This window comes from Pseudomonas sp. FH4 (assembly GCF_000510915.2).
Lineage (GTDB): Bacteria > Pseudomonadota > Gammaproteobacteria > Pseudomonadales > Pseudomonadaceae > Aquipseudomonas > Aquipseudomonas brenneri.
The window spans coordinates 111,217-167,767 of record NZ_AOHN01000024.1 but is presented as its reverse complement, the minus strand read 5'-3'; the positions used below and the strand labels follow the sequence as shown (position 1 = coordinate 167,767).

Genomic DNA, 56,551 nt, shown 5'->3' with positions numbered 1-56,551 from the left:
CAGAAGACCGCTCTACCCACGACGAGGAAGTCGGACGGTACATGGAGCTTTGCACGATCATGTATGCAGTGCACCCGCAGTGGTCGAGCCAGCTTCTACTAGCTGCGCCAGAGGTTACACCAGGGAAGGATCAGGCCAGCTACATCGGCCCGCTGGGAAAGTTTCTGGATGGGGCCATCAAGGATGGCAAGCCTCTAGCTCAACATCTGCGAGACGCATCTGATCATATTTCCAAGCTGAACGAAGCAAGGCGGCGCTTCCTCGTGGAATTACTGAATCAGCTGCGTCCGCATGAACGAGTGAAATACGGCGATCTCCTAGCTAGCTGCGAGGCCATGCTGAGCGCTCTTCCTAACATCAAGCTCGGAGAAACCGTAGAACACCTAGATCTGTGTTGGAAATTCCGATACGAAGACATAAACGAGCTGCTGAAGCATGTGCCTGTCTTTGACGTCCGAGCAGAAGCCAAATGGCGACACCAACGGGTCACAGTTAAAAGCAGGGAAGCCGTTAGGCGCATCCTCAAAGATGTACAGCCTAGCAAGGACTCACTCGCTGCCAAGCTGATGTTGGCCAGCATGCTTAATCGTTATCACTGGGAATTTCTGGAGCTGGAGCGCTATGAAGAGATCGCAGTGCCAAGTCTGCTCCGCTTGATTGAAGGGCTACGAGCGGCAGGAGTAGAGCGTGTCCCAGCTGACCTCGAAGAGGAGAATTTCAGGGTTTGGCTGATGGATTGCTTTTCTGGCCCTAGCTTTGGGGAGGAGCAAGCTTGGCGCTCACTGAAGGTCATGCATCTAGACCGGGCTTACGATCAAGCAAAATGGATCATGAGCTGGGAAAGAATCGATTTCATCAAGCACCAAGTAAGTGAGAGCGAGCTTCAAAACATGTGCGTCTTGATCTTGGTCTGGAGCTACTGCTCTCGCGAAAAGCATGACATCAGGATTGCTGACATCAAAGACTACGACCTCGTGAATATGCGAGAGATCCAGAGTGGAGAGCAGGTGCCACTGACCAGGATCAAGTACCAGCAAAGACAACTGAACACAATGCTTCGCAGCCTTCAGCATGAGTCGCTGGATCCCGAGAAGGTCTGGAGTCACACTGACAATAATAAGGATTTGCGAACCCATCGAATGCAGTTCATTCGATCAAACTTTAAGCTCAGTACCTTGAGCGAGTGGAAAGCACTATCAAAATATGCAGCTGCAGTCGCACTGTTCAGGGTTTGAGCTAAAGCCCCACATCAATCGCCTTTGTTTAGAACTCACCAGGGTAGTAATCCAGCAGTAAATGCTCCACTTTTCAGCTCTATAGCTCGGCTGCCTTACAGGTTTTGGCCCCCACATCCGAGGCACTACGTAGGGTGCTGTGCTCTTCCCCGCGACCATTAGCGGCCACCACCTGTGATAGTCCGCACACGCGACGGTTAGAGCGCAAAAAACAAATCGGAAAACCTGCCTGATTGGCGAAAAATATGTTGTTTAAATACGGTTGCCCTGAAAAAGGAGGGGGCAACCAATGAGTAAAACTGCTCTAAAAACAATCTTGCGGGATGTGGTCGTTGCGGTCTTAAGCGCCTACATCGCTGCACTGCTGCAGGCTGGTGATCAGCCGAAATCCGACGTTGATCGACCGCCCCAGTTGATGTACGTCCAGCACCAGGAGCCGGCATATGCCGGCGATCAGGTCTTGGTGACGATATGATGGCGGACGACCGCACTACGCGGTCGCCGGCATCTTGTCGAGGGAGGTTTTGCTGCCAACGCAAAACTCGCGATTGCCCGAGGAAGTGCTGCTGAGAGGGTTGTCATCAATTTTCTTGGCAACAACCCTTCTCCTCCATCAGGCCTCTAAAATCGGAGGCTTCAGCCTTGGGACTTCAGCCGCCAGGATCTGGTTGAACGTGAGTTCACCAAACAAAAGGTTATTGCCCTGCCTTCTGATCGAATCAAAATGCCCATTGATATAGGTTATCTCGTACGGCGCCACCATTCCTTCTCCATACACCTCAACGGAGCCTGTCGCAGTAGTGAGGCTGCCTTCTACCTTGAAATGTTTCGGTGCGATCAATAGCGATGTGTCGGCGAACGACAAACGCAGCGAGCTACCTTCTCGTTCCTCTTCCCGACCACTGCTGTCAGTGACGAGGTACGCGGACGCCTTCGCCTCAGTAATGAAACCATCAAGGTCATACAGCGGCTGTATCCATTCTTCGATGCTTTCCATCAAACCGCTCAGTTGTGCTTCCCAAACGAGCAGCGCATCCCTCGATGCAATGTTGGCTTGATTCCGATATTCGATCTGTTTTTGTGCGGCGATCTTGAGGGCGTTCTGGATGGCGTTCACTTATAAGTCCTTTTTAAGAGTAATGGGCATCCTGCTAGGAAGCACCAACCTTGCAAAATACACAGTGGTATATCGGCCAGCTACCCGGTGGGCGGGCTCGAGTTAAGCACTACCTGAATTAAATATGCTGACTGGTCAGCGGCAAGGAATCAAAGCTTATCTTCACCGCGAATCCAATGGTGGTCAGGCACGATCATAGTTCCGATAATTCCATCTGCCTGCTTACTCAAGATGTCCTCCTGCTGAGAGATTGCAAGCACGAGCATCTGAATTGCAGACCTCGCGACTCGAAGCGCACCTAGGGTCTCGTTAATAAAATCTGAGTGATTGAGATGCTCGACTTCAGGAGCTTGCCTCGCTCGCGAGGGATCTCCAAAGTCATGAAGCACTACGAATCGATGCGTACCCGCGTTCCGCAGATCCTTCTGTGAGCGGAGAATTCCCTCGTTGCCATCATAGTCTTCTGCCAGCTCAGCCAAGCCGTACAGCGCGTACACGCCTGCACGAATTAGTACCTCTACTTTTTTTGCGAGCGGAGTACCTGTTTTCTTGTCTGCGGAATCTCTCCATAGCCTTCCGAAACTTACTTTTTTGGGAGCTAATCCAAGCTCGAAATAGTGGTTCGCCGTTACGGCTACCTTGTCGAGCAGGTCAAGGGCTGTTCGATGTGCCAGCATAAGTGCCGAGGTGTCAGGGCCGTACATTGCATAATCGAGCGTGTCCGCAAACTGTCCTGTCCTCGGCCAAACGCTTGCATCACTTGCACGCCATGTCAAATCTCGGGCTAACAGAAAATCGCTCTTCAGCAGATTGAACATGGCAAACAATGGCGGCGGGCTCCCTCCCATATCTGTCTCACGCTCGAGAATTCCTGGAAGGGTAAGCCAATCTAGCTTGCCCAAGGATGGATCGACGAGCTCGACAGTTGGGGCTAACGTCAGGCGCTCCTCCTCCACCCATTTGATGAATGGGTCTATATGCTCAGGCCGCGATGGCGGGTCACTTAACTCATCTGCTAGCGCTTCAACTTTGGCCGCTACGCGTGCGCCGGCGTACTGGACGATTCGCTCCTTATTTAGAAGTGCCTGCCTGGCTAGCATCACGGCCTCCATGCGTGTCAATTCAGAGTAGCCGCCTCGGTGGAAAAGCCACATCAGACCCAATGCTGCACAAAACGCGGCGACGCCATTCGTGGGATCAACCTTCAACGCTGAAAGACGTGCGTCATGGGCCTCAGAAAGCCGGTAGGTTTTTTCGAACAAATTAGCGATGTTCGTCCAAGCCTGCGTGCGTAATTCCATATCGGCATCCAAGTCTTGCAACACCCTCCAATAGCATTGTCGGGCTTCACCTCTGTAGGCGCGAGTCTGTTCCTGATGATCTAACCATTCGGAATTATGGAATCCACAGTTTGCGGCTTCCACGAGACCGTTTGCTAAGTTGTAGGTGATATCTGCCGTCGGATATAGGTTGTGAAGCTCGCGGTAGAGCTCAAGGCCCTCATCAATTGCATCCTGGCGCCCAAGCGAGGCACCGGCATTAACTAAAGTGGCCGCACGCAGGGACATCATATTTAGACGATTCGGCCCATCTAGAAAGAGTTCACGAGCTTCTTGTACTGCGAGTGTGGGATCAGCATCCACCAGAGAATTGAGGTGTGATGAGAGCTTCGAAAATACGCTCAACATAGTTAATGCCGTCCTTCAAAAGCAGCGATTCAGTGATGTGATGCTCCAAACGGAGGTGTTTTGCTCGCTCAGTCAGGCTATCGAAGGAACCATCTCTGGATTCCTGTGATTTTTTCCAGCTGTTCAAGACGAAGAGTATTAAGTCGTCCCTGCGCCCCAAGCCCAATCAGTGCCAACCACAACCAAAATCTCAGAAGTCAGAGACCGTGCTCGGAATGCAGCTTCGACCGAGGTGCGGATATCATCTCGAACAGCACCCGCGTCCTTACCAGTAAAGAAACCCATCGCAGAGGTCGTAGGGATCACTACGTTGTGCCCCTTGTCTCCCGTGATTACCTTCGCAAGACCGATTCGCTGAAGATCCGCGTACGCGTTCTCGTAATCCTTGGCCGAGGCGTTCTTCAAATCAAACGTGCAGTAGACCAAATAGCTCATAGCGTAAACTCCTGGAAAACTAACACCCAATAAAATGGGGCCAGCCCATAAACAAGCTGGCTTGCCCATCAGTCAAAAACCTGAGTGCGAGACTCGATCTACTGGGTATGGCACACCGAGGAGCATGTCCGGCAACCGTTCGATTGTCGGTAGGTGTTGCGAGCCTGGCGAACAGCAGTCGCACAGGTGGTGTGGTAACCAAGATCAAGACGGTTGTGGGCTGCTGGCAAGTAGATGCACGTACTGGTATGCACCTCGTGGTCACCGTTGGTCTGTGCGTTGCGGTTGACGAAATACTGAGCCATTTTTACTTACCCCGTTCTTTGTTCGATTGGGCGAGTACCGAGGCCGCGAGGGTCTTGGTGGTGGCGTTGTACTTGTTGCTGTCGAGGACGTGACTGGCCTTCGTCTCCATTTCAGCACCGGTTTGCTTACCGCTGGAAACCTGAGCCATTGCCGAGCCTGCCAGTTCTTTTTGAATGGCTGAGGAGCTGTCGCTTCTCAGGGTTTTGGCAGCCAGGCTGGCGACTGAAGCCGAGGTTTGTTTAGGGTTTTTAGGCACGATTAGGTGCTCCTGTAACTATATGAATATCAAGTAGGCAGGAACGACCCTTGAGCGGAAACCCGAGCTGAATGGTTGACATCCAAAGTCGGTTTTTCTCTAATGCGCGTCCCACCAGTGTTTGCATTGGTTCAGGGATAGGCGGGTATGTGTGCGCGGCGACCAAACTTTGCACGCATACCCGCTGTGTTCACTGAAACCTCAGCCTCCCGCCAAAAAACACAACATGTAGTGCCGATGTCGAGATGACCTACAAGATAATGTGGTCACTTTGACATTGCAAGATGGCAAAGCTGTGGATAAGTTGTGGGCAAACTGTGCGTTGGATCCATTTTTATCCTGTATGGATGCCCAGGCCTTCTAAATCGCGGGCTACGACCTTGCAGACCAGAAACAACTTGAAACACTCTCCCTTCGTGTGGCCGTTTTCTCCTCTGAAACAGCGCTCTCAGCAAATGTAAATGACGGATTTGTGGCGCCATTTCTTTTCTTTGGCAACTTTGGCGTTGCTCTTTTCCGACCACTTTTAAGTCTTTGTATTTGCAGTGTTCGAGTCGTGGACTACTGCTTGATCCGACATTAGAGACCGGGAACCATTTTCTAACGCCCCGGACAGCTATGCCTGATGCAGAGCATTTGACTAGAGATCTGAGAAATGGAATTCTCAAGACTCGGAAGGCATAGTGCCATCACACTTAATGGGCAAAGGAAGCTAAAGTGAAGAAGTTAGAAGAGGTTGCGGAAGAGTTTCGCAACCTGGCCCGTGCAGACGTTTTTAAACTCATGGCCAACGAGGAAAGCGCTGCAAAGTCGTTTGAAGAGTTTGCAGCCAAGCCCGATGAAGAAATTGACTTTGTGGCCCGAATCAGCGGCGTACCGGAGCATCAGTTTCCTGTGTACCGAGCGATGATCAGGCGTCAAGAGAATGAATACTTCTCCAAAATTATCGAGTTTAGCGGGATTCTCCAGAGCGGGGACGTCATCCTTGTTACCGGTAAGAAGTTTCGATCCAAAGCCTTGGTGGCAGCCCAAATCCCATTTTATTCGAAAGCGAGGGCGAGCCATGTGGCTATGGTGCATGCAGACTTCGTTTGCATCGATGCCAACCCAGGTGTCGGCGTTAAGCACCGTACGATTGCCGAAGTGCTGAGTGACGTCGAGGATAACTGGCGGGTCATCCGATTCAACGCGGTGACTGAAGATGATAGGGATCGCATGCTCACGCGCTGTGCATATTACCTACAGCAGCCATATAGCATCAGACCTACCAATGGGGCCGGCATCAAATTCTCCTACTGCTCGGAGTTAGTCAGCAAGGTCTACCGGGACAGCAAGGTTCGATGCATCAAAATCCCCCAAGGAATTTTGGTCAATCCGTGTCATTTCGACAAACTCGCAGACAAAGGCGAGGTGTGCCAGGACATAACTGAAACGGTGCGCCCTTTTCTCCCGTTCTTTCAGGAGTATAAGGAAATGATGGCAATACAAGCTCACACGCTGATAGCTGGTCTGAAGCTGAACCGCTATCGAGACAAGCAGCGAAAAGATCTTTTGGCTAAGGTGCAGGCCCAAGCTCGGGTAGGAAATCTTCCGCATGAGTCGCTGGTCAAGGTTGCGCAGGGTATCCAGAACATGGAAGAGAAGATGAACTTCAGGTTCTGGGACTCTATCAATCGTTGATTATTCATTCATGTGCTAGGCGTGAACAGTCTTTGATCGAAACATCTTTCGCATTCCGCCCGTTTGGCCTAATGGCCTACTTCTGACATCAGGGTCTCATCATGAAAGTTTGAAACGCCTCCTATGTGGAATCGAAAGGCTCGACGCTCTGCTCAGGGGCGACTTCGTAGCAGGCGTTTCACCTACATCGATTTGATTGAGACCACTTCCACATACTTGTATTTTTTCTTGGCAGCCTTCACAGCCTCATGCTCAGCAAGCAACGAACTCAACGTGTCGGCCTCGTGGATTAACTCGTGCATCTTCCCCTCGAATTCGTTTCCAACCCGAAGCGTAACCCTCAGCCTAGGCGTGAATGATTTCGCCGCTTTCTTCTTAGGCGAAGGAGTTGATACCGGCTTGGTAAAAACGACCTCTGGCGCCGGTTGAGGCGTTGGAGCCGCAGGAACCTCTTCGGGCTCAGTCGCACCAAACAATGCGCGACGCATTTCTTCTTCAGTTAAGTCAGAACTCATGGAAGATCTCAAAGGGGTGGTAATTATCTCGACAAATTCCACCAGGATTGTTGCCGACCGGTATCGTAGGGGAGCCTGCCTAGACGTCAAATTCCCAGTTCGATTTCAATACAAGAGCCGCGCAAGGCTCGCGAAAGCTGCACCTTTGGCAGGAGGGTGATGAGCCCATCAGCTAAGTTGCTAGCGTGACGAGCATACAGTGTGACTGTGCCCGCATCCGGCGTTCGACCTGGTACGACAGCACCCACCCTCTGCTGGGCAATTTTAAGAATATGCAAGACTTCCTGGCTGGCCTCATTGTTGGACAGATGCTCAACGAGTGGTCTGGGCGGAGGGGCGGAACGGCTCCACATATCTATTACCGCTTGAAGCAGGCCGTCTGAGCCCAAATGCTCCAGGGCCATCTCCCACAACTTCCCCTCCTGGGCGATATCCAGGCGTGCCCTACTCATTGCGAAATCCTAAAAGCATCAAGCTCATTCCTGATTGCAAATTTTACCCAGCTTTCGGCGAAAGCGACGCTCATATAGCTGGGTTGGTCGCAGAGGACGGGGCGCGAATTCTACGTTGAACGGCAGGATATTAGATATTCAGAATCGCGGAAGGATGCTGACTTGGGCACGTAACATCAATCGCTCGCCGCCCGGATGGGAAACACGGCGATTGAACGCAGTCTATTTCGTAGGATGAAAGAAGCTACGAGGAGAAATAGAGCCATGCCCACCACATCGGCCACGAAATGATCATACGCATTTATGAACGGAATACCGTTGGTGGCAGGATCAACGAACATTTCATTTCCGACGGAAAAAAACAGCGTGATCACTACGCCGATCCAAGGAGTCCAAGGGATCCCCTCGTTAACGTCTCTGACAATGGAGCGGAACAAAAGCCTGGCGAATGAAGATGGCCACCATAGGAGGGGAATTTTCAGCGCATTGCGAATGACTTCAGACAACTTGGGGCGCTGCAGCTTGGCAACAGTGAATCCGAAGTAGCTGAGCGCAAGTGGAAATGTGAACCCGAACAGCGCATGACAGACATTGTAATTCCAGCCTATGACATCGAAAAGGCGGAGCTGGATGATCCAGAACGTGATGGATATCGCGGTGAAAATCGCGATAGGAGTGAGGATTTGAAAGCGTTTTAGAAGCATGGATTTTCCATTATGCGGGCAGGATATCCATTCAGGGTACGACGCGGTCGACAGTCTTCTCAACCGAACCCGGCGCATTTACTCACTACGGCGATTAGCAAGGCTGCGTCGGGAATATTCACCTGCATTGAGTCTGCCTTCCGGCGATTCCCCTCCCCGTCCGCGCATGGTGAATTGACGGAGCTTTGCCTCTAGCTGATCGCTGGATCTTCTCGCTCACTACTCACACCAAATCCCGGATGCCCTACAAAAAAGTAGAATTAAATACTTGGCTTTGGATGGCAAAAACGAGCCGGGGCCTACGGCCCCAAATTGACAAGTAGATTACAAGGTGCGGAGGGGCAACCCTAAGCGATTGTATCTGCTTGAGAGTGAGCTTAAAAAGCTGTCAGATCGAAGAGGTCACATCGAAAAAGCTTTCGGCAAACCTGCCTAACTCCTACAAGGAAAAATATGAAGGTGCAGGCACTGCTGCTTTTCTTTTGAGTTCAAAATATACATCTCCGGTTTTGAAAAACCGTTTCAAGGGAGAGCGTTTTATGCTGTCGCGTATTCGACACAAATGTCGCCCAAGCATAATTTTCTCTATGCCTGCATTGCGCCTATTGGAAATCTAGGCTCGTTGAGCGATGAGCCAGCCCGGTAGTAACGAAGGGCTTACTGGAGGCGATCAGGCGTTGGCAGATACGTGTCTCCCGCGATGCGCATGAACTCTCGCAGGCTACGGCGCCCGACGTCCCGCCTGAACGTCGCAATGACGTACTTCGAGTTGACCGTGTTGATCACCCAAAACCTACCTTCCTTCGTAACGGAATGAATGTCCGATGTCCGAATCAGCCTACCATCTGCAAATCGTTCGTACGGCCCAGGGCAAATGTGACTGAACACCACGCCAACGGCGCTGCATGCATGGATATGGACATTCACCAGGTAGGCCGTGACCAGCCCGTCGTAGTCTTGATTCACTGCTTTGGCGATGCGAAGAAGGTCGAAGTCCGAGTAGCGCTTTTCGTGTAAATCGACTGCGACGGTATTGATGTCGTCCATAGCTACAGAGCCTCCGACGCTGAGGCTACGCCGGTGGTTGCAGCACTGCGCCGATATAGCTCCCTGACCCCAACCAAGGCATCGACATCGAGGTCGCGCTGATGGGTATTGACGTACACATCACCACTCTCGACGTGCAGAACACAGATCGGCACTTCTGCCTGGTTGAACCCCATGGAAAGCGATTTCAGCTTTTCCATCTTCCAGCCTGACCCTTTGTTCATCCATGCCGGGGTAACGACCTGGACATCTTGAATGACCATGCTCTCGTCTTGGGAGACCAGCAGCTCCACCAAGCGAGGCTCATCGTTCAGCATCTCTTCATAAGCTACGAACCGTCCCTCATGCCGGCGCTTGAGACTGACGTGATACCAATGAGTAACCAAGGATCGCGACATGGCGTGGAAGTGAGCGAGACCGTCCCCGAACATACCCACCGGGCCGGCCTGGTCTTGCATGCTAATCCTGAACATCGTGCATCTCGTGTGGAGCAGGCCTGCTTAGCGCCTGCGATTAACATAAGCCGAATATTGTCTTGAGCGATGCGGTCATCTCGCGCCCTTTGCCTACCAAGGCGTACACCGTATTCCGGGTCTCGAACAGGCAAACGCCGTCGAACGACTTACACAGGGTCGAGCGTACCCAGCCCCCTGGAGGGAACCGGCCCTGGCTGTCGTAGGTCACGCAATGGGAATAAAGGAACATTGTCTGCAGGCCTATGGCGCGCACCTTGGCGAGCGATTCAGGAGGCTCGTCCACATGAAAGATCAGCCAATCCTCGACCAAACAGTACGGTTTCCGACCGAAACGATCCGACACCAATGCCTCTATTTCGGCTTGAGGTAGCTCTGTTCCAAAGGACGATATCTCACCCTCGCGGAGCAACTCATGCTCCGAAGAATTACCCATAAATTGATGATCCTCATGGTGCAAACCCAAAAATCAGGCTCTGCGAACACGTAAAATACCGGGCAACAAGCCAGGAATCCCATCGATATGATTATATGCATTTGTGTGGGATCTATCAAACGCGTCATACCGTCTCTTTTTTGGAGAGGTAGGTTGGATGTCCCTGCGGAAGGCTTATGCGGCGACGCTACAGTGGCTGAGGATTCGAAATGGCTTATCGCAAGCAGACCTCCAGCATCAAGCTGACCAGGCTCACATAAGCCGCTTGGAGGCTGCGACGACGACACCGACTATTGATCTGAGTGCGGATCTGGCGCATGCGCTGGGCCTAACGCCTTTGTCGCTGCTCACTCTGGTGGCCGCAGCCGATGAGGGGAAGACAGCACGCTCTGTCTTGAATGAATCGATGATAGAACTCATGCGGTTAGGAGTTCTTGATGAAGCGCTGCCTGCCGAGCCGCAGAAGATCACCACACCACAGAGAATCGCAGCCGCAGAAAGGCTCGAGGCAGTACGCAAACTAAAGGCAGAAGGTCTTTCTCAGGCAGAGGTCTGCCGGCAACTGGAATTACCCAGAAGCACTGTTGGGCGCCTGTGGCACGTTGACGATTAAAAGTCCCCCTTGGCTCAAAATGACAGAGGCACGGGTGTCACTGATCAATAAGCCAAACTTCTGGCCATTCTTACGATGCTTTCCTGTATCCATTGCTCCACGATGGGCCGTGTGGCAGGGATGAAAAGTCGTGACTCACTAACGATCTTTTCACGGCGCATAGGCATCGAATAGCTGCTGGGGGCAGTCGCTGGCGGCTCCTCTATCTTCGCCATGTCTAAATTCTTCAAGGTAATGCGATACCATCCGCTGTTGAATCCGGACACCTCGAAGCAGGACATGATTAGCTTTGATAGGTTGGTCGGAGACACGAAATAGAGACCAGCCGTACGCCCCTCGACTGGCACACTTGCGTCAGTTTCCAAAAGGACGAGCCCGTCGTCAAAAACGCGCCAAGACGTATCTCCGGACTTCAGTCCTGTGAACAACTTGTCATCCCAGTCTTCGTAACCTTGCTTGAACTTCGCCAAGCCCAGGTTATGGAAGCTATGGAAAATCTCATCACGGCGTAGGGCCGCTCCGTGCACAGCGTGCTGCTCAACGGGCTGTGGCAGAAATGCGAACTCAAGCTGTGGCGCATAGGAGTGACCGCCGTAGGAGCGAGAGCTTGATGCCTCTGTAATGCGCTCGTGAAAGGCTTTCTCAGAAATTGCGCTTTTGGATTTCTCCATTCTACTCAGGCCCTGGACAATAGCTTTCAACAGCTCTTGGGGGTCTGAGAATGAGGCTCTGAAAAAACCTTGTTTGTAGTCAGACACCTCGTTGACGAACACGGCCTGCTTCGCGTCAAAGTCAGTCTGCTGGATGAAGACCAGAATCGGTTTACGCTTGCTCACTGCCTGGTGGAATTCTTGCTGCGTAACCGAGAGACCTGGCTGAGGTTCATAGCCGTAGTTAGCGCCAAGAATCAGGATATAAACGTCGCACTGATCGACCTCTGTCAGGCAGGCGTGCTCCGAGGAATAGGTTCGCGCTCCGAAGTGCTCGCTCATGACCGGCTTCATGTCCAGTGTCTCCACCGCGTCTTTGGCGGCGGCTCTGAACTGCTCGAAACCTCTTACTACGGAGCTTATGAACACCTTCATCAGTGCATCCTCTGAACGCTGGCATATGTGTCCTTTTGGACTGTAACTAGGTGTGATCGTTGCAGATTGTCTCAATGGTGAACAGCAGATCAGACACCGTATCGTTTGTTACCGCCAGAGGTAATGCAATATCGACCACCGCGAGGCCCGATACACACGTTCCCAGAGGAACAAGGGCAGGATGAACCGTAAGCTGGGGCCTGTTGACGAGCAGGCTGTTTCGGCTGAATCGCTGGTCTTAGCCTCAAAACGACGTAGCAGTCTGAGCCGCTACACAGGCTTTTGGACGAAAGCCACTTTGAAGGTTGACCATCAATGCTGATGCGCGCCCAATCCTTTCGGGTCTCAAAAACTTGAACCTTCTCCCCGCGCTTCAGTTTTGAGATGACCTTTCCGCCTGGTTGATCCCGGACATTGAGGTTATCAGCGCTCACGAACTGCTCAGTTGCGGAGGTCGGCGTGGGTGGGGATGGAGACGTCGGCGTGGTTGATACTAGCGTGCTCAGAGCGCTCGGCTCTACCGGGGTTTGAGGCGTGTCTTTTTTCCCCATTGCCCACAGGACGGCAAAAAGAATCAGGAGCGGGATAAACCACGACTGGGACTTTTTGCGCATATCCATTGCTCCCGCTTAAAACGCAATACGCCGGCTGCCATGCAGATCTGTCCTTCGGACTACTGCGAGCTTAGCCAAGCTTCCATTTTTTGCAGCTTGTCGGGATCTAAAAGTTTGGGCCTTCCCGAATTTAGGATCTCAAAAAGCCGCTGCTTCGTTTCGGAAGAGGGAAACCAATCAGCGACCTCGACGTTGCAGTGCTTAGAATCACTTAGCACCCATTTCATCACCATGTCAGCTACAGCTCTGTAGTGATCCGCCATGAACAGCCTTTTGCCGTCTTCTGACCAGCCTCGCATCGCAAGCTTGTCGGTTACGTCGATGACTCCAGCGTCTCCAAAGAAATCGGTCGTATCTGGATAATGAATACCTGCCAAGGACACTTTCGCTACGCCCGAATCGCGGTCGAAGTAGGACAGGAAATGCCATCCGCCAGTGATGCTTCCAGGGTGCGGAAAGTTGATCGCAGCCTTGCCAGTGATGTAATGCGTGCGGGAAACGCGTTTGAGATCAAAATCGAAAAGCGGCTGGGTCATGGGAGTTTTTTGAGCCGGGCCAGCCCCTGTTTGATATGGCCAGCGTTCTCACCAGTTGTGTAAAGCGTGCCACGAACGTTGTCGCCAACTTCCGCATGTCCTTGGGCTTCCACCTGGAGGGTTAGCTCCATGAGAGCAGCCTCAAGGGCGAGCTGATTTTGGTACATCCTTTCCAGCACATCTGATAGCGAGTATTCACTTGCCATTTTCCTTCTCCCTGAAATCATCTGAGCATATGTGTTCTGGGACGACCTAGGGTATCAAGCGCATCTTCCGTAGTTTGCCCCAACACAAAAAAAATGGTTGATCGCTCGCTTGGTAGGCGGTTGAGCCCATTGCACGGCTTTTTGACATATCCGTCACGACTTCGATTGGTCGAGTAAGGTCTGCATCGGTATTCGTTGAGGATATCAAGCAATCCACAGGCAAATTGCTGCCTAGCCGGATTGGCCAGAGCGCACTGCTAAATTTTCTCAGATAAGCCCTCGCAAGAGGGATCATCATCCTTTACAAAGAAAGTCATAGCCGTCCTGGACTGTAAGCAGTTCTCGGCTTGTTCACTTATGAGTGATCGAGCGTAAGGATCAGCCCACATCTGCATCACACCTTCTCGTCGAAATACTTCAAGCGGCAACGGCGTTGTAGCAAAAGGGTTGTGATAGATACGCAGCCCATCGGTGATCCCTTCTGAGGCTTCGTTGCCTCTGGACACAGTGCGCTTCATCTCGCCATTCGGTAGCGACCAGACAGACGATATGACCGCATCCGGATTTCCGCACATGGCATCTACTTTTCCCCAAGTGGCCAGATTACTGAATATCACGGCGCTAATGTGGCTGAAGCGCAAGCAATCGAAAAACCCCAGTTCGATTTCAGCACCGTTATCTTTCTGTACGCTTCCCAAAGATTTCCCCTCTAATCCGTTAGGAAAGCGCTCCGGATTAGCCAGGTATTCCGCTTCATCTACGTAGTAATCGAATAGCAGGGCTTCGATAGCCCGGTAAGCCTGGAGGTTGAAACCCGGCTGTTCGAACGGAGCTACTGCTAAGACAAATGGGCGTCCTTGGACATGCGGATGATGCTGATACTTATCTTGGAATTTTTGTGATTTGCTCATGAACGCGTTGGCCAACCTGATTATCGCGACCCGATTGAGCTCATTGAAATCAACGTCTTCAAAGAACTCCGCTGTCATGGGCCTACCCCACTCCGGGGTAGCGTCAATGGAATGGTTGGCAGTGGTTGCTTCCACCGTAAACGTAATGTCTGCTGACGAAACTAGGAAATCAGGGGCTGGATAAGTCCAGTCGAAAGCAAAGCCATACTCGCGGAACACTGCGTGAAGATAGATTTCCCAAAAGCTTGAGTTAAACGTGGTCTGAAACTCACGTACGAATTTGTTATCCCTGTCTGGAAATCCATCAAGCCAGCGTTGCAGCTCCTCTCGCTGGTAAAGCCTGCCGGGTCGTCCGTCAGATATGGTGCGAAAGTGTGGATGAAGCCTGTCCTGTTCGTACAAGGGCTTTAGCAAGTCCATTTCGGCCTCCCGGTGTGCAGAATCAGGAATGTTTACATTCTAGTTAAAGCGTATTTTCAGGCTACTTCGACCGAAGATCACTTCTCACGTACCTCGCAAATCTTTCTGAGTTGAAGCTTGTTCGGGAACGCCAACAACTTGCGCTGAACGAGCCTCCTTGGCCTCTTTGAGCCTCTGCTCAGCGTACATAGCCGGATCATCATCTGGCAGCGGGTAGCCTGCAGCAGATAGAGCTTCGGCGCGCTCTTCAATGAGCAGACGCTCAAGATCGCGAACCGTTTGGTAGGCTCTGCCTAGTACGCGTCGAGTTGTGTCCATTCCCGGCTCCCCAGAAGGCTGATGAATAAGAGCGACTAAATTACTTTTAGAACGATAACAGAACGCTTCGAATAGCGATGCCGAGCTCCGAATCATGAGGGTAGGATGCGTTGCGATCTATGCTTCCCATAGGCTCAGACACCAAGCAAGCGGAGCGCGCAGGCGTGAGGGATGCGAGCCCGCAGGGACGAGACACGCCTTGGCGGGGCTCGATTCACAGCAGCCTGACGCCGCAGGCGGCACGCCATCAACGCCAACAAGAGGTAACTCAAATGCCCGACGATGAACTCCGCGAACTGGAGGCCAAGAGACGAAAAGCTTTGTGGATGCTTGCGAACATATCTCCAGGCGATTCGAAGGCGTTCGATCCCTTATCCATTCTTGATGACCTTGAACTTCAAGAGCGAAAAGACTCCCCTCATGCTGACAAGGCACTTGAGCTCAACCAGCTTCGGGATTGTGTCACCGTGCAGTATCACCACTCCGGAATCGACATCATTTTGGAGCAGACTATCCCCCAGCCCTGGAGGGAGCGCTTCAGTCAGGCGAGTATCGGGTCGACCAGATTGTTAGATGGGCCTTACGCTGCGGACTGGTATAAATTCCTGGCTTGTTGGGAATCAGAGATGCAGCACCTCGAGGCACACAGAGCTGCCAGCAGTAAGCCCAAGCTGGATTGATGCAGACGGAGAAAAGACGTGGAACGAGACAGCGATGACACCGTGTATTGCGATATCCAAATGCCGGTGGCTCAAGGGCGGGAGCTATTGACGTTAGTGAATGTCCTGCGAGAGTCGAAAGCTCATCCAAGTCTCGACAGAGTTTTTGAACACATGCAGTACGAGCTCAGCACGTCGATTGATATAGTCGAAAATCCGCCGACTTGGGGCCTTTGGCGCGAATGATTCCCTCATCACGGTGTTACTAGCCAATAGCAAAGCCGCTATATAACGTCGAGGGTTGGATTTCGAAAAATTTATTTCTGGCGTCTATGGTCGGCATGGATGTGCGCAGGAATAGCGTCATTTTTTGGCCATCTACCAGAAGGTTAAAATAGGGTTCGCTCGGCCTTACCCTAACCCGGATTTGTGCTCTGCTAGCACCATTGGAAAATTTTCTGAACGTTTTGATATAGAACGAGCCGTTAAATAAGTTAACCGATGCAGTTCCAAAAACAATGGTATTGCTCCAGTTTACTGAGCTGATATCCTCCCCAGCGTGACTCAACGGAACGAATGCATCAAAGTAATTGAGCGGCTCATTTTCTATATAGAGCTGATGCTCGACTCGTTCGTTCATGCTCAAAATTCTCCAAGCATCGACAACTTCCTGTAGCGTGCCAGGGTGGATTGCTGGAGAGCTCTGAACCTGTTGAGCAAGCGCAAGCATTTGTGCTCGCGTAGGCATGGCCTTTTTTTTCGTAGCAGGAACTGCGCCTAAGTGGCTTGGGATGATCGTGGGTGCTACTGCCATTGCAACTTTTTTTTGCTCTCCCTGTACATTGGAGTGCTCAATGGATTCCTTTTCATTCTTACATCCCGTGACATGCCTGTTTGGCGCCCTAAAAAATTTGTTGTTCCTTTGCGCTGGGACGACCTTTTCCAAGCAGTTCTGCTCAGGACAAAAATAATAGAAAGTGGAGTTGTCTTTTGCGTACTCTGCCGACACGTTGGCGCCCACCTCCCAGCACACTGCGGTGGTCATCAATTCAGAGCTCATATTTCATATTCCCTCATTCGTCCGGAAACTCATCCTATCCACAGTGATGGCCCATGACTATCTGTGGTTTTCATCTTGTCCTGAAATGGAGAGTGAATTAAGGGGCTATTAAGGTCGCGTCAAACTTGAAGAGCTCATTACTGAGCTCGCGACATTTACGCTAAGCCTGCTTAGGCTCAGGAGGATGCGCGTTCCGAGCGCACTGCAAAGCTAAGCCGTAGGCGTCTGCGAGGTGAGGCGCAATACAGCCCTCCATGCTTATGTGTTGTGTCATCACGTTGGAATGATCTGCGTCATCCAATTTGCGATGAAAAATCAGCCAACTGTGCAGGTGCGGAGTCGTCTGCGTGGGATGACTCCCAGCTGCCGCCGAAAGCTTTCTAGCACCCTGATCGTCGGTCATCACAGCCAAACCACGACTCATGGCGAATGCGATAGAGGACAACTCCCCCTTTCCAAGACGCCTAAGGTTTTCCAACCTACTGATGGCTTGAAGATCATCGAGACTGCAAGCATGTACCGGGAACTGGCCCTTTTCACGCGCATCAATTAGTCGACGCTGCAGCTCGCGGCCAGCGTCGGTTGGTGATGTGCGGGGCTTTACTAGACACTCGTAGTTCACGAACTCCGTGACGCAGAAGTGGCATTGCGCAGCCAGCGCAGCGCGGTACAGGGTGCTAGACGATAGGACATTCCATACCGAACAGGTGTCTGTCACATTGATCAAATGGAAGCGGGACGGGTCAATGGCCATTGGAGGATCTTCCATAAAGGCTGAGCAACTCTTGAAGCCCTCCCAAGTCACAAAGCAAGGCTTCAGCCAGACGCCCCTGGGTTATGACGCCACGACTCTCAGCGTCCAGACATAGCGCTACGTAACTATCAGATAGCCCCTTCTCCAGTAACCTGGCCTTACGTTCACGTTGATGCGTCGTCAACTGAGCCGGTAATTCGGGATCAATCTTAAGTTCTCTCGGCACGCGGTAAGACTTTATTCGCTGCAATGCTAGCCCGCTAATAAGTCCCTCGGACTTCAGACCTATGCCCAAGGCAACGCAGCTGACACGCAATTGATTAGCCCAATGCTCGGTATTTGCCTGCGTCCATTGTTCTGGGTCAGGGAGCTGTCGAAGGAACTCTGGAGGCATTAAATACCGGGAAGCAAAAGCGTTTGCTCTCACTTCTACAAGATCATCCTTAGCCGCGCGGGAATACGTGATACTGGGGCCAGTTTGCGCGTCAAAAAGAGCGTGAGCAAACTCATGTGCGGCGCTAAACCGTTGCCGGTATACGTCTTCGCTGTAGTTGACCAGAATGCACTTCCCAGCCGTAGGGTGAGCTAGGAAGAGCCCTGATATGTTGGAATTGCCAAGCTTCCGACGAAATACGTGCACGCCGGTCTGGCGAATCTCTTGGTACACATCCCGAGGAACGGCATTGCTAGCGTGCTGGTTGAAGCGGCGAAAGGCTTCAGCCGCTCGGATCCCATCATTTTTAAAATGCCCGGAAGCCTGGGGCGCGGGAAACTCGAGCTGCCTTGCATTAAGCTCTCTCATCAAGAAGTCTTCTGTTTCGCAGAGGTACAGGAATTCCTGCACAGATCGTCGATCCTCCTTGGTGAATTCAGCGCCGTGCCTGCGATACAGGATTTCGGTCTGTTCAAAGGGGGCGAGTTGCTCGTTCGAGATGAAGAATTTGAAGTTGCAGTGGTATAGGTCGGCCAGGATAAGCACTTCATCACCCGTAGGCGCTTGGGAGCCAGCTTCAACTGACAGCAGGCGCTCAAGGGGGATGCAGGTGGCTGCACTTACCTCCTCCTTGCTCATCGCGAGCTGCTCGCGATACCGAGACAGCTTTGAACCCAAAACAGTTAGATTCATTGCTACACCCACTCTCCTGATCGGGACGGCCTGATCCTAAATGTATTTGGCATGGCCTGGCTATAGCCCCACCCGATAGGCCAGGTCAGCGGCCAGCTATCAGAACCTGGGCAAATAGCGTTTGCAGTTCGACTGGGCGGTAATCACTCCGCCTGACGCATCTCCGCCGTCACCGGAAAATCAATGCAAAGAACCAGCGGGTAAGCGGAGCGCGCAGGCGTGAGGATGGAAGCCCGAAGAGCCGGAACCTTGGCACCGACAGGGCTCGGTACACGACAGCCGCTCCCCGTAGGGACACGCCCCAACCGAAAGCGCAGGGTCATCAAAGCTCCGCATCCCATGCATCCATAGCCTCGCTCACAGCCGGGTACCACTGGAGATCACCGAGCTGTAGGGCATTCGCGGTTTGCCTGTTGGTATTGCCGTCGATCCAAGTCGGGAGACTCTCTATTGCTCCTGCGAACAGGCTGGCTGTCGCAACAGAGTAACTGCCAGTGTTCGTGGACTGGAGGCATACGTAGCGCACGGCAGCGCCACTGGGCAACCTACGCCAAGCCACTACCTCGATACAGTCCATGGCGCTCACCGGAGCCTCTACGGTGGGACTCAATAGCGGTTCCACATGGGCATCTTCCGCTGCTTTGAGTCCTCTGTTAGGCGCTCCTGATTTGTGAACAAGATGTTTCAACTGCTCACGCGAGGCGATTATCTGGTCGCGTAGCTCTTCGGGGTCGAGAGACATGCCGCCCCGGTCGGTGACCGAAAGGGTCTTCAGGCTGTTCGCTGCCAGGATAAACTCGCGTTCTCGAGTTTTCTCTCGCTCAGGGCGGCGGTCGGGGCTGATTAGGTTCCGAATGCTATTTAGGAGCTTCAAAGACAGTCCTAGTAAGGATGAGCCGATCTCAATTATACATCCCCCAAACGTTTATCATCTCGAGCTTGGATAAAGCGTCCTCGTCAAAAAGGAACGATCCACAGTGCCCAAGCCACGCCAACGGTCTTCGTTGTTTCTTAGGTATTGAGCCATCTCATCCACATCTAGGTCATGAGGCGCATCCATGAGAGTGTTGAGCCTCTGGAGCGTCTGTACCGGCACGCCCATTTCCTCCAAGCCAGCCAGGCCAGATGGGAGGTGGTAATGTTCAAAAACCCCACGAAGTTTTGAATAATCAATCTTCGCATTAATATTACGCCTCTTAGCATGCAACTTAACGACATCCTCAAGAATACCGAGTAGTTTTGGAACTGTGTACCCCAGAATATTGACCACCACCTTGAGGTCATCATTAATACATGTGGAAAGATTATCGACCTCGCCCTTCTCTAAGCGCGCCTTCGACTGAACAATCTGTGACTTAAAGTATTCTGCGTACTGAGGGGTATACAGATAACTTGTGAGTTTTGCATGGATAACCGAACTATTCTTGGTTGGGATCCGCACTCGGCGAAGCGCGCCGGATTGGAACCTCGTAAGTGCCTCAGCCAAAACATTGAGAAACTCACCTGAAGGCATCCAATGGAAGATGGTGGACTGAAAGGATTCCTCAAATAACATCTCAACATAAGAATACAACTCTCTGAATGCCTCCAGAGTGAATGAGCTATGGCGCCTCAACAAGTCCACACCAAATTCATCGATATTTTCGTCTCGTTCGAATCTGGACTGAGAGTAATCGCTAAGATGCTCAGGCTGAACGCCAACTAGAAGATTCATTGGCGTCGTATCATCTTGAATTCCGAGAGGGATATCCACCTCTTGGTTGAATGAGTCCTGGGGAATCGACTCTAGGCAATAAACCTTTCCTACGAAATGGACACCCATGCGACCAGCGCGCCCCTTGATGTTGCCATGTGTGAATTTATCAATGCTAAAATTGCCATCCCTGTTGTCATGTATCACAACATTTTTTGCAATCGTATTCACCCCCTCGATTATCGTCGAAGTACAAATAAGGTAGTTAATTTTTCCCTGATTAAAAAGATCAATAGTGTACTGCTGCAAAGCACGCGGCAACCCCCCAAAGTGAAGACCGATTCCGCTTCGTAGAGCGACACAATAATCCCAATCAGAATCGTACTCTTGGGCGACCCAGTCGAGATGAGGGCTATGAAACTCAGTACCAAACCCATGCTTGGCTAAAGACCTTGCAACTCCTCCAGCAACAGCAGAGGATTTACAGTAAATTATTGTCGCTTCACCACGACACAGGTCTGCAATAGAGAGAACCGCTTCCTCTTTACCTTCCTCATCATTAGGAGACAGGTCGAAGGACTCAACATCCAAAGCCACGGTATTAAAATCGGAGGAGATGAAGGTATACTCGAAGCCGAGACTCGCTAAGCCTGTCACACTGTTAATAAAAGGCCCGGTCATATAAAACTGCTTAGATGCCTTCAACAGCTTACTCAAAGCGATATTAAGTTCGATAACTCGCTCATTTTCATAGTCTATCTTCCCACTGGCCCGCTGCTGAAATGCAAGCTTGTAGAACTCATCAATTACGAAGAAATCAATTCCGATAATATCCTGTCGTTCATTAACCCTTTCCTGCGTGAGAACGTAAATCACCTTATCACCATTCGCTTCCTGAGAACTGTGATGGATGATTTGATAGAATTCGCCGAACCGCTCCTGAAGGCGCCTGCGCGTTTCGTCGGCTAGCGCGATAGTAGGAACAACTAGAACCACTCTACTCACTATTCCCAAGCCAATTATCGAATCTACAATTGCGCTCTTCCCCATGCTGGTCGGTGCACTTAGAACAACGTTGCGTCCAGATCGAAGCAGTTCAAAAACTTGAAACTGCATTGAATGGAAAACAATTTCATCCGAAAAAGGAGTCTGATAGATCCCTAAAGCCGCTTTTTCGCTGACCGTTACCTCTTGGAACTCTTTCTTCAAATACGGATACAGCCCAGACTTGCGTACCAGGTTGCGAAGCAAAGGCGTGTAGTTCGTAAACTTCAGCCTAGCGTCCAAGGCTCGGATAACTAAATCCCTACCCATATGCAATGAAACGGGATTCGACAACAGCTTGTCAGCAGCATGAAGATAGCTAAATGCTGATGTTCCTTCTGTTTCGAGCAGAAGCCGAGCAGTGTCGTAAATCCTGTTCACATGTCATCCCTCATTTTCTTTTCCACCAACCCACATAAATCGTCAAAGCTTGGGGCAGGATAGAGATAGAGCTCGAAATTAAATTGTGAATATTCCGGACTCTTGGTGATATCGGAAATAAAATCAACGAAGAGGTCATAAGCTTCCTGGTACAGGTTAGCCTCATGACCTTTAGTCTCAGGAATAGTGAGCAAACTTGACTCATAGCCGAAAAAAATTACAAATCGAAGGCGTTCCAAATGATCTTCAAACGAATTGCTGGTATCTAGAATATCATCGATATCGTGATTAAGTAGATATGAGTCTTCCTTGACATCCAGAACCTTTTCTCTCACTCCATCCAGACCGCTTACAATATCATTGTACAGTGTATCTCTAAGATCATTTAAAACCTGTGATAACGTCTTGGCTTTTGTTAACTTGCTGATCCCAAGCCATAACTCATCACCTCCCTTAGCACGCTGTACGATGTGAACATTTTCAAAAACCCGCATTTCATCTTTAGAATCAAGGTAGAGGGTAGCCGGAATAGGCTGACTGTTATGTCTTAGCCTCATGACCGAATGCAGCAATGCATTTCCAAGAAACCGCTCAAGGTCTCTGGCATTATCAGCGAGACGTGACCTCAATAATTTGTATTTTTCCGTAGCAGTCGAACTGATGAAGTCGGCAATTTCACCTGGTCTCAACAGGAGCTCGTCAAACCAACAACAAATATTCTTCGCGATGTGCTCATAGCGGTACTGCCCCATCTGATAACGCTGATGTAGGGCAAGCCCATTCCTGGTTGGAATCGGACTTAAAAAAGGCGCCTGAAGTTGAATTAATATATCTGGCAGTTTGCGATGAACATAAACTTTGCAATGAGAATTTCCGCGATCATAAAATAAGACCTCTGCCTTGAACCAAGCAAGAAAATTATCTCTATGGTAGGTTTTGTCATCTTCAACGTACACACGCCTATCGAGCGCACTTCTTTTAGTCATAGCTACTAAAATATTAACCCAGATACTTTCAACCATTGAATCCGAACTTAGAATTACGCCATACAGGTTAAGGGCAGCATTTCTGATATTACTAAGACCTGTAAGTTCTACTTGCCTTAAGCTAGGTATAACCTCCCAAGAACAAGAGTCAACCCAGTCGGATATAGAATTGCCTGCTGGCGCAACATATTTTCGCAATTTTACGTCGAGCTCATCGATCAGGCTTTGTCGGCCAGGCTTACCGTCTCGCTTTGAGAGCTCAATTTCTAAGTAGTCGAGTGGCGCTTTACAGTCTCTAGGAGATAAGATCCGAAACTTGCATTTCTCAATAGGCGTGAATGCACACTGCATTGACTTGTGCACAATTGAACTGTTGGCAATAAGCTTTTTATCAGCTCCACGAGTACGACTTGTAACCGTGCTAACAGACCAGCGAGGCTTGTCAGAAGTCTTAACTTGAACGAACTCAGTATGCGTATCGTATAGGATATCGATGTCGTCTGTAACTTCGCATCTGACAGCCTGGATCTTCTTGTTGAGTAGCATCTGGGTTACGAAAAGCGCCGCCGCACAGTCCTGATACAAGAATCCAAGCTTGGCTGCTACGCCCCCCGCATTGCTTGAGTCCATCACCTACTTCCATGGTTTTTGATGCCCAAGGCTATGGGAAAAGACATGTGGCGTCCACGCCTAATGGCCTTAGGCTATTTCGCCTGCGACGTGAGGAGAAAAAGCGGGCAGAACGTGAGGCTGATTTGGCCCGAAAGTCACGGCTTCCTAGGCTTGGCTTTGGCAGTCGCCTCAGCCACTAATGGATCTTCGGGCCAGTAGTGTTTCGGGTATCTGCCTTTAAGATCCTTCTTCACTTCCACGTACGTTCTACGCCAGAAATTGGCTAGATCTTGGGTAACCTGTACAGGCCTCCGCGCCGGCGACAAAAGATGCAACGTCAGGGGCTGTTTACCTTGGGCAATCCGAGGTGTTTCTGACAGACCAAAAAGCTCCTGCAGCCTCACAGCCAATATCGGAGGATGCTGCGAATAGTCGATTCGGATATTCGACCCAGATGGCACCTGAATCGTCTGGGGTGCTTGAACCTCTAGTTCCTGTGGAAGCGGCCAAGGCAGAAGATTTCTGACAATCGATGACAGATCCAGATGGCTGAAGTGACTGAGCCTCGTGACTTTGCCCAAGTACGGTGTGAGCCACTCTTCCAGCGTGTCCAGAAGGTTGGTATCGCTGAGATCAGGCCACTTGCTTTCTGCTTGGCCATTTTGGATATCCAACTGACGTAGCAGATTGACCCGCGCCTGCCATTGGCGCAACTCAGGGTTCCAAGGCAGAAGCTCGATGCCCTTGCGCCTCACCAGATTGACCAAGGCTAGCGAACGAGCTTGCTCATCAAGACTTGGCAAAGGGGTTACGGACAGCACCAACTGCCCCACCTTGAGTTGCCGCTCAGCCTTGAGTACCCCCTCCCTCTCGTCCCAGTCAACCTCATCGACTGACCTTACAAGGTCAGCCAGCTCGTCATCGAACAAGGCTGGATCGAGATCGCTCGCTAGGTAGATCCGCTCCTCGCGCTGCCCTTGCCGACTACCCAGATCGGCCACTACTAGCCACTCATGTTTAGTGAGAGCATCGGGCTCTGAAAATACAGCAGCCCGCCCATTAGAGAGACGGTACTCAGAAGCACTTGCACGCCTCTGGAGACCGATTCGGTCAGGGTAGGCGAATGCCAGTAGACACCCTACCCATCTTGGGTGATCGGGTTCGCTGACTGGATGGACGGCACTCCCACGTAGCAGGGATCGATACTGCCGAGCAGACTGCTTCACGCGCTGAAATGAGCCATCGCCTCGACGTGAATGTTGTTCGCCGGATAATGCACTCAGCCTGGTGTGAAGATCAGCACCCGCACCACGCAAGATGTCTTTCTCACCGAGCAGCGCCGCGATGTTGCAAGCAAGGTCATCCAGCCCCATCGCGTTGCCTTTAATGAGCATGTGAGCGATCCGTGGATGCGCTGGGAGCTTGCTCATGGCTGATCCGTGTGGTGTGAGCTGTCCAGCATCGTCGAGTGCGCCCAGGCGCTTCAGCAGGTCTCTACCTTGGCCGAAGGGAGCTGATGGAGGTTGGTCGAGCCAGGTCATCTCCTCCGGCTTCATTCCCCACCGGGCCAATTGGAGAGCCAGGGCTGCAAGATCAGCCTGCAAAATTTCAGGGGTACTGTAGCCAGCCATTTGTTCGTGCTGCGACTCAGACCAAAGGCGATAGCAGATACCTGGTTCCAATCGCCCTGCCCGTCCTGCACGCTGAGTAGCACTGGCCTTCGAAATACGCTGTGTGTCGAGCCGGGTCATTCCACTGCGAGGATCGAATTTCGGCACTCGCTCGAGACCACTGTCCACCACCACTCTGACACCTTCGATGGTCAAGCTGGTCTCCGCGATGTTCGTGGCCAGTACGATCTTCCGGGAGCCTTTGGGTGCCGGGTCTATCGCAGCACGCTGAGCATTTAAGTCGAGGTCGCCGTATAGAGGACATACGATTACCTCTGGACGACCACTCAACTGCTCCTTGAGCGCCTCAGTCACCCGCCGAATCTCTGCCTGCCCAGGAAGGAAAACCAAAACGCTTCCCGACTGTTCGTTGATGGCAGCCAAACAGGTGTCAGTGACTCGCGCATCCATACGCTCGCCCGGCTGATATGGACTGCCCCAAACCGGTACGACCGGATACATCCGGCCCTCACTGGTGACCACAGGCGCATCATTCAGCACTTTTGAAAGGCGAGCACCTTCCAGCGTTGCGGACATCAGAAGCAACTTCAGTGGCGGCTCCTCACGCAGAAGCTCACGAGCACTCACGCACAGAGCCAGTGCAAGGTCGGAGTCGAGGTTTCGCAGGTGGTATTCGTCGAAGATCACCACACCCACTCCATCAAGCGCGGGGTCATCTTGAAGCCGGCGAGCCAGGATGCCTTCGGTCACTACTTCAATCTGGGTTCGTGGGCCTACCTTGCTTTCAAGACGAATGCGGTATCCGACAGTCTCACCAACCTTCTCACCAAGCTCACTCGCCAAACGTTCAGCGGCGGCCCGAGCAGCCAATCGACGAGGCTCGAGCATCAGGATCTTCTGATCACCGAGCCAAGGCTCGTTCAGTAGTGCTAGGGGCACTCGAGTGGTCTTGCCAGCACCAGGAGGAGCTTCAAGGATTACTTCGTGGCGGTTGGCCAGGGCCTCTCGTAGGTCTGGCAATACGAGGTCAATAGGTAGTGAAATCATCGAGGCTCCCAAATCAGGGAAGCAGTATACGACGGGGGATCAAGCGAGGAGATTAAGCCCCCAGACTGAGACGGCGTTGTTTGAGAGTTTTTGACAAGAAAGTGATGGTTTCTGTGCATTCAGCAAAACGTGGAACTCGTCGAAGATCAACAGGCCTACGCCATCCAGCGCCGGGTCATCCTGCAGGCGACGGGTGAGGATGCCTTCGGTGACCACTTCGATACGGGTATTGGGGCCGACCTTGCTGTCCAGGCGGATCCGATAGCCAACGGTCTCCCCGACCTTTTCCCCCAGCTCGCTGGCCAGTCGCTCGGCGGCGGCGCGGGCCGCTAGCCGACGAGGTTCAAGCATCAGGATGGTTTGCCCAGCCAGCCAGGCTTCATTCAACAGCGCCAACGGAACCCGTGTGGTTTTACCGGCACCGGGCGGTGCTTCAAGCACGGCTTCATGGCGCGTCGCCAAGGCTTCACGCAAGGCGGGTAAAACATCATCGATTGGCAACGAATTCATACTGGCTCCAAGGCAGAGCGGCGAGTATAACGGCGAACTGCTGGATATCGATGGTCTCAGAGGCGATGCCATCTCCCTATGGAATGCGCTCCCACACTTAGACCTTCATATGATGGCTGCGGAGCTTGATCCGTCCGGTGACTTCAGCCACCAACGGATCATCCGCCAGTAGTCTTTTGGGAGAGATAAACAGGCATATAGAGAGTAGAAGCTCTTTAATACCCTGAAATGTTTCATTGCCATTCAGTGCCAAGCTGCTAACTGGCGCCACAGCCAACACTAAGTGTTGCTAATAAAGGAACAAGCAACACACCCCTTTATTAGTAATAAACCACGCCCCTCCAACAAATTCTTTACCCACCCCAACTAACACCAAAAAATCAACATACGAATAGACCTACAAGCAATTGCTTGACAAGCTTTTATAGGAAGGAACAAAGTTGCAAACCTAATAAAGAAACAGTGTTCCAAATAGAGGAACAAAAGATCATGCCGCTGAAAACACTAGATATTTCCTTGGAGCTTTTAGGGTATTTCACTGCTCACCACCCTAGTTGGGGTGTACGGGAGATGAGCCAACAGACAGGGCTGTCTCCGTCCGCTGTCCAACGGATCATGTCGACCCTTGCGAAAAAGGGGTTCCTTCGACAGCAACCTGAAACACGACGATATGAATTGGGTGTCCGTTTCTGGGAGCTCGGAGTTCTGTACCGGGATCGCTTACAGCTTTGCGACGCCCCGGCGACATGGCTCCAGGAGGTAGCCCTGGGCCAAGGCGAGACCGTCTACCTGAACTTCCTCGAAAACCGCACCGCCGTATGCGTGCAGGTTGCCAAGAGTAGCGAACATGTCCAATTGAACATCAATCCGGGCGAACGAACGCCGTTGCACCTGGGGTCACGGGGAAAAGCAATGCTAGCGTTCCTGCCTCGCGATCAACAAATGGCCATTCTGGAAGATGTATTCGCTCCAAAGTCTGGCGCCGACCGTGAAACACGCAAAACGGCCCTCCAGGAGGATTTGAAAAATGTTCAATCATCGGGGTTTTCCATAAGCCGAAGTGAAAGGCTCTCTGATGTTGTTGGACTGAGCTTCCCTATCTTGGATATTCGAAACCTTGTCATCGGTTCGGTGACCATTGGAGGCCCGAACTCCAGAATGACTGACAGCAAGTTAAATACATGCCTTCCTGTCATCAAGCAACTTTCCAACAAGCTTCAAGACCACTTCCGGAATTTCTTATGATAATTACGGCTAAAGAAACCTCAAACCCAGTGAGCATTAATTCCATTGGCTCTTACTTTGTAGGCGGGCATCATGTCGACTATTGCGACAATCCCATGGAAGAGTACGTATTGGCCCCAAACGGAGTGCCAGTCAAGATCAACCCCAATGGTACGGCTTGTGTTGGGCAGATGTATGTACAGTTTGTCATAAATGCGTCAGCTCAAGACCGCCCCCCCATAGTCTTTTGTCATGGTGGGTCTATGACCGGCGCAGTATGGGAATCAACCCCTGATGGGCGCCCTGGTTGGTTGAACGACTTTCTGAAACGGGGCTGGTCTGTTTTTAATATTGATGCGGTAGAACGGGGAAGGTCTGGCTGGGCACCACGAGAAGATGAGTTTTCGGAACCGGCATTACTGCGGACTCACCAGGATACGTTCACACAATTCCGGATAGGTAAACGTGTCAGTGACCTCTGCGCCAGCAGCTTACAGAGGGCTGCATACCCGCACTGCCAGTTCCCGCTCCATGCGTTTAAAACGTTCATGAAGCAGATTGTTCCTCGCTGGGCAGCTACCGACGAGCTTACCCTGAACGCTTACGTTCAAATGCTCAAGGAGTTGGAACAACCGGTCGTATTGATCGCTCATTCGCAGGGTGGCCATTTTGCTATTCGTGCAGCTGAATTAGTACCACACAAAGTTGCAGCCATTGTGGCGATAGAGCCCTCTCAGGCCGGTACGAAAGAAGGCATTGAAAAACGCCTGCTAAAAGAGACTCCGATCCTCACGGTATACGGGGATCACTTGCCCCTGGATGCACGATGGCCGGCCATCAGAGCGCGAACTGACGCCTATTTCCACGCCCTGGCTTCTGCTGGAGGACGTGTTGACGCATTGGACTTGCCCGAACAAGGGATATATGGAAATTCTCATTTACCAATGCTTGAGAAAAACAATCTGACCATATCCGGATTAATCGACAACTGGCTCGTCGACCGACTTTTATAAAAAACCACCCGACTTCGGGCCTGACTGCTTGGGATGAAATCAATATGACACAAGCACAGCAAGATATTGAACGCGGGGTAATGAACAAGGTCGCGTGGCGAATCCTTCCATTCGTTACACTGGGATATTTCCTTGCCTCACTTGATCGGGTCAACATTGCATTTGCCGCATTGCAGATGAAATCAGATATTGCCTTGAGCGATGCCGCGTTTGGCTTTGGCGCAGGCCTGTTCTTTATTGCTTACTGCATTTTTGCGGTACCTGCAAACATGCTTCTTGAACGCTTTGGTCCTGTTCGCTGGCTAGCATTGACCATGGTTTCCTGGGGTCTCGTCAGCAGTTGCATGGCCGCGGTTTCTGGGCCGTACTCATTCTATATTCTCCGGTTTTTACTGGGTGTCACTGAAGCGGGCTTCTTTCCCGGTGTCATCTACTACCTCACCCTGTGGTTTCCGAGCGGTCATCGCAGCCGGGCGGTGGCGATCCTGATGATTGCCTTGCCGCTATCGAGCGTCTTGGGCTCGCCTTTGTCGGCAATGCTATTGTTGCTCGACGGCTGGTTTGGAATGCGTGGCTGGCACTGGCTTTTCATCATTGAAGGCTCCCCAGCCATTTTCTTGGGCATTGCAGCCTTGTGGGTTCTCCCTCATAGCGTAAGTAGAGCCTCGTTTTTGACTGAGGGAGATAAAACCTGGCTGTCAGGCCAAGTTGAAAAAGTTCCAACCGAAAAAACTCGTGCCTCTTTTTCTGATATTTGGAAGCTTTTCTGCAACAAGTATGTTTTGGCACTTACTCTAATCTATATTGGCGGGACATCTGTCACGAACGGCCTCTCGTTGTGGCAGCCGCAGATCATCAGTACTTTCAACCTCACCACCATGCAAATTGGCTTTCTTAATTCTATTCCTTTCGCGTTTGCAAGTGTCGCCATGTACTTTTGGAGTAGCCACTCCGATAAGACAGGGGAGCGAGTCATGCACTTGGCAATCCCTCTAGCAGTAGGCGCAGTTGCATTGACCAGTATCATATTTGTCAATGCGCTCATCCCGACCATTATCATTTTATGCATTGCAATCAGTGCCGCCTCAATGATCAAAGGGCCATTCTGGGCGCTCGCCACCGAGATGATTCCTGCTCGTAATACCGCGATGGCGATTGCCCTTATCAATGCGCTGAACAACCTTGGAGTATTTGCCGGGACTTATCTAATAGGCATCATCAAAGGGCATACCGGCAGCTTCACCTATGCATTGATTCCGTACCTGGCTATCTCTGTCGTCGCTTGCTCGCTTACCCTATGGCTGGGCCATCGCAGGCAAGCCAGCCCACGCATTAGATAAGAGGCACCCGGTAGATATGTTTTATAGTCACGCCATAAAGTGTTCAGGAGAGTCCCATGCGTATTGCTTCCCGTGTCATCGGCGGTGTTCTGGCCGTCACCTTGTTGAGCCAACTGACCGCCTGCGGTTCGATTTTCTATCCTGACCGCCGTGGCCAGATCGACGGCAAGATCGACCCGACGATTGCCGTACTCGATGCGCTCGGCCTGCTGTTCTATGTCATCCCCGGCCTGATCGCCTTTGGTGTGGACTTCGCCACCGGCGCCATCTATTTCGAACCCGGCAAGACCGCCCAGGTCGCGCCAGAAAAACTGCAACAAGCCATCGGCGCCGACGGCAAGGTGGATAACACCAAGCTGCAAACCATCATCGAGCACGAAACCGGCCGCAGCCTGCCGCTGGACGACCCGCGCCTGATCCAGTTCAAGGGCAGCGTGCAACAACTCGCGATGCTGGGCCTGCAACCGGCTGCGTAAGGACTTGATCGCCCCATGACCACCAGCACCGAACACGCCCGGCTATTGCGCCTGGCCACCCGCGCCTCGGTCGGCGTGGCCAGCATCCTGATTATCGGTAAAGCCGTCGCCTGGTGGTTCAGCGGCTCGGTGAGCATGCTCGCCGGGTTGACCGACTCGCTGCTCGACGGCGTGACGTCGTTGCTCAACCTGCTGGCGGTGCATTACGCCCTGCGCCCGGCCGATGACGACCACCGTTATGGCCATGGCAAGGCGGAGTCCCTGGCGGGCATGGCCCAGGCGCTGTTTATCGCCGGCAGTGCGGTGCTGATCGCCTTCCAGGCGTACCAACGCTTGCAGCACCCCGAGCCTGTGGGCGCACCCTGGCTGAGCATTGCGGTGATTGTGCTGTCGCTGGCGCTGACCGTGGCGCTGCTGATCCTGCAACATCGGGTGATTCGCGAAACCGGCTCGAACGCGGTGCGCGCCGACTCGCTGCACTACCGCTCGGACCTGCTGCTCAATGGCAGCATCCTCCTGGCGCTGGTGCTGGCGGCCTTTGGCTTGCATCAGGTCGATGCCTGGTTCGGGCTTGGGATCGCCGCCTACATCCTGTGGAGCGCGATCCAGATCGCCCGGGAAAGTTTTGCCGTGCTGATGGACGAGGAACTGCCGGCCGAGGTCAGCCAGCATATGCTGGAACTGGCCCGTGGCGTGCCCGGCGTGTTGGGCGCCCATGACTTGCGCACACGGGTTTCCGGCAATCACTGGTTTGTGCAGTTGCACCTGGAATTACCGGGGGAGTTGAGCCTGTTGGTGGCCCATGGCATCAGCGACCAGGCCGCCGATGCCATCCAGAAAGCCTACCCGCGGGCTGAGGTGCTGGTGCACGCCGATCCGCAGGAAGTGGTTACCGGCAACAAGGCCTAGTAGGTCACCTGATAGCCACGGCTGCCCAGGCAGTTGCCCTGGGCCTGGCGGTAGGTTTGCACCACCGCAGGCGCGGGGGCGTAGGTGACTGTCTGAGGATCGAAGCCACTCTGCTGTACCGCCCAGCGATAGCAGTCATAACCGTCCTGCTGCACTTGGGCGGGTGATTGGCCGTTGACGGGATAGGCGACCACGTCATAACCATTGCCCTGGGGCGCCGGCTGTGGCGGCAGACTGGCGACTGGCGGTTGCACCACCACGTACTGCTGGGTGCTGGTCTCATAGCTGTAATAGGCGCCGGCGGCGAGGAAAAACAGCGCGCTGCCCACCCACACTTCCCGCGCATAGTCCGGCAGGTAATGCACACGAATCCCATAGGGAGGTGTGACCACTACATAGCGCGGGCCCTGGGGCCGATACCAATAACCCCCGGAGAAGAAATAATCCTGGCCACGATAGGGCACGCGGTAATTGCGATCGGGGAAACGCTCCACCGTGTACCCGGGCCGATATTGTGGGCCCGGGCCCCAGCCATTGCCGTGCCCGTCGGGGCGACCCGGCCAGCGGTTGTCATTGGGGTGGCCGTTGTAGCCAGGACGCGAACCGGGGCCGCCGGCTTCCCAGCGCGGGTTGCCATCGTTGCGCCGGGGAATGTCACGGTAGTTACCCTGGCGCGGCTCCTGGGTCTGGTTCACGGAATCGGGGCGGGCCTGGATCGGCAGATTGCTCCCGGCCTGGGGCGCCGGGCGCGAAGGTTCATTGCCTTGGGGGCGAGCTTGCCACTGGCCATTTTGACCGCTCTGGCCATTGCGCTCGAAATGCTGATTCTGTGGACGTGGCTGAGTGTTTTCCGCTCGCGGCGGGTTATTCGCCGGGCGCCCACCGCCTTCGGGGCCACGCTCTCGCTGCCCGCCACCACCGCCCTGCGGGCCTTGCCCCTGGCGGGGTGAGTTGTCTCGCTCGTCAGCCATCACCTGCGTACCCAAGGTGACCATCAACACACCTACACCTGCCAAACGCCAGATGCGCTTCATGCTATTCCTCACTGCGGATTAGGGCCTATGCATGAGACTGGAAAAGCCGGGCCCGGTTCTGCCACAGGTTATCAGCCAGCCGAACATTTTTCGTCGGCAAAAGAAAAGGGGTAGCCCGTCGGCCACCCCTTGAGAACTTCGTCCTGGCTCAACGCTTATGACGTTGGCTCACCTCACGCCGTCTTGTGGACAGTGTGCAGCCCGGGGGCCGGCACAACCCGGTGGGGTTGGCGGGCCGCAGCCGGCCTGATTCGGCGGGCTGCAGTGGACTGTATGTCCGGGCAGTGATTCTGTTGGTAATCATAGGCGTGAAGCCCCGATAGATGATTGCGAAGATTGCGTCAATAAACAGTGCTTGCGCAATTTTTAACCCTGGATAGATAATTCGCAGCAATAGTTACGATAAAGGCCATCTCAATGAGCAAACTTGACCGATACGACCTGAGTATTTTGGCGGAATTACAGCGCGACGCGAGGATCTCCAACCAGGAGCTGGCCGAGCGCATCGGCCTGTCGCCTTCGCCCTGCTCACGCCGGGTCAAGCAATTGGAGGACGACGGCTACATCTCACGCCAGGTCGCCCTGCTCGACCGCAAGATGCTCGGCCTGAGCCTCACGGCCTACGTGCTGATCGGCATGGACCGACACACACCCGAGCGTTTCGAGAACTTCGAAGCGGCCATCCGCACCTTGCCGCAGGTGCTGGAATGCAGCCTGGTCACCGGGATGGATGCCGACTATCAGTTGAAGGTGGTGGTGCCGGATATGGATCACTATCAAAAACTGCTGCTGGGCCACCTGACCCGGATTGAAGGGGTGACCAGCGTGCGCTCAAGCTTTGTGCTCAACCAGGTGCTTAACAGCACGGAGTTGCCGTTGACTCACCTGCGGACCTAAGACTCACCACCAACCCCATGTGGGAGCTGGCTTGCCTGCGATAGCGGTGCGTCAGTCAATGCATTCGGCGACGGGCACACCGCTATCGCGAGCAAGCCCGCTCCCACATCTGGATTGTGTTTCAACCGCTGGATCTGTGTGCGACGTACCGACGCAGGTCAACTTTGAACGTGCCTCGCTGCCTTATACTTCGCGCCTGCCTTTGTCGGAAACTGCCCAATGAATTCGATTGACCCCGTGCTGTTTGAAGAGTGGATGATGACCGGCCTGGTCACCATCCTGATCATTTTCATGGGCTTTATCGTCTGGGACCTGGCGAAAAAATCCAAAGCCGGGCGCTTTGGCTCGATGATTCTGTTCTTCGTGCTGGGCCTGGGCGTGGCCGCGTTCATCATCAAGAGCGTGGTGATCGGCCTGATCGAATCCGGGGCTTTATAAACGCGCCGGTACTTCGCGGTACTGGCCTTGGCCCAGGCCTTCAATCGACCAATCGCCGATTTTTACCCGCACCAGGCGCAAGGTCGGCAAGCCCACGGCGGCGGTCATGCGCCGTACCTGGCGGTTGCGTCCCTCGCGAATCACCAGTTCCAGCCAATAGGTCGGCAGGTTTTTACGAAACCGCACCGGCGGGTTGCGCGGCCATAGTTCTGGCTCATCCAGTCGCCGGGCTTCAGCCGGCAACGTCATACCGTCATTTAATTCAACGCCAGTGCGCAGGCGTTGCAGATGCTCCTCGGTGGGCTCGCCTTCCACTTGCACCCAATAGGTTTTCGCCAGCTTGTGCTTGGGGTCGGCAATCCGCGCCTGCAACTGGCCATCATTGGTCAGCAGCAACAGGCCCTCACTGTCCCGATCCAGGCGCCCGGCCGGATAGATCCCCGGAATGTCGATGAAATCCTTGAGGGTCGCGCGCCCGCCTTCATCACTGAACTGAGTCAGCACGTCGAAGGGTTTGTTGAACAGGATCAACTTCGGCTCGGCCGGCGGCGCCTTGGCAACACGGCGAGCAGCGGCATGGGGAGGTTTCACGCCAGGGCGGCGCGAGTCGGGACGGGCAGGACGGGACATGGCAACGAAACATCTAACGGTCAGGACCGACCATGCTAGTGGCCTGACCGTTAAATAACCACCCCGCTATTTAGCGGAACGGCGGCTCGTCAAAGCTGCGCAGTTTGCGCGAATGCAACGAGTTGAGCTCGGTGCGCAACAAGTCCACCGCCTCGATACCGATCTTCAAGTGTTGACTGACAGCACGCTCATAGAACGCGTTGGCCGAACCTGGCAACTTGATCTCACTGTGCAGCGGTTTGTCCGAGACGCACAACAACGTGCCGTAAGGCACTCGCAAACGGTAGCCTTGGGCTGCGATGGTGCCGCTTTCCATATCCACCGCTACGGCACGGGACAGGTTGATCAACGGGCGTTCCTGGGCCCAACGCAGCTCCCAGTTGCGGTCGTCGTAGGTCAACACGGTGCCGGTGCGCAGGCGCTTTTTCAGCTCTTCGCCCTTCTCGCCGGTGACATTGGCCGCCGCTTGCTGCAACGCCATCTGTACTTCGGCCAGGGCCGGGATCGGGATGTTCGGCGGTACCACGCGGTCGAGAATCCCGTCGCGACGCATATAAGCGTGGGCCAGCACATAGTCGCCGATGGTCTGGGATTGGCGCAGGCCGCCGCAGTGACCAATCATCAGCCAACAATGTGGACGCAATACTGCCAGGTGGTCGGTGATGTTCTTGGCGTTGGACGGGCCGACACCGATGTTGACCAGGGTTACGCCGTGGCCGTCGCTGGCCTGCAAGTGGTAGGCCGGCATCTGGTAACGGTGCCAGACCACGCCGGCGGCAATGGCAGACGCTTCGCCATGGTCCATGTTCTTGTCGATGATCACGTTACCCGGCAACACCATGCGGATAAAGCGTGGGTCACTGCGCAACTGTTCCAGGCCATGGACGATGAACTGGTCGACATAGCGGTGGTAGTTGGTCAGCAGAATCCACGGCTGCACATGGCGCCAGTCGCTGCCGGTGTAGTGCACCAGGCGGCGCAGGGAGAAATCCACGCGGGCCGCATCGAACAGCGCCAGGGGCAGTGGATCGGTGTTTTCCCAATCATAAAGGCCGTCGGCAATGCCATCGGTGGCAGCGGACAGATCGGTACTCGGGAACACCCGCGCCAGGGTCGCTGCGGTCACGCCGGAGCCGGCCAACTCGTCGCCCTGCTCCACCACGTACGGGTAAGGAATGTTCTGCTGGCTGACGCCCACTTCTACCGTCACGGTGAAGTCGTGCATCAGCGGCACCAGTTGCTCCAGCAGGTATTTGCGGAACGCTGCCGGGTGGGTGACGGTGACGCTGTAGGTGCCCGGCAACTGGACCTTGGCATAGGCCCGAGTGGTCTGTGGGACTTCGCCATGGCAGTGGTAGGTCAGGCGCAGTTCCGGGTAGCGAAACAGTGCACGTTGTGCGGCGTCGGGTTCGACGCGATCCTTGAGGTATTGCTTGAGGGCCTGATTGAGCGCGCTGGTGGCCCGCTCATGCAGAGCCGCCAGCCGGTCCACGGCTTCTTCGGCGGTTTGAACGACAACAAAAGCTTCGGTCACGGTAGGCTTCCTGTTTTCTTACGTGCAGGAGGCCATCTTGCCTGCATCGCTGCCAGACGCAAACTCTGAATTGGCATGCCCACCCATGATGAATGCAATCCCTGTAGGAGCTGGCAAGCCAGCTCCTACAGGGATTGCGTTTAGGCAGGGGTTGAGCGGGCGACGATGGCCTGCACATCCACCCCCCGTGGCAAGGTGCCGTACACCCGCCCTGATGACTCACCCAAGCGGCTGGCCATAAACCCATCGCTGACACTGGCATTGCCCGCCTCCAGCAACAACTTGGCCTGCAACGCCACGGCGATATCTTCGGTCAGTTGCCGCGCCCGGTACTGGATGTCCTGGGTGTCCATAAACGCCGATTTCAATTGCTCGATATGCCGCGCCAGGCGTTTATCGCCATGCCCATCGCCCAATTCGACAAACAATGTCTCCAACACCCCAGGCTCTTTCGACAAGGCCCGCAGCACGTCCAGGCATTGCACGTTGCCAGAACCTTCCCACGTCGAGTTGACCGGCGCCTCACGGTACAGGCGCGGCAGGATGCTGTCTTCGACATACCCGGCGCCGCCCATGCATTCGGCGGCTTCGTTGATCATTGCCGGCGCGCGCTTGCAGATCCAATACTTGCCCACTGCCGTCACCAGCCGTGCGAACTTGGCTTCCTGCTCATCGCCCAGATGGTCCAGCGCCCGGCCCATGCGCAGGCTCAAGGCCAGGGCCGCCTCGCTCTCCAGGGCGAGATCGGCCAGCACGTTTTGCATCAAGGGTTGTTCACTGAGCACGCGGCCACCGACCGTACGATGGGCACAATGATGGCTGGCCTGGGTCAGCGCCTGGCGCATCAAGGCGCTGGAACCGACCATGCAATCGAAACGGGTCATGGCGACCATCTCGATGATAGTCGGCACACCTCGGCCTTCTTCGCCGATCATCCAGGCCAGGGCGCCACGGAACTCGACTTCGCTGGAGGCGTTGGAACAGTTGCCGAGTTTGTTTTTCAGGCGCTGGATATAGAACTGGTTACGCGTGTCGTCCGGGCGGTGCCGGGGCAGCAGGAAACAGGTCAGGCCCTTGTCAGTCTGGGCCAGGGTCAGGAAGGCGTCGCACATCGGCGCCGAGCAGAACCACTTGTGCCCCACCAGTTCATAGGGCTGGCCAGGGCCACCGGCACCCACGGGGTAAGCGCGGGTGGTGTTGGCACGCACATCGGTACCGCCCTGCTTCTCGGTCATGGCCATGCCGATGGTTGCACCGGCCTTATGGGCAATGCCGACGTTGCGGGGGTCATATTCGGTGTTGAGGATTTTCGCCAGCCAGGTGTCAGCCAGATCCGGCTGCAGGCGCAGGGCCGGCACGCAGGCGAAGGTCATGGTCAGCGGGCAACCGGTGCCGGCTTCCGCCTGGCTGTGCAGGTAGGTCATGGCGGCGCGTGCGACATGGGCGCCAGCCTGGGGATGGGCCCAGGGCAATGACGGCAAGCCATGTTCAACGGCCGTGCGCATCAGTTCGTGATAGGCCGGGTGGAACTCCACCAGGTCAATCCGGTGGCCATAACGATCATGGCTGTTGAACACCGGCTTGTTCTGATTCGCCAGGAACCCCGCCGCCATCAGCGGCCCGCCTGCCAGGGCGCCGTAGGCATCAATCCGCGCCTCGGCCCAGCCCGCGCCAAAGCGCCGCGACCACTCCTGCAAGGGCAGGTCGAGGCGATACAGGTTGGCGCCATCCAATGACGGCGGCTGGTTGGTAACGTCGTGGGTTTCGGCGAACGGGTGCAGATTCATGACGGGCCTCCTGATAAAAGGCCAGCTTCAGTGAGGCCTTCATTTCAGTTAAGCATCGTCACCGCGCTTAAAAAAGTGGCATATACGCCTAACTGCCGGCGCTTTCACCCTCTAACGGACACAGCAGGCGCCGCTGCAATACCGCTTGCAACAGCTCAAAACGTACCGGCTTGACCAACTGTTCGGTAAGGCCAACGCCGTGGCAATGCTGGCGCGCACTGCCTTGCAGTGAGTCGCTCAAGGCAATCACCGGCAGTTCGCCACAGCCTGGCAAGGCCCGGACCTGGCAGCACAGGGAGAAACCATCCTCGGGCACATCCAGCAGCACCGCATCAAATGCCGCGTCCTGCAACATCGCCAACGCCACCGGGCCGCTGCCTGCCACTTTCACCCGGTAACCCAGCTTGAGCAACATCCCGCGCAGGACCAACTGCGTGACGCTATTGTCATCCACCAGCAATACCGTGCAATCCTGGGGCGAGCGCTGCCAATCAACCACCCGTGCCGGCTCGGGCGGCACCGCAATCACGGCCACTTCCAACTGGAAGCGACTGCCTTTGCGCGGTTCGGAATGATGGGTCAGGCGCCCGCCGAGCAATTCGATCAACTGCCGGCAGATCGCCAGGCCAATGCCCAGGCCGCCATATTCACGGGTGGTCGAGCCGTCCACCTGGAAGAAACGCTGATACAAAGTTGCCTCATCCAGGTGGGCAAAACCAATACCGGTATCGGTGACGATAAACGTCAGATGCAAATGACCATCGGCCCGGGGCAGTCCCACCACGCGCACGCGCACCGCGCCTTCGTGGGTAAACTTGAACGCATTATCCAGCAGGCACTCCAGGCACTGCATCAGTTTGCCAGCATCCCCCTCCAGGCGATCCGGCAACTCGCCCGCCACGTCGATGGAAAACTCCAGCCCCTTGCCCTGGGCGTTGCCCAGGAACTGCTGGCGCAAGGTATTGAGCACCCCGCGCAGGCTGAACACCTGCGGCTGCGCGCCAAGGCGACCGGCCTGAAGCTCGGTAAGGGTGAGGATGCCGTTGACCATGCGCATCATGTCCCGCGCCGAACCGGCGGCGGTGTGCTGGTACTGCGCCAGGTCCCCGGACAGGGGCACGGTCTGCATCAACTCCAATGAACCGATCACCCCATTCATCGGCGTGCGCAGTTCATGGGTCAGGGTCGCGAGGAATTCGTCTTTCAACTGGTTGCTGTGGGCCAGTTGCTGGTTGAGCACCTCCAGTTTCTGGCTGGCCTCAAACAGGATCTGCGCCTGTTGTTCGCGCATTGCGTTGATGCGGTCGGCCAGGGCCAGGGACAACAGGGCGACTTCAATGGCCGAGCCGATCTGGCTGGAATACATGGTGAAAAACACATTGGGCAAGTAGCCCAGCACCATCATCGTGTTGACCACCCCGCCGATCAGGAACGCCGACCAGGCAATGATGAAATACCGCGCCACGCGCTGGCCGCAGCACCAGGCCTTGATCCCGGCGACAAAAATGGTCACGGTAAAAATCAATGCCAGCGCAGTCGCCAGGCGCAGGGCCAGGGCGTAGCTGGTCATCAGCGACAACAACATCACCACCGCCCCCGTGCCCACCAGCACCAGCAACAGCCGGTCCAGCCAGCGACTGTAGAGGGCGGTATGCAGGAAGCTGCGGGCAAACAGGCTGCCGAACAACGCCGACGCGCCGATCAGGAACGGCGTCGCCGCATTCGCCCACCAGGGGTTGTCGGGCCAGAAATACTCCACCGCCGCGCCATTCACCGAGAGCTGGTACATGCCGAACGAGGCGATATAGAGGATGTAATAGAGGTAGCTGGTGTCGCGCACGCTGAGGTAGATAAACAGGTTGTACACCAGCATGCCCAGCAACACGCCGTAGATCAGGCCCAGCACATACAGGCGCAGCGGCTGATCTTCCAGGTAGGCGGTGCTCGACCACAGGGTCAGCGGCGCCTGGATCGAGCCTTCGCTTTGCAGGCGCAAATAGAGGGTTTTCTGCTCGCCGGCCTTGAAGTCGACATTGAACAGGTAGTTGTTCTGGCGAATCTCGCGGCTGGCAAACGGCAATGCATCACCGGTGCGCCCGGCCAGTCGGTAGGCGCCGGTATCATCAGGGACGTACAACTCCAGATGATCAAGGGGCGGATAGGCCAGCTCCAGCAACCAGGTGCGCAGGGCCTTCGGATCCTTGGGCAGGTAATGCAGGTCGACCTTGAGCCAGAACGCCGAGCGCGAATAACCAGCATTGAGGGTGTCTTTATCATGGCGGGTGTAGCGATCGGCCAGTGCCGCAGAACGGGCGTCGGCGAGAGTGACGCTGCCACTTGGATCTTCGAGTACTTGCATGACCCGGCCCAGGGGAAGGCTGCGGGTGGTTTCATTGAACTCGACGGCGCCGGCCAGCATCGGCAGCCCGCACAAGAGAAACATCAGCAAATAGCGCATAGAGCCCCAGCGTGGCCTGTCCGGTTATGTCAAAAGCCCCCCATTCCTTTTGAGAAGACGTACACCGACGATACATTAAGTTGTTTGGATCCACTCTAGCATAGCCGGTAAAGGCCAAAAGACACCATTGAAATAATTTTTTGAAAGGCTCTAGGCCGGGGCTTTCAGAGCGATAACTGCCAGAAATAAATAATGGCCTATAGCCACTTTTCTTGATATTCCGAAGCAAAATACAAGCACTGCCCGACAGCCACGCAAAAAGCGTTTGGTGGTAAGCTCGCGCACCATGAATATCTACAGCTCTCGCCCTGTTGTCCTCTGTCTCTCCGGCCATGATCCCAGTGGTGGCGCCGGCTTGCAGGCAGATATCGAAGCCCTGCTCGCCCAAGGCTGTCATGCGGCTCCGGCCGTGACCGCGCTGACCGTGCAGAACACCGTGAATGTCAGCGATTTCCGCGTACTCGACCGCGAGTGGGTGCTGGCCCAGGCCAATGCCGTGCTTGGCGACTCCGAAGTTGCAGCGGTCAAGTTGGGCATGCTCGGTTCCACCGTCATGGTCGACACCGTGGTCGAACTGCTCCAGCAGCACCCGCATCTGCCGGTAGTCTGCGACCCGGTGCTGCGCGCCGGTGGCGGTGGCAGCCTGGGCAAGGACGAGGTCGGCTATGCCATGCGCGAGCGGCTGTTGCCCTTGTCGCTGATTGCCACGCCCAACCTGCCTGAAGCGCGCATCCTCGCCGAACTGCCCGAAGGCACGGCGGACCAGTGCGCCGAGAAACTGCTGCCATTCATCAAGCACCTGTTGATCACCGGCGGCCACGGCGACGAGCATGAGGTGCACAATCGCCTGTACAGCCGCGACGGCACCCGCCGCACCTTCACCTGCCAGCGCCTGCCCGGCAGCTATCATGGCTCCGGTTGCACCCTGGCCAGCGCCCTCGCCGGCCGCCTGGCCCAGGGCGAAGGCCTGGCCAGCGCCGTGGAGTCGGCACTCAATTACACCTGGCGCACCCTGCGGGACGCCGAACAATTGGGCCAGGGGCAGTTTGTGCCGCGTCGCCTGCCACTGGATTTCTGTTCGTAATATCAAGGGGCCTGCTCGATGAAACTACGTGGCCTGTATGCCATTACCGACAGCCAACTATTGGCCGGTAAGTTCCTGTCCTACGTCGAGGCCGCGCTGGAAGGCGGCGTGACGTTGCTGCAGTACCGCGATAAAAGCAGCGACGAGGCCCGGCGCCTGCGCGAAGCCGAAGCCCTGCGTGAACTGTGCTCGCGCTACAAGACCCAGTTGATCATCAATGACGATGCCGAACTGGCCGCGCGCCTGGGCGTCGGCGTCCACCTCGGCCAGACCGACGGCCCGCTGACCCCGGCCCGTGCGTTGCTGGGGCGCCATGCAATCATCGGTTCCACCTGCCATAGCCAGATCGAACTGGCCGAACAGGCCGCGCGCGAAGGCGCCAGCTATGTCGCCTTTGGCCGTTTCTTCAATTCCAGCACCAAACCCGGCGCCCCGGCAGCCACCCTCGAAATGCTCGCCCAGGCCCGCGCCCGCTTGCAGGTGCCGATCTGCGTGATCGGCGGTATCACCCTGGAAAATGCCCCGCCCCTGGTCGAGCACGGCGCCGACCTGCTGGCCGTGGTCCACGGCCTGTTCGGTGCCGACAGCCCCCAGGAAGTGACGCGCCGCGCCCGCGCCTTCAACGAACTCCTTAAATCCTGAATTCAGAGAGCCTGCCCATGTCTCGTTCCGAAACCCTGTTTGCCAATGCCCAGAAACACATCCCCGGCGGTGTGAACTCCCCCGTGCGTGCGTTCAAGAGCGTTGGCGGCACCCCGCTGTTCTTCAAGCACGCCGAAGGCGCCTACGTCACCGACGAAGATGACAAGCGCTATGTGGACTACGTGGGTTCCTGGGGGCCGATGATCCTTGGCCACAGCCACCCCGACGTGCTGGACGCAGTGCGCAAGCAATTGGAGCATGGCCTGTCCTACGGCGCGCCAACCGCCATGGAAACCGAAATGGCGGACCTGGTGTGCTCGATCGTGCCGTCAATGGAGATGGTGCGCATGGTCAGCTCCGGCACCGAGGCAACCATGAGCGCGATCCGCCTGGCCCGTGGCTTCACTGGCCGCGACAGCATCATCAAGTTCGAAGGCTGCTACCACGGCCACTCCGACAGCCTGCTGGTCAAGGCCGGTTCGGGCCTGTTGACCCAGGGCGTACCGAGCTCGGCAGGCGTGCCGGCGGCATTCGCCAAGCACACCCTGACGCTGCCTTTCAATGACATCGCTGCCGTCGAAACAATGCTCAGCGAAGTCGGCCAGGACGTGGCGTGCATCATCGTCGAGCCGGTCGCCGGCAACATGAACTGCGTGCCACCGGCGCCGGGTTTCCTCGAAGGCCTGCGCGAGCAGTGCGACAAACACGGCGTGGTATTGATTTTCGACGAAGTGATGACCGGTTTCCGTGTTGCCCTCGGCGGCGCCCAGGCTTACTACGGCGTCACGCCGGACCTGAGCACCTTCGGCAAGATCATCGGCGGCGGCATGCCGGTGGGCTGCTTCGGCGGCAAGCGCGAAATCATGCAGCACATCGCGCCACTGGGCCCGGTCTACCAGGCCGGCACCTTGTCCGGCAACCCATTGGCCATGGCCGCCGGCCTGACTACCCTGCGCCTGATCAGCCGCCCGGGCTTCCATGCCGAGTTGACCGACTACACCACGCGCCTGCTGGACGGCCTGCAACAACGCGCCGATGCGGCGGGCATCCCGTTCGTCACGACCCAGGCCGGTGGCATGTTCGGCCTGTATTTCAGTGGCGCCGACGACATCGTGACCTTTGACGATGTGATGGGCAGCGATGCCAACCTGTTCAAGCGCTTCTTCCACCTGATGCTCGAAGGCGGTGTGTACCTGGCACCGAGCGCCTTTGAAGCCGGTTTCACCTCCATCGCCCATGGCGAAGCCGAGCTGAAACTGACCCTGGATGCTGCCGAGCGTGCCTTCGCCGCACTGAAGTAAGCCAGCCAAAACCTGACGTCGCCCCTGGCGGCGTCAGATTTGCTACCTTGCTTACAGAAATTTCCTTCTTTTTTCGAGAAATCACCTGCAATCCGGCAGATAACTTGCCCACGCAGCAGAAAAACGAGTAAAGACTTTGTAAGCAGAGGCCTGCTTATTTCATAATGCGCGCTTATTGGATCCCCACGTGGTTCCACGCGCCCCGTCAGAGGTAAGTCGATTCCCATGAAACGCACCGGCCGCACCCTGGTTCTGGGCTGCCTGTTGCTCCTTCAACCGCTGCTTGCGCATGCACAAGCGGGCGGCAACTCGTTGTTGATCCCAGCGATGGGTCGTTGCACCCTCAATACTCAGCCAGAAAGCCAGGCCGAGGCCCTGAGCGCCTGCCAGACCCTGGCCGATGGCGGGGATGCGCAGGCGCAATACGAGTTGGGCGAATTCTTCTATGACGACAAGAATCCCTCCCGTGACCTCAATAAAGCCCTGAGCTTTTTCGAGAAAGCCTCGTTGCAGGGGCATGCGCAAGCCCAATTCAAGCTGGGCAGCATGTTCTTTCATGGTGAAGGTGTGCCGGCCAATAACGTGCAGGCGTATATCGTGCTGAAGATGGCGGCGGTCAATGGCGCCGAAGATGCGCTCGACACCGCCGATGAAGTGGCCGAGCACATGCAGCGTGATGAGTTGGAAGTGGCGACCCAGGTGCTGGGGCAGATTTTCCGCAATTATCTGCTGGAGTTGCAGAGTGCGGATGGGCGTTCGCCTTTCTCGCCGCTGCCCTGACATTATCTAAACCCTTCTGACGCCATCGCAGGCAAGCCAGCTCCCACATTTGAATGTGTTCACAAATCAAAATGTGGGAGCTGGCTTGCCTGCGATGGGCGCGACGCGGTCTAAAAAGCTTACTTCTCAGGCATCGGCATCGGAAACGGCATGACATTGCTCATGCCCCGCGCTTCGCTGATCTTCGGCGTGCCCAGGCGCTCGACTTCATCGATGCGCACAATCGAATGCATCGGCACAAAACTGCGCACCACGCCTTCGAACTGGGCCTTGAGCTTTTCCTCGCCCGGATCGACGACCAGTTGCGTGCGCTCGCCAAAGACGAACTCTTCCACTTCCAGGAAGCCCCACAGATCACTTTGATAGATCTGCTTGGCGTACATTTCGAACACCTGGCCCTGGTTAAGGAAAATCACCTTGTAGATTGGAGCTTCACGTTTGGTCATGGGGGGCGGGCAGCACATCGGCGGATATAAATGAGGGCGCGAACTATAGCATGGCACCCGATGCACAGTGCTAGGAACCAATGGGCATGCCCCCTATAATGCGCGGTTCTTTACCACCAGTTGACGATTCCCATGGCCAAGAAGCTTTACATCGAAACCCACGGTTGCCAGATGAACGAGTACGACAGCTCGCGCATGGTCGATCTGCTGGGTGAACATCAGGCCCTGGAAGTCACGGCGCGCGCCGAAGATGCCGACGTGATCCTGCTCAATACCTGCTCGATCCGCGAACGGGCCCAGGACCGGGTCTACTCGCAGCTGGGTCGCTGGCGTGAATTGAAACTGGCCAACCCGGACATGGTAATCGCCGTTGGCGGTTGTGTGGCCAGCCAGGAAGGCGCGGCCATTCGCGACCGCGCACCTTATGTCGACGTGGTCTTTGGCCCGCAGACCCTGCATCGCCTGCCGGAGATGATCGACGCTGCGCGCATCACCAAGTTGCCGCAGGTGGACGTCTCGTTCCCGGAAATAGAAAAATTCGACCATTTGCCCGAGCCACGCATCGATGGCCCGAGCGCCTACGTGTCGGTAATGGAAGGTTGCAGCAAGTACTGCACCTTCTGCGTGGTGCCTTATACCCGTGGCGAAGAAGTCAGTCGGCCGTTCGACGATGTGCTGTCAGAAATCATCCACCTGGCTGAAAACGGCGTGCGTGAAGTGACCCTGCTGGGGCAGAACGTCAACGGCTATCGTGGCCAGACCCACGACGGGCGCCTGGCGGACCTGGCCGAGCTGATTCGCGTGGTCGCGGCGGTGGACGGTATCGAGCGCATCCGCTACACCACCTCGCACCCGCTGGAATTCTCCGACAGCCTGATCCAGGCCCACGCCGAAGTGCCGGAGCTGGTCAAACACCTGCACTTGCCGGTGCAATCGGGCTCGGACCGTATCCTGTCGGCAATGAAGCGCAACCACACGGCCCTGGAGTACAAGTCCAAGCTGCGCAAACTGCGCGCCGCCGTGCCGGGTATCTGCATCAGTTCGGACTTTATTGTCGGCTTCCCTGGCGAGACCGAAAAAGACTTCGAGCAGACCATGAAGCTGATTGAAGACGTCGGGTTCGATTTCTCCTACTCCTTCGTCTACAGCCAGCGCCCCGGCACACCAGCCGCGGACCTCGCGGACGAAACCCCGGAGGCGTTGAAAAAAGAGCGTCTGAACGCACTGCAACATCGCCTCAACCAGCAGGGTTTCGAGATCAGCCGACAAATGGTCGGTTCAACCCAGCGCATCCTGGTTACCGATTACTCGAAGAAAGACCCGGGCGAATTGCAGGGACGGACCGAGAACAACCGGATCGTCAACTTCCGCTGCGATAACCCGACGCTGATCGGCCAGTTCGCCGACGTGCACATCGACGCGGCGCAACCGCACTCGCTGCGCGGTTCGCTGATCAACTGACGGGACAGATCCGGGGACAAATGTAGATCAAATGTGGGAGTTGGCTTGCCTGCGATAGCGATGTAACAGGCAGTATCTCTTTTGAATGGGCCGGCCCTATCGCAGGCAAGCCAGCTCCCACAGGGGTTCTTCATTGTTATCGAGAGTGGAGCCAGTCCATTTAAGTGCTTTCGCACACTGGCGGCTGGCGTTATCCTCTATTTCACCTAAACAGCCAAAGGGCGGCTAAAAGCAACCTTGAACGCACCCATAGCAGAACCCCATCGTTTTCTCCTTGAGCCGTTTGAGGCTCGCCGTTTCGCCAACTTGTGCGGACAGTTCGACGAGCACCTGCGCCTGATCGAACAACGCCTGAGCATCGAGATCCGCAACCGCGGCAATCAGTTCGAGCTCATTGGTGAACCCCAGCACACTACGTCTGCAGAAAACCTGCTGCGCCGCCTCTACCGTGAAACCAAGGGTAGCGAGCTGTCGCCGGAAACCGTGCACCTGTACCTGCAGGAATCCGCCGTAGAAGACCTGGCCAATAACCCGGTGGCCGAAGCCAGCGTGGCGCTGCGCACCAAAAAAGGCATGATTCGCCCACGCGGCTTGAATCAGCAGCGCTATGTCAAAGAGATCCTCGGCAACGACATCAACTTCGGCATCGGCCCGGCCGGTACCGGCAAGACTTACCTGGCCGTCGCCTGTGCGGTTGACGCCCTGGAGCGCGAACAGGTGCGACGCATCCTGTTGGTGCGCCCGGCGGTCGAAGCCGGCGAGAAACTGGGCTTTCTGCCCGGCGATCTGGCCCAGAAGATCGACCCCTACCTGCGCCCGCTCTACGATGCGTTGTATGAAATGCTCGGCTTCGAATACGTCGCCAAGCTGATCGAACGCCAGGTGATCGAGATCGCCCCGCTGGCCTATATGCGCGGTCGGACCCTGAACAACAGCTTTATCATCCTCGACGAAAGCCAGAACACCACGGTCGAGCAGATGAAGATGTTCCTGACCCGGATCGGCTTCGGCTCCACGGCAGTGATCACCGGGGATATCACCCAGGTCGACCTGCCCAAGGGCACCAAGTCGGGCCTGGGCCAGGTGATCGAAGTCCTCAAGGACGTGCCGGGCATCAGCTTTACCCACTTCATGCCCAAGGATGTGGTGCGTCACCCACTGGTCCAGCGCATTGTCGAGGCCTACGAGCGCTTCGAACACCGCGACGACGGCCTGTCCAAGGACAATCGCCGCGATGCTTGAGCTTGACCTGCAACTGGCCACCCAAGCGCCAGCCCCCAGCGAAGAACAGTTTCGCCAATGGTGCACACTGGCCCTGCGCCAGCGCACCGCTGACTCGGAACTTACCATTCGTCTGGTGGACGAGCCTGAAAGCCGCGAGCTGAATCACACCTGGCGCCAGAAAGACTACGCGACCAACGTACTGTCATTTCCCGCCGACGTACCGGATGAACTACTGGATATCCCGCTGCTGGGTGACCTGGTGATCTGCGTCGCGGTGGTAGAGCGCGAGGCGAAGGAACAAGGCAAGGCTCTTGAGGCCCACTGGGCCCACTTGGTCATGCACGGCTGCTTGCATCTGTTGGGTTACGACCATATAGATGATGAAGAAGCCGAAGAAATGGAAGCACTGGAACGAACGTTGCTTGCAGAGTTGGGGCATCCTGACCCCTATGCAGACGACGAACACTAATCGACACTCAACTGAAACAATCAAGGATTTAGAGTAATCGCTATGAGCGAAGACCGATCGAGCAACGGGCAAAAGTCATGGCTGGGCAAACTGACCCAGGCTTTTGCCCACGAGCCGAAAAACCGCAAGGAGCTGCTGGAGCTTCTGCGCGAGGCCCATCAGAACAAGTTGCTGGACAGCGAAGCGCTGGCCATCGTCGAAGGCGCCATCCAGGTGGCTGACCTGCAAGTGCGTGACATCATGGTCCCGCGCTCGCAGATGATCAGCATCAAGGCGACCCAGACCCCACGGGAATTTCTCCCGGCCGTGATCGACTCGGCGCACTCGCGCTACCCGGTGATCGGCGAAAACCATGACGAAGTCATGGGTGTCCTGCTGGCCAAGGACTTGCTGCCGCTGATCCTCAAGGAGAACGGCGACAGCTTCAACATCAAGGACCTGCTGCGTCCTGCCACTTTCGTGCCTGAATCCAAGCGCCTGAATGTGCTGCTGCGCGAGTTTCGCGCCAACCACAATCACATGGCCATCGTCATTGACGAATACGGCGGCGTTGCCGGCCTGGTAACTATCGAAGACGTGCTCGAACAGATCGTCGGCGATATCGAAGACGAACACGACGTCGAAGAAGACAGCTACATCAAGCCACTGCCCAGCGGTGACTTCCTGATCAAGGCGCTGACGCCGATCGAGAACTTCAACGAGTTCTTCGACAGCGAATTCTCCGACGATGAGTTCGACACCGTGGGCGGCCTGGTGATGAGTGCGTTTGGCCATCTGCCCAAGCGTAACGAAACCACCGAGATCGGCGCCTATCGCTTCCGCATCCTGAATGCCGACAGCCGCCGCATCCACCTGATCCGCCTGACACCTATTGCCCGCTAAGGACTGATATGCGCCGTCTCACCGCACCCGGCTGGCCCGGTAACCTGCTGGCCGTGGTGGCCGGTGCTATCACCACCCTGGCGCTGGCGCCATTCGATATCTGGCCGCTGGCACTGGTGGCGGTCGGGGTGTTCTATGCCGGGATGCGCCAACTGACCCCGCGCCAGGCCTTCGGGCGTGGCTGGTGTTTCGGGTTTGGCCTGTTTGGCGCGGGCACCAGTTGGATTTACTACAGCATCCATCACTTCGGCGGGGCTTCGGTGCTGCTGGCCGGGCTGCTGATGCTGGCGTTCACCGCGGCGATTGCCCTGTTCTTTGCCCTGCCTGCCTGGCTCTGGGCCCGCTGGATCCGCCGTAACGAAGCGCCGCTGGCCGACGCCTTGGCGTTTGCTGCACTGTGGGTGGGCCAGGAAGCGTTTCGCGGCTGGTTCCTCACCGGTTTCCCCTGGCTGTACTCCGGTTACAGCCAACTCGACGGGCCGCTGGCCGGGCTCGCGCCGCTGGGCGGGGTGTGGCTGATTTCCTTTGCCCTGGCCCTGAGCGCTGCGCTGATTGTTAACCTGCCGCGACTGCTGGCAGCCAGGCGCAACGTGTTTGTCGGCGCCGGCCTGGTACTGCTGGTCGCACCGTGGGCCATTGGCCTGGCGCTCAAGCACCACGCCTGGACCAGCCCCGCAGGTGAACCGCTAACCGTCGCGGCGATCCAGGGCAATGTCGAGCAGAGCATGAAATGGGACCCAGCGCAGCTCAACGAGCAACTGGCGCTGTACCGCGACATGAGCTTTGCCTCCAAGCGCGTGGACCTGCTGATCTGGCCGGAAACCGCCGTGCCAGTGCTCAAGGAGTCCGTCGAGGGTTATCTGGGGATGATGGGCAAGTTCGCCGCCGACCGGAACGGCGCAATGATCACCGGTGTGCCGATTCGCCAGGAGGTACGCCATGAAAAGCGCTACTTCAATGGCATCACCGTGGTCGGCCAGGGTGATGGCACCTATTTGAAGCAGAAGCTGGTGCCCTTTGGCGAGTATGTGCCGCTGCAGGATGTGCTGCGCGGACTGATTGCGTTCTTCGACCTGCCGATGTCGGACTTTGCCCGTGGCCCCGAAGACCAGGCTCTGCTGCAAGCCAAGGGCTATCAGATCGCCCCGTATATCTGCTACGAAGTGGTCTACCCGGAGTTCGCTGCAGACCTCGCCGCCCGCAGCGACTTGCTGCTGACCATCAGCAATGACACCTGGTTCGGCACCTCCATCGGCCCCTTGCAGCACCTGCAAATGGCCCAGATGCGTGCCCTGGAGGCCGGCCGCTGGATGATCCGCGCCACCAACAACGGCGTGACCGGCCTGATCAACCCGTTTGGGCAGATCACCGAGCAGATCCCGCAGTTCGAGCGCGGCATTCTCTACGGGGAAGTGGTGCCGATGCACAACCTGACGCCGTACCTGCAATGGCGTTCGTGGCCGCTGATCATCCTGTGCCTGGGGCTGTTTGGCTGGGCACTGCTGGCCGGGCGCATGGCCAAGACTGTCTGACAGACACACAAAACCCAATGTGGGAGCGAGCAAGCCCGCTCCCACACAAGCCCGCTCTCACATTTTGATGTGTGGTGTTAGCGATAGAACAGCCGGTAACCCACCTGCCCCACCGCCTCGTTGATCAACTGCCCGCTCTGCCAGATCGACTTGAACTCCGGCATCCAGCCGCCCAGCGGCCGAGCGTTGTCCACGCCCAGGAAACCGACCGGCGCCGGCACCACGGTAAAGCCGGCTTTCTCGAAGCTCCACACGGAACGCGGCATATGCCAGGCCTGGGTCACAACCACCACGCGCTTGACGCCCTGGGGCAACAGGATCTCGGCGCTCATCTGTGCATTTTCCCAGGTGGTGCGGCTACGCTCTTCCTTCCAGCGCACGGCCACGCCAAAGTCTTGTTGCATCGACACCGCCATCAACTCTGCCTCGCTGGGCGGCGTGCCATAGTGCAGGCCGCCGGTGGTCAGCACCGGCAGCCCCGACGCCTTGGCCAATCGCGCGGCATAGCGCTGGCGCTCCAGGCCGATACCGGTCGGCTGATCAGCGCCCCAGGCCGGATCGCCCCGCTCACGGCCCGAGCCCAACACCACAATGGCATCGGCTCGTTGCGCCAGGCCGGCCCAGTCTTCCAGGGCCAATGGCGGTTCGGTTTCCAGCGCGCGGGCGCCCCACTCCACCATCACCGGCAGGCTGATCAGCCACATCCCGCCAAACCCCAAGGTAAAGCATCCTCCGGCCAAGCGCGGGCGGCTGCGGCGAAACCACCAGGCAAGGGCCAGCAGCAGCAAGAAAATGCCGGGGGGCAACAGTAATTGTTTGATGAAATAACGAATAGGCATCGAGCATCTCCAAAGATGCCCGAAGCCTAAGGTGTAACGGGGTTTAGCGACAATCTTTACACGCGGCGGATAACGCTGATCAAGTTACTTGAATCGTGCAGACCGCAGCTTTTCCGGGCCACGGCCGGTCGACAAGTCCTTGAGCCATACCACCTTGGACGATCGCACCGGCTCCCTGGCTGGCACAGGAGCCACCCATTGCGGGATTGGGCACGCGTTCAAGTCCAGATAGGCCTTGATCACTTCAAACTCTGCAGGGCTCAAGCCTCGCAGTTCCAGCTCATCAGGCCGCTCGTCACGCAATCGACCTGCGGTTCTTGCTGCGTCCAGTGCTCGACCCAAGCGGTCGATCAGTCCTTCATACACTTGCGGTTTCGTTCTCATTCGCTGCGAATCTACCATCCCCTCACCTCATTAAAGATAAGTCTCACTCCCCAATAAACAGCGTAGCTGTGCTGACGCAACCAACCGCACGCCGCGACCAACGGCCTGCGCTGCGCAATCAGGGTTTCCCTCGATAGAGTGGGGTCATGTATGCTACGGCGCTTCCTGTAACTCCACTTCCCGCAGGGTTTGGGCACGGACGCGCCGCTGTTTGGTGTCGATCAACCCGAACGTTGCACCGAAGAGGATTAGGCCACCCCTATTCAGTTCAAAAGTAGCCATGCACGAACAATATCAGCCCCGTGAAATAGAAAATGCCGCCCAAACCTTCTGGGACGAGCAAAAGTCCTTTGAAGTCAGTGAACAGCCAGGCAAGGAGACTTTCTACTGCCTATCGATGTTCCCTTACCCCAGCGGCAAGCTACACATGGGGCACGTGCGTAACTACACCATCGGCGACGTGATTTCCCGCTACCAGCGCATGCTCGGCAAGAACGTCCTGCAACCCATGGGTTGGGACGCCTTCGGCATGCCGGCGGAAAACGCCGCGATGAAGAACAACGTAGCGCCCGCCAAGTGGACCTACGAAAACATCGCCTACATGAAGACCCAGCTGCGCAGCCTGGGCCTGGCCGTGGACTGGTCCCGCGAAGTGACCACCTGCAAGCCCGATTACTATCGCTGGGAACAATGGCTGTTCACTCGCCTGTTCGAAAAAGGCGTGATCTACAAAAAAAGCGGCACCGTGAACTGGGACCCGATCGACCAGACCGTGCTGGCCAACGAACAAGTGATCGACGGCCGCGGCTGGCGTTCCGGCGCGCTGATCGAAAAGCGCGAAATCCCGATGTACTACTTCAAGATCACCGCCTACGCGGATGAACTCTTGTCGAGCCTCGACGACCTGCCGGGCTGGCCTGAACAGGTCAAGACCATGCAACGCAACTGGATCGGCAAGTCCAAGGGCATGGAAGTGCAGTTCCCGTACAACGTCGATTCCATCGGCGCAGAGGGCGCACTGAAAGTCTTCACGACCCGTCCGGATACCCTGATGGGCGCCACCTACGTGGCCGTGGCCGCGGAACACCCGCTGGCCACCCAGGCTGCACAGAACAACCCTGAGCTGCAGGCGTTCATCGCCGAATGCAAAGGCGGCAGCGTGGCTGAAGCCGACGTCGCCACCCAGGAGAAAAAAGGCCTGCCGACCTCGCTGTTCGTCGAACACCCGCTGACCGGCGAGAAACTGCCGGTATGGGTCGCCAACTATGTGCTGATGCACTACGGCGATGGCGCAGTAATGGCCGTGCCGGCCCACGACGAGCGCGACTTCGAGTTCGCCACCAAGTACAACCTGCCGATCAAGTCGGTGGTGCGTACCAGCTCCGGCGATACCAACCCGGCCCCATGGCAAGACGCCTACGGCGAGCACGGCACCCTGATCAACTCCGGCGAGTTTGACGGCCTGGACTTCGTCGGTGCCTTCGACGCCATGGAAGTCGCACTGATCAAGAAAAACCTCGGTGCCTCGCGCACCCAGTTCCGCCTGCGCGACTGGGGCATCAGCCGCCAGCGCTACTGGGGCTGCCCGATCCCGATCATCCACTGCGAAAGCTGTGGCGACGTGCCGGTGCCAGAAGATCAACTGCCGGTCGTGCTGCCAGAAGATGTGGTGCCGGACGGCGCCGGCTCGCCATTGGCGCGCATGCCCGAGTTCTACGAGTGCAGTTGCCCGAAATGCGGTGCACCTGCCAAGCGTGAAACCGACACCATGGACACCTTCGTCGAGTCCTCGTGGTATTACGCCCGCTACGCCTCGCCGCACTATGAAGGTGGCCTGGTGGAAAAATCCGCAGCTGACCACTGGTTGCCGGTGGATCAGTACATCGGCGGTATCGAACACGCGATTCTGCACCTGCTCTACGCGCGCTTCTTCCATAAACTGATGCGTGACGAAGGCCTGGTGAGTTCCGACGAGCCGTTCAAGAACCTGCTGACCCAAGGCATGGTGATCGCCGAGACTTACTATCGCCGCGAAGCCAATGGCGCCTATACCTGGTTCAACCCGGCGGACGTCGAGCTTGAGCGTGACAGCAAGGCCAAGGTGATCAGCGCCAAGTTGAAATCCGACGGCCTGCCGGTGGAAATCGGCGGCACCGAGAAGATGGCCAAGTCGAAGAACAACGGCGTTGACCCTCAGTCGATGATCGACCAGTTCGGCGCCGATACCTGCCGCCTGTTCATGATGTTCGCCTCGCCGCCCGATATGAGCGCCGAATGGTCAGACTCCGGCGTCGAAGGCTCGCACCGCTTCCTCAAGCGCGTCTGGCGCCTGGCGCATGCCCATATCAGCCAGGGCTTGCCGGGCAAACTGGACGTGGCGTTGCTGAACGACGAGCAAAAACTGATTCGCCGCAGCACCCACCTGGCCATCAAGCAAGCCAGCCAGGACGTGGGCCAGCATCACAAGTTCAACACCGCTATCGCCCAGGTGATGACGCTGATGAACGTGCTGGAAAAAGCCCCGCAGGTCACCGAGCAGGACCGTGCGCTGGTACAGGAAGGCCTGGAAACTGTCGTCCTGCTGCTGGCGCCGATCACCCCGCACATCAGCCACGACCTGTGGAGCCAGTTGGGCCACAGCGGCGCGGTGATCGATGCCCAATGGCCCGTCGCGGATGACAGCGCCCTGGTACAGGACACGCTGCAACTGGTGATTCAGGTCAACGGCAAGCTGCGCGGCCAGATCGACATGCCTGCCAGCGCCAGTCGCGAAGAAGTCGAAGCCGCCGCTCGCTGCAACGAAAACGTGCTGCGCTTCACCGAAGGCCTGACGATCCGCAAAGTGATCGTGGTGCCCGGCAAACTGGTCAATATCGTCGCTAGCTAATCGGATCGGGCGCCAGGGCAAGAGCCCCGGCGCCGAACAAAACCTCCAGGGCCTCGATAAGGCCCACATGGTTTCAAGGGGAGCAATAAAATGATCAAACGCAACCTGCTGGTTATGGGCCTTGCCGTATTGTTGAGCGCTTGCGGCTTCCAGCTGCGCGGCACCGGCACCACTGAACTGGCGATCAAGGAACTGGATGTCAGCGCACGCAACGCCTATGGCGAAACCGTGACTCAGCTGCGTCAAACCCTGGAAAACAGCGGCGTCAAAGTCTATCCAGGGGCAGCTTACAAACTGGTGCTGGTCGACGAGAAAGAAACCCAGCGTAATATCAGCTACGCCAGTGCCGGCCGCTCTTCGGACATCGAAATGAGCAGCGTGCTCATGTTCCAGATCCAGGGTCACGACCAGTTGCCACTGATCAGCGACAAGCTGCAAGTGCAGAAAGTCGTGACACATGACGGTAACAACCTGGTCGGTTCGGATACCGAGGTCAACCAGGTGCGCAATGAAATGCGCCGCGACCTAGTCCAGCGTATGGTCCTGCGCCTGCAGATGATCAGCCCGGCCCAACTGGATGCCCTGCAGCAGACTGCCGATGCCAAGGCCAAGGCGGATGCCGAAGCGCTGAAAGCCGCGCAGGACTATGAAAACAGCATCCCCAAGCAATCGCCTGTTGAAGTCCCTGCCGAGTAAACCAGACGGGGCGCGTCATGCGCCCCGTCCATCCAGCCTATGAAACTCGCCCCCGCCCAACTCGCCAAACACCTGCAAGGCAGTCTTGCGCCTGTGTACATCGTCAGCGGCGATGACCCGCTGTTGTGCCAGGAAGCCGCCGACGCCATTCGCCAGGCTGCGCGCCAGCAAGGCTTTGATGAACGCCAGGTATTCAGCGCCGACGCCAGCTTCGACTGGGGCACCCTGCTCCAGGCCGGGGCCAGCATGTCGCTATTTGCCGAAAAACGCCTGTTGGAATTGCGCCTGCCCTCGGGCAAGCCCGGCGACAAAGGCGCGGCAGCCCTGATGGAATACTGTGCTCGCCCTGCCGAGGACACACTGTTGCTGATCAGCTTGCCCAAGCTCGATGGCAGTGCGCAGAAGACCAAATGGGGCAAGGCGCTGGTGGAAGGGGCACAAACCCAGTTCATCCAGATCTGGCCGGTCGACAGCAACCAGTTGCCGCAATGGATTCGTCAGCGCCTGTCGCAAGCCGGGCTGTCTGCCACCCAAGATGCTGTCGAGCTGATTGCAGCTCGGGTCGAAGGCAACCTGCTGGCCGCCGCCCAGGAAATCGAAAAGCTCAAGCTGATGGCCGAAGACGGGCAGATTACCGTCGAAACCGTGCAAGGTGCGGTGGCCGACAGTGCGCGGTTTGACGTATTCGGGTTGGTTGACGCGATTCTCAATGGCGAACCGGCACATGCCTTGCGCATGCTCGAAGGGCTGCGCGGCGAAGGCGTGGAACCGCCCGTGATTCTCTGGGCCCTGGCCCGCGAACTGCGCGTACTGGCCAATATTGCCCTGCAATACAGCCAAGGCACGCCACTGGACAAATGCTTCAGCCAGGCCCGACCACCCGTGTGGGACAAGCGCAAGCCACTGATGAGCAAGGCCCTGCAACGGCACTCGGCGCAACGCTGGGCGCAATTGTTGCTCGAAGCCCAGCGCATCGATGCACAAATCAAGGGCCAGGCTGCCGGGTCGCCGTGGATGAGCTTGAGCCGTTTGTCGCTGCTTATGTCTGGCCAGCGCCTGGCACTCCCCGCCGAATAATCAATTATCCAGAACAACACAAGCCGGCATTTCACATTCAGACCGAGGCCATTTCCTACATCGCGCCGGGCTGGACAGCCGGCAAACTTCGGCAGATGATTCGCAGCGCATTACCCACCCATCGGAGAGTACCGATCATGAGCAAAAAGCCATCCAAGCATGGCCCCAACAAGGCCAAATCCCTCATTGCCCAGCCGTTGTTCCGCAGTCGCCAGGAACGAGCCGGCAAAGGCAAAGGCAGCTACCGCCGCGAAGCCTTCCAGTCTAATAGCTGGGAGGCTTCTTACTTTCTGGCTGCCTGAAGGCAAGCGCCCCTCTGGCATGATAAGGTCTGCACCTGATTCGTATTTCCTGGACCTGTGCATGCCCTCTAGTCTTTCCCGTCGTTGGCACCTTCGCCAATTGATTGCTGCCTCCAGCCTGATCCTGTTAGTCGCCTGCGCCGAAAAACCCACCGCCGCCGACGCTCAGCCCCTGCCTACGTTCCAGCCCGTACCGGTTGCCGCACCCGCCGTAGTTGCGCCCCTGGCCGTGACCAATCTTGATATCCAACCGAC

At 56.1% G+C, this 56,551-nt stretch carries 56 protein-coding genes and 2 pseudogenes (2 of these 58 running past the window's edge); 27 read left to right on the top strand and 31 right to left on the bottom strand.

The features are described from left to right. Window positions 1-1,235, top strand: partial view of a hypothetical protein gene (locus tag H097_RS19480; RefSeq protein WP_032861769.1) — the 3' portion only. 130 nt of this gene lie to the left of the window's left edge; the window shows 1,235 of its 1,365 coding nt (coding positions 131-1,365); the start codon falls outside the window, past its left edge; its stop codon occupies window positions 1,233-1,235. Window positions 1,236-1,524: 289 nt separating this feature from the next. Next, window positions 1,525-1,710 carry a hypothetical protein gene (locus H097_RS19475; RefSeq protein WP_032861768.1) on the top strand — a complete coding sequence of 62 codons (186 nt, stop codon included), beginning with the start codon at window positions 1,525-1,527 and terminating at the stop codon, window positions 1,708-1,710. A gap of 138 nt (window positions 1,711-1,848) precedes the next feature. On the opposite strand, the gene H097_RS19470 is transcribed toward H097_RS19475, so the two are convergent. From H097_RS19470 to H097_RS19455, 4 genes are all read right to left on the bottom strand, one after another. Further along, complete coding sequence (locus H097_RS19470) at window positions 1,849-2,352, bottom strand: hypothetical protein (RefSeq protein ID WP_032861766.1); 504 nt, start codon at window positions 2,350-2,352, stop codon at window positions 1,849-1,851. Between the two features lie 149 nt (window positions 2,353-2,501). Next, on the bottom strand, window positions 2,502-4,040 hold the full coding sequence (locus H097_RS19465; protein WP_032861765.1) for an LA2681 family HEPN domain-containing protein: 1,539 nt from the start codon (window positions 4,038-4,040) through the stop codon (window positions 2,502-2,504). Window positions 4,041-4,178: 138 nt separating this feature from the next. After that, window positions 4,179-4,475 (bottom strand): hypothetical protein, encoded by a 297-nt coding sequence (locus H097_RS19460; protein WP_032861764.1) that lies wholly within the window; start codon window positions 4,473-4,475, stop codon window positions 4,179-4,181. Between the two features lie 307 nt (window positions 4,476-4,782). Further along, complete coding sequence (locus H097_RS19455; protein ID WP_032861763.1) at window positions 4,783-5,037, bottom strand: hypothetical protein; 255 nt, start codon at window positions 5,035-5,037, stop codon at window positions 4,783-4,785. A gap of 717 nt (window positions 5,038-5,754) precedes the next feature. Between H097_RS19455 and H097_RS19450 the strand changes: the two genes are divergently transcribed. Continuing rightward, window positions 5,755-6,717 (top strand): YiiX/YebB-like N1pC/P60 family cysteine hydrolase, encoded by a 963-nt coding sequence (locus H097_RS19450; RefSeq protein ID WP_032861762.1) that lies wholly within the window; start codon window positions 5,755-5,757, stop codon window positions 6,715-6,717. Between the two features lie 182 nt (window positions 6,718-6,899). On the opposite strand, the gene H097_RS19445 is transcribed toward H097_RS19450, so the two are convergent. The 5 genes from H097_RS19445 to H097_RS19420 form a co-directional block, all read right to left on the bottom strand. Continuing rightward, a complete protein-coding gene (locus H097_RS19445; RefSeq protein ID WP_032861760.1) occupies window positions 6,900-7,232 on the bottom strand; it encodes a hypothetical protein in 333 nt (110 codons plus the stop codon). 628 nt (window positions 7,233-7,860) lie between these two features. Further along, the gene (locus tag H097_RS19435; RefSeq protein ID WP_032861757.1) at window positions 7,861-8,388 is read right to left on the bottom strand and encodes a hypothetical protein; all 528 of its coding nucleotides are present in this window, start codon (window positions 8,386-8,388) and stop codon (window positions 7,861-7,863) included. A gap of 657 nt (window positions 8,389-9,045) precedes the next feature. Further along, window positions 9,046-9,435: a hypothetical protein gene (locus tag H097_RS19430; protein WP_032861755.1), complete on the bottom strand. Its 390-nt coding sequence runs from the start codon at window positions 9,433-9,435 to the stop codon at window positions 9,046-9,048. 2 nt (window positions 9,436-9,437) lie between these two features. Continuing rightward, a complete protein-coding gene (locus tag H097_RS19425; RefSeq protein WP_017337051.1) occupies window positions 9,438-9,908 on the bottom strand; it encodes a hypothetical protein in 471 nt (156 codons plus the stop codon). Between the two features lie 40 nt (window positions 9,909-9,948). Continuing rightward, complete coding sequence (locus tag H097_RS19420) at window positions 9,949-10,344, bottom strand: hypothetical protein (RefSeq protein WP_032861754.1); 396 nt, start codon at window positions 10,342-10,344, stop codon at window positions 9,949-9,951. A gap of 157 nt (window positions 10,345-10,501) precedes the next feature. Between H097_RS19420 and H097_RS19415 the strand changes: the two genes are divergently transcribed. Next, window positions 10,502-10,957, top strand: coding sequence for a helix-turn-helix transcriptional regulator (locus H097_RS19415; protein WP_032861752.1), 456 nt, complete (start codon window positions 10,502-10,504; stop codon window positions 10,955-10,957). Window positions 10,958-11,001: 44 nt separating this feature from the next. On the opposite strand, the gene H097_RS19410 is transcribed toward H097_RS19415, so the two are convergent. The 7 genes and pseudogenes from H097_RS19410 to H097_RS28240 form a co-directional block, all read right to left on the bottom strand. Beyond that, window positions 11,002-12,042, bottom strand: coding sequence for a DUF4062 domain-containing protein (locus tag H097_RS19410; protein ID WP_032861751.1), 1,041 nt, complete (start codon window positions 12,040-12,042; stop codon window positions 11,002-11,004). 89 nt (window positions 12,043-12,131) lie between these two features. Next, window positions 12,132-12,593: an SH3 domain-containing protein gene (locus tag H097_RS27905; protein WP_082445644.1), complete on the bottom strand. Its 462-nt coding sequence runs from the start codon at window positions 12,591-12,593 to the stop codon at window positions 12,132-12,134. Window positions 12,594-12,715: 122 nt separating this feature from the next. Beyond that, window positions 12,716-13,192, bottom strand: a complete 477-nt coding sequence (locus H097_RS19405) for a hypothetical protein (protein WP_032861750.1) — start codon at window positions 13,190-13,192, stop codon at window positions 12,716-12,718. After that, entirely contained in the window at window positions 13,189-13,398 is a 210-nt protein-coding gene (locus H097_RS19400) for a hypothetical protein (protein ID WP_032861749.1), read from the bottom strand. The genes H097_RS19405 and H097_RS19400 overlap by 4 nt, the downstream gene beginning before the upstream one ends. Window positions 13,399-13,444: 46 nt before the next feature. Then, window positions 13,445-13,615, bottom strand: a pseudogene (locus tag H097_RS28865) (NAD-dependent dehydratase); the annotation flags it as partial. 40 nt (window positions 13,616-13,655) lie between these two features. Next, window positions 13,656-14,729: a hypothetical protein gene (locus H097_RS19395; RefSeq protein ID WP_032861748.1), complete on the bottom strand. Its 1,074-nt coding sequence runs from the start codon at window positions 14,727-14,729 to the stop codon at window positions 13,656-13,658. Window positions 14,730-14,813: 84 nt separating this feature from the next. Next, window positions 14,814-15,047: a hypothetical protein gene (locus H097_RS28240; RefSeq protein WP_229752364.1), complete on the bottom strand. Its 234-nt coding sequence runs from the start codon at window positions 15,045-15,047 to the stop codon at window positions 14,814-14,816. 272 nt (window positions 15,048-15,319) lie between these two features. On the opposite strand from H097_RS28240, the gene H097_RS19390 reads away from it, so the two are divergent. Continuing rightward, a complete protein-coding gene (locus H097_RS19390) occupies window positions 15,320-15,727 on the top strand; it encodes a hypothetical protein (protein WP_032861954.1) in 408 nt (135 codons plus the stop codon). Window positions 15,728-15,745: 18 nt separating this feature from the next. After that, complete coding sequence (locus tag H097_RS28860; protein ID WP_032861746.1) at window positions 15,746-15,952, top strand: hypothetical protein; 207 nt, start codon at window positions 15,746-15,748, stop codon at window positions 15,950-15,952. Window positions 15,953-15,971: 19 nt separating this feature from the next. Here the strand turns inward: H097_RS28860 and H097_RS19380 are convergent, their stop codons facing one another. The 6 genes and pseudogenes from H097_RS19380 to H097_RS19345 all read right to left on the bottom strand — a co-directional run. Beyond that, entirely contained in the window at window positions 15,972-16,766 is a 795-nt protein-coding gene (locus tag H097_RS19380; RefSeq protein ID WP_032861745.1) for a hypothetical protein, read from the bottom strand. 743 nt (window positions 16,767-17,509) lie between these two features. Beyond that, window positions 17,510-18,646, bottom strand: a complete 1,137-nt coding sequence (locus H097_RS19370) for an XRE family transcriptional regulator (protein WP_032861742.1) — start codon at window positions 18,644-18,646, stop codon at window positions 17,510-17,512. Between the two features lie 928 nt (window positions 18,647-19,574). After that, window positions 19,575-21,764, bottom strand: coding sequence for a DEAD/DEAH box helicase (locus H097_RS19360; RefSeq protein ID WP_050593409.1), 2,190 nt, complete (start codon window positions 21,762-21,764; stop codon window positions 19,575-19,577). Continuing rightward, window positions 21,761-23,380, bottom strand: a complete 1,620-nt coding sequence (locus tag H097_RS19355) for a dsDNA nuclease domain-containing protein (RefSeq protein ID WP_032861740.1) — start codon at window positions 23,378-23,380, stop codon at window positions 21,761-21,763. Before H097_RS19355 ends, H097_RS19360 begins: the two co-directional genes overlap by 4 nt. A 137-nt stretch (window positions 23,381-23,517) precedes the next feature. Further along, window positions 23,518-26,040: an ATP-dependent helicase HrpB gene (gene hrpB / locus H097_RS19350; protein ID WP_032861738.1), complete on the bottom strand. Its 2,523-nt coding sequence runs from the start codon at window positions 26,038-26,040 to the stop codon at window positions 23,518-23,520. Between the two features lie 129 nt (window positions 26,041-26,169). Further along, window positions 26,170-26,550 (bottom strand): annotated as a pseudogene (locus H097_RS19345) (DEAD/DEAH box helicase); the annotation flags it as partial. Window positions 26,551-27,039: 489 nt separating this feature from the next. Here H097_RS19345 and H097_RS19340 point away from each other — a divergent pair. From H097_RS19340 to H097_RS19320, 5 genes are read left to right on the top strand one after another with little or no spacing between them, the layout of a single operon-like run. Further along, window positions 27,040-27,795, top strand: a complete 756-nt coding sequence (locus tag H097_RS19340) for an IclR family transcriptional regulator (RefSeq protein WP_139115658.1) — start codon at window positions 27,040-27,042, stop codon at window positions 27,793-27,795. Further along, the gene (locus H097_RS19335) at window positions 27,732-28,787 is read left to right on the top strand and encodes an alpha/beta fold hydrolase (RefSeq protein WP_082445639.1); all 1,056 of its coding nucleotides are present in this window, start codon (window positions 27,732-27,734) and stop codon (window positions 28,785-28,787) included. The genes H097_RS19340 and H097_RS19335 overlap by 64 nt, the downstream gene beginning before the upstream one ends. Window positions 28,788-28,831: 44 nt before the next feature. After that, window positions 28,832-30,127, top strand: coding sequence for an MFS transporter (locus tag H097_RS19330; protein ID WP_032861731.1), 1,296 nt, complete (start codon window positions 28,832-28,834; stop codon window positions 30,125-30,127). A 56-nt stretch (window positions 30,128-30,183) separates the two neighbouring features. Next, window positions 30,184-30,603 (top strand): hypothetical protein, encoded by a 420-nt coding sequence (locus tag H097_RS19325; RefSeq protein ID WP_032861730.1) that lies wholly within the window; start codon window positions 30,184-30,186, stop codon window positions 30,601-30,603. 15 nt (window positions 30,604-30,618) lie between these two features. After that, entirely contained in the window at window positions 30,619-31,512 is an 894-nt protein-coding gene (locus H097_RS19320; RefSeq protein ID WP_032861729.1) for a cation diffusion facilitator family transporter, read from the top strand. Here the strand turns inward: H097_RS19320 and H097_RS19315 are convergent. Next, the gene (locus H097_RS19315; RefSeq protein WP_032861727.1) at window positions 31,509-32,546 is read right to left on the bottom strand and encodes a DUF6515 family protein; all 1,038 of its coding nucleotides are present in this window, start codon (window positions 32,544-32,546) and stop codon (window positions 31,509-31,511) included. The genes H097_RS19320 and H097_RS19315 overlap by 4 nt on opposite strands. 417 nt (window positions 32,547-32,963) lie before the next feature. Here H097_RS19315 and H097_RS19310 point away from each other — a divergent pair, with 417 nt between their 5' ends. Together H097_RS19310 and H097_RS19305 are read left to right on the top strand one after the other, a co-directional pair. Beyond that, a complete protein-coding gene (locus H097_RS19310) occupies window positions 32,964-33,443 on the top strand; it encodes an Lrp/AsnC family transcriptional regulator (RefSeq protein ID WP_003176264.1) in 480 nt (159 codons plus the stop codon). 228 nt (window positions 33,444-33,671) lie between these two features. After that, entirely contained in the window at window positions 33,672-33,881 is a 210-nt protein-coding gene (locus tag H097_RS19305) for a DUF2788 domain-containing protein (RefSeq protein WP_032861950.1), read from the top strand. Here the strand turns inward: H097_RS19305 and H097_RS19300 are convergent. The 5 genes from H097_RS19300 to H097_RS28330 all read right to left on the bottom strand — a co-directional run bounded on the left by H097_RS19300 (window position 33,876) and on the right by H097_RS28330 (window position 40,687). Further along, window positions 33,876-34,511, bottom strand: a complete 636-nt coding sequence (locus H097_RS19300; RefSeq protein WP_032861726.1) for a pseudouridine synthase — start codon at window positions 34,509-34,511, stop codon at window positions 33,876-33,878. The two genes, H097_RS19305 and H097_RS19300, sit on opposite strands and share 6 nt — an antisense overlap. A gap of 70 nt (window positions 34,512-34,581) precedes the next feature. After that, a complete protein-coding gene (gene amn, locus H097_RS19295) occupies window positions 34,582-36,045 on the bottom strand; it encodes an AMP nucleosidase (RefSeq protein WP_032861724.1) in 1,464 nt (487 codons plus the stop codon). 140 nt (window positions 36,046-36,185) lie between these two features. Beyond that, the gene (locus H097_RS19290) at window positions 36,186-37,832 is read right to left on the bottom strand and encodes an acyl-CoA dehydrogenase family protein (RefSeq protein WP_032861723.1); all 1,647 of its coding nucleotides are present in this window, start codon (window positions 37,830-37,832) and stop codon (window positions 36,186-36,188) included. 88 nt (window positions 37,833-37,920) lie between these two features. Then, window positions 37,921-40,290, bottom strand: a complete 2,370-nt coding sequence (locus H097_RS19285) for a 7TM diverse intracellular signaling domain-containing protein (RefSeq protein WP_032861721.1) — start codon at window positions 40,288-40,290, stop codon at window positions 37,921-37,923. Next, window positions 40,223-40,687 (bottom strand): hypothetical protein, encoded by a 465-nt coding sequence (locus H097_RS28330; RefSeq protein WP_162237653.1) that lies wholly within the window; start codon window positions 40,685-40,687, stop codon window positions 40,223-40,225. Before H097_RS28330 ends, H097_RS19285 begins: the two co-directional genes overlap by 68 nt. Between H097_RS28330 and H097_RS19280 the strand changes: the two genes are divergently transcribed. The 4 genes from H097_RS19280 to H097_RS19265 all read left to right on the top strand — a co-directional run bounded on the left by H097_RS19280 (window position 40,577) and on the right by H097_RS19265 (window position 44,097). Continuing rightward, a complete protein-coding gene (locus tag H097_RS19280) occupies window positions 40,577-41,374 on the top strand; it encodes a hydroxymethylpyrimidine/phosphomethylpyrimidine kinase (protein ID WP_032861720.1) in 798 nt (265 codons plus the stop codon). The two genes, H097_RS28330 and H097_RS19280, sit on opposite strands and share 111 nt — an antisense overlap. Before the next feature lie 18 nt (window positions 41,375-41,392). After that, complete coding sequence (gene thiE, locus H097_RS19275) at window positions 41,393-42,016, top strand: thiamine phosphate synthase (protein ID WP_032861719.1); 624 nt, start codon at window positions 41,393-41,395, stop codon at window positions 42,014-42,016. 17 nt (window positions 42,017-42,033) lie between these two features. Then, window positions 42,034-43,317 (top strand): glutamate-1-semialdehyde 2,1-aminomutase, encoded by a 1,284-nt coding sequence (gene hemL / locus H097_RS19270; protein ID WP_032861718.1) that lies wholly within the window; start codon window positions 42,034-42,036, stop codon window positions 43,315-43,317. Between the two features lie 225 nt (window positions 43,318-43,542). Beyond that, window positions 43,543-44,097: a tetratricopeptide repeat protein gene (locus H097_RS19265; RefSeq protein WP_032861717.1), complete on the top strand. Its 555-nt coding sequence runs from the start codon at window positions 43,543-43,545 to the stop codon at window positions 44,095-44,097. A gap of 119 nt (window positions 44,098-44,216) precedes the next feature. Here the strand turns inward: H097_RS19265 and H097_RS19260 are convergent, their stop codons facing one another. Beyond that, window positions 44,217-44,543 carry a DUF1820 family protein gene (locus H097_RS19260; RefSeq protein ID WP_003215457.1) on the bottom strand — a complete coding sequence of 109 codons (327 nt, stop codon included), beginning with the start codon at window positions 44,541-44,543 and terminating at the stop codon, window positions 44,217-44,219. 132 nt (window positions 44,544-44,675) lie between these two features. Between H097_RS19260 and miaB the strand changes: the two genes are divergently transcribed. The 5 genes from miaB to lnt all read left to right on the top strand — a co-directional run bounded on the left by miaB (window position 44,676) and on the right by lnt (window position 50,111). Next, a complete protein-coding gene (miaB, locus tag H097_RS19255) occupies window positions 44,676-46,004 on the top strand; it encodes a tRNA (N6-isopentenyl adenosine(37)-C2)-methylthiotransferase MiaB (RefSeq protein ID WP_032861716.1) in 1,329 nt (442 codons plus the stop codon). 237 nt (window positions 46,005-46,241) lie between these two features. Further along, window positions 46,242-47,246 carry a PhoH family protein gene (locus H097_RS19250; protein ID WP_029292238.1) on the top strand — a complete coding sequence of 335 codons (1,005 nt, stop codon included), beginning with the start codon at window positions 46,242-46,244 and terminating at the stop codon, window positions 47,244-47,246. Beyond that, on the top strand, window positions 47,239-47,697 hold the full coding sequence (gene ybeY / locus H097_RS19245) for an rRNA maturation RNase YbeY (RefSeq protein WP_032861715.1): 459 nt from the start codon (window positions 47,239-47,241) through the stop codon (window positions 47,695-47,697). Before H097_RS19250 ends, ybeY begins: the two co-directional genes overlap by 8 nt. A 42-nt stretch (window positions 47,698-47,739) precedes the next feature. Next, window positions 47,740-48,579 (top strand): HlyC/CorC family transporter, encoded by an 840-nt coding sequence (locus H097_RS19240; protein WP_032861714.1) that lies wholly within the window; start codon window positions 47,740-47,742, stop codon window positions 48,577-48,579. Between the two features lie 8 nt (window positions 48,580-48,587). Continuing rightward, window positions 48,588-50,111, top strand: coding sequence for an apolipoprotein N-acyltransferase (lnt, locus tag H097_RS19235; RefSeq protein ID WP_032861713.1), 1,524 nt, complete (start codon window positions 48,588-48,590; stop codon window positions 50,109-50,111). Window positions 50,112-50,188: 77 nt separating this feature from the next. Here lnt and H097_RS19230 read toward each other — a convergent pair whose 3' ends face one another. Next, a complete protein-coding gene (locus H097_RS19230) occupies window positions 50,189-50,950 on the bottom strand; it encodes a YdcF family protein (protein ID WP_032861712.1) in 762 nt (253 codons plus the stop codon). Window positions 50,951-51,034: 84 nt separating this feature from the next. Further along, window positions 51,035-51,352, bottom strand: a complete 318-nt coding sequence (locus H097_RS19225; RefSeq protein WP_032861710.1) for a hypothetical protein — start codon at window positions 51,350-51,352, stop codon at window positions 51,035-51,037. 262 nt (window positions 51,353-51,614) lie between these two features. Between H097_RS19225 and leuS the strand changes: the two genes are divergently transcribed. The 5 genes from leuS to H097_RS19200 form a co-directional block, all read left to right on the top strand. After that, a complete protein-coding gene (leuS, locus tag H097_RS19220) occupies window positions 51,615-54,221 on the top strand; it encodes a leucine--tRNA ligase (protein ID WP_032861709.1) in 2,607 nt (868 codons plus the stop codon). Window positions 54,222-54,311: 90 nt separating this feature from the next. Then, complete coding sequence (gene lptE, locus H097_RS19215) at window positions 54,312-54,917, top strand: LPS assembly lipoprotein LptE (protein WP_032861708.1); 606 nt, start codon at window positions 54,312-54,314, stop codon at window positions 54,915-54,917. 39 nt (window positions 54,918-54,956) lie between these two features. Beyond that, entirely contained in the window at window positions 54,957-55,994 is a 1,038-nt protein-coding gene (gene holA, locus H097_RS19210; protein WP_032861707.1) for a DNA polymerase III subunit delta, read from the top strand. Between the two features lie 137 nt (window positions 55,995-56,131). Beyond that, window positions 56,132-56,296, top strand: coding sequence for an alternative ribosome rescue factor ArfA (gene arfA, locus H097_RS19205; RefSeq protein WP_032861705.1), 165 nt, complete (start codon window positions 56,132-56,134; stop codon window positions 56,294-56,296). A gap of 61 nt (window positions 56,297-56,357) precedes the next feature. After that, window positions 56,358-56,551, top strand: partial view of a lytic murein transglycosylase gene (locus H097_RS19200; RefSeq protein WP_032861704.1) — the 5' end (the start) only. 1,132 nt of this gene lie beyond the right edge of the window; 194 of the gene's 1,326 nt are visible here — the first part of the coding sequence; the start codon lies at window positions 56,358-56,360; its stop codon lies beyond the right edge, outside the window.

Bases quoted from the DNA above. Each gene is read 5' to 3' on its own strand.
- lnt (WP_032861713.1), top strand. From the start codon at position 48,588: ATGCGCCGTCTCACCGCACCCGGCTGGCCCGGTAACCTGCTGGCCGTG.
- H097_RS19300 (WP_032861726.1), bottom strand. From the start codon at position 34,511: ATGTCCCGTCCTGCCCGTCCCGACTCGCGCCGCCCTGGCGTGAAACCT.
- H097_RS19225 (WP_032861710.1), bottom strand. From the start codon at position 51,352: ATGGTAGATTCGCAGCGAATGAGAACGAAACCGCAAGTGTATGAAGGA.
- H097_RS19420 (WP_032861754.1), bottom strand. From the start codon at position 10,344: ATGGGTAATTCTTCGGAGCATGAGTTGCTCCGCGAGGGTGAGATATCG.
- H097_RS19355 (WP_032861740.1), bottom strand. From the start codon at position 23,380: ATGGACTCAAGCAATGCGGGGGGCGTAGCAGCCAAGCTTGGATTCTTG.
- H097_RS19285 (WP_032861721.1), bottom strand. From the start codon at position 40,290: ATGCGCTATTTGCTGATGTTTCTCTTGTGCGGGCTGCCGATGCTGGCC.
- leuS (WP_032861709.1), top strand. From the start codon at position 51,615: ATGCACGAACAATATCAGCCCCGTGAAATAGAAAATGCCGCCCAAACC.
- H097_RS19445 (WP_032861760.1), bottom strand. From the start codon at position 7,232: ATGAGTTCTGACTTAACTGAAGAAGAAATGCGTCGCGCATTGTTTGGT.
- H097_RS19400 (WP_032861749.1), bottom strand. From the start codon at position 13,398: ATGGCAAGTGAATACTCGCTATCAGATGTGCTGGAAAGGATGTACCAA.
- H097_RS19340 (WP_139115658.1), top strand. From the start codon at position 27,040: ATGCCGCTGAAAACACTAGATATTTCCTTGGAGCTTTTAGGGTATTTC.
- H097_RS19320 (WP_032861729.1), top strand. From the start codon at position 30,619: ATGACCACCAGCACCGAACACGCCCGGCTATTGCGCCTGGCCACCCGC.
- H097_RS19260 (WP_003215457.1), bottom strand. From the start codon at position 44,543: ATGACCAAACGTGAAGCTCCAATCTACAAGGTGATTTTCCTTAACCAG.
- H097_RS19370 (WP_032861742.1), bottom strand. From the start codon at position 18,646: ATGAATCTAACTGTTTTGGGTTCAAAGCTGTCTCGGTATCGCGAGCAG.
- H097_RS19415 (WP_032861752.1), top strand. From the start codon at position 10,502: ATGTCCCTGCGGAAGGCTTATGCGGCGACGCTACAGTGGCTGAGGATT.
- H097_RS19430 (WP_032861755.1), bottom strand. From the start codon at position 9,435: ATGGACGACATCAATACCGTCGCAGTCGATTTACACGAAAAGCGCTAC.
- H097_RS19425 (WP_017337051.1), bottom strand. From the start codon at position 9,908: ATGTTCAGGATTAGCATGCAAGACCAGGCCGGCCCGGTGGGTATGTTC.
- arfA (WP_032861705.1), top strand. From the start codon at position 56,132: ATGAGCAAAAAGCCATCCAAGCATGGCCCCAACAAGGCCAAATCCCTC.
- miaB (WP_032861716.1), top strand. From the start codon at position 44,676: ATGGCCAAGAAGCTTTACATCGAAACCCACGGTTGCCAGATGAACGAG.
- H097_RS28240 (WP_229752364.1), bottom strand. From the start codon at position 15,047: ATGGACACAACTCGACGCGTACTAGGCAGAGCCTACCAAACGGTTCGC.
- H097_RS19405 (WP_032861750.1), bottom strand. From the start codon at position 13,192: ATGACCCAGCCGCTTTTCGATTTTGATCTCAAACGCGTTTCCCGCACG.
- H097_RS28330 (WP_162237653.1), bottom strand. From the start codon at position 40,687: ATGACAGCCTTGGGCGAGCAGGGCTTCGATATCTGCCTGCAAGCCGGC.
- H097_RS19310 (WP_003176264.1), top strand. From the start codon at position 32,964: ATGAGCAAACTTGACCGATACGACCTGAGTATTTTGGCGGAATTACAG.
- H097_RS19280 (WP_032861720.1), top strand. From the start codon at position 40,577: ATGAATATCTACAGCTCTCGCCCTGTTGTCCTCTGTCTCTCCGGCCAT.
- H097_RS19465 (WP_032861765.1), bottom strand. From the start codon at position 4,040: ATGTTGAGCGTATTTTCGAAGCTCTCATCACACCTCAATTCTCTGGTG.
- H097_RS19390 (WP_032861954.1), top strand. From the start codon at position 15,320: ATGCCCGACGATGAACTCCGCGAACTGGAGGCCAAGAGACGAAAAGCT.
- H097_RS19380 (WP_032861745.1), bottom strand. From the start codon at position 16,766: ATGAGCTCTGAATTGATGACCACCGCAGTGTGCTGGGAGGTGGGCGCC.
- H097_RS19335 (WP_082445639.1), top strand. From the start codon at position 27,732: ATGCCTTCCTGTCATCAAGCAACTTTCCAACAAGCTTCAAGACCACTT.
- H097_RS19240 (WP_032861714.1), top strand. From the start codon at position 47,740: ATGAGCGAAGACCGATCGAGCAACGGGCAAAAGTCATGGCTGGGCAAA.
- hrpB (WP_032861738.1), bottom strand. From the start codon at position 26,040: ATGATTTCACTACCTATTGACCTCGTATTGCCAGACCTACGAGAGGCC.
- H097_RS19265 (WP_032861717.1), top strand. From the start codon at position 43,543: ATGAAACGCACCGGCCGCACCCTGGTTCTGGGCTGCCTGTTGCTCCTT.
- H097_RS19315 (WP_032861727.1), bottom strand. From the start codon at position 32,546: ATGAAGCGCATCTGGCGTTTGGCAGGTGTAGGTGTGTTGATGGTCACC.
- H097_RS19330 (WP_032861731.1), top strand. From the start codon at position 28,832: ATGACACAAGCACAGCAAGATATTGAACGCGGGGTAATGAACAAGGTC.
- H097_RS19325 (WP_032861730.1), top strand. From the start codon at position 30,184: ATGCGTATTGCTTCCCGTGTCATCGGCGGTGTTCTGGCCGTCACCTTG.
- H097_RS19290 (WP_032861723.1), bottom strand. From the start codon at position 37,832: ATGAATCTGCACCCGTTCGCCGAAACCCACGACGTTACCAACCAGCCG.
- lptE (WP_032861708.1), top strand. From the start codon at position 54,312: ATGATCAAACGCAACCTGCTGGTTATGGGCCTTGCCGTATTGTTGAGC.
- H097_RS27905 (WP_082445644.1), bottom strand. From the start codon at position 12,593: ATGGGGAAAAAAGACACGCCTCAAACCCCGGTAGAGCCGAGCGCTCTG.
- holA (WP_032861707.1), top strand. From the start codon at position 54,957: ATGAAACTCGCCCCCGCCCAACTCGCCAAACACCTGCAAGGCAGTCTT.
- H097_RS19395 (WP_032861748.1), bottom strand. From the start codon at position 14,729: ATGGACTTGCTAAAGCCCTTGTACGAACAGGACAGGCTTCATCCACAC.
- thiE (WP_032861719.1), top strand. From the start codon at position 41,393: ATGAAACTACGTGGCCTGTATGCCATTACCGACAGCCAACTATTGGCC.
- ybeY (WP_032861715.1), top strand. From the start codon at position 47,239: ATGCTTGAGCTTGACCTGCAACTGGCCACCCAAGCGCCAGCCCCCAGC.
- H097_RS19435 (WP_032861757.1), bottom strand. From the start codon at position 8,388: ATGCTTCTAAAACGCTTTCAAATCCTCACTCCTATCGCGATTTTCACC.
- H097_RS19410 (WP_032861751.1), bottom strand. From the start codon at position 12,042: ATGAAGGTGTTCATAAGCTCCGTAGTAAGAGGTTTCGAGCAGTTCAGA.
- hemL (WP_032861718.1), top strand. From the start codon at position 42,034: ATGTCTCGTTCCGAAACCCTGTTTGCCAATGCCCAGAAACACATCCCC.
- H097_RS19460 (WP_032861764.1), bottom strand. From the start codon at position 4,475: ATGAGCTATTTGGTCTACTGCACGTTTGATTTGAAGAACGCCTCGGCC.
- H097_RS19230 (WP_032861712.1), bottom strand. From the start codon at position 50,950: ATGCCTATTCGTTATTTCATCAAACAATTACTGTTGCCCCCCGGCATT.
- H097_RS19475 (WP_032861768.1), top strand. From the start codon at position 1,525: ATGAGTAAAACTGCTCTAAAAACAATCTTGCGGGATGTGGTCGTTGCG.